The following is a 41,238-nucleotide window of genomic DNA, read 5'->3' as shown; positions in this document are numbered from 1 at the left end:
TCCGTCAACGTGCGGGCGGGCCGGCGCGCACGCGGCGCGATCCACATTCAGAACGTGAATGGCTGGCACAGTCGCTTCAAGAACTGGCTGGTGCGCTTCAAGGGCGTGGCCAGCCGCTACCTGGCGAACTATTCCGGGTGGCAGCGATTACTGGATGCGCACGCGTTGCGTACACCAGCGCAGTGGCTAGGTGCTGCGGTACGACAAGTTCAGTGAAGGAGGCTGCAAATCTATAACTAACGCGAACACAGCCTTTTTTTACGCGCCGCGCATGAAGTGCCGCTGCGGCACGCATTTCGATGGACTAGTAGCTATACTCGGTTTACAACATTAACCGGGAGGAACTATGCGTGGTCCATTTTTCCGCAGTGCCCTGATGATATCGCTTGCTTGCTGGTCCCTGACTACACAAGCGGCAGACGCCACGGCGCCCGCCGTGCGCAGTCCGGCCCAGCTCGAGGCCGTGCTGTCGTCCAGCCAGGCCACGCCGCTCGATGCCCTGACCCCTTACGGCAAGCGGCGCTTCCTGGCTTCGCTGCGCTGGAACGACAAGGGACTCGCGGCGTTCAACAGCGACATCCTGGTGCGCGAATTGGAGCCGCAGCAGCTCGCCGGCGTGCTGGCCTTTATCGGCGCCGAGGCCCACCTTCCCGCGCTCGAGAAAGAGCTCACCGGCCGGCCGCTGCGGATGCAGGCGCCGTCGGCGGATGCGGTGGCGCGCCTGGAAGCGATCGAGCGTCTCGCCGCCGATGGGAACAGGGATCCCGCGAAACTGGCGCGCCGCTACGTGGATCTGTACAGACTCAGGTTCTCCGAACTCACGCTGGCCGACCTGCCGCCCGCGGACTTGCCGGCGTATTTCGACGCCGCCGCATTGGCGGCTCAGGGCGAAATCGGGTCGCAAGGCGAGCCCATCTACTGGAATTATCCGCTGCGCCACATGCTGATGGCTTACACCGCGCTCAGGGACCGCGGCATCGACACCCGCCGCTCGATCGACGCGACCGTGCTGCGCAGCCTGATCCAGGCCCGTCAACTCGACATGGCCAGGGAATTCATGCGCGGCAAGCCGCACCTGCACAGCCTGACGGTTCCCGCGCCGAAGGAACCGTTCGGTTCCGGCTTCATCGGGCACGACGGCGACCGTCTCGCCGGAACTGCTTACTGAGCAGGGGGGCGTCATGACCGGACAACGCCTGCGCACGGCCATCGTCGTGTCGCTTGTCTGCTGGATGCTGAGCACCCACGCGGCGCAGCCTGCTTCTCCGATAGTGCGCAGCGCCGCGCAGCTGGAGGAGGTGCTGGCGTCCAGCCAGCCCAACCCGCTCGATGCTTTTACGCCCTATGGCAGGCAGCGCTTCCTGGAGTCCTTGAAATGGGGCGAACGCGGCTTGACCACGTTCAGTTACGTCAGCCTGGTGCGTGAGCTGGAGCCAAGTCAGATTGCGGCCGTCCTCGCCCTTATCGATGCAGGCGAATATCTGCCCAGCGTGGTCGCGCAGCTATCCGGCCCGCCGCTGCGCTTGCCGGCGCCGACGTCCGATGCACGCACGCGTCTGGCGCAGATCGAGCGGCTCCGCGCGCAGGAGAGCGAACGCCGCAACGATCCGGACAGCGCGATGACGACGGAGGACGAGGCGCGCATGGAACGCCGCTTCATTGCGCTGTTCGGCGAGCACGTGCCGCAAGGCGCATTGCGCGCGCTTGCGCTGGGCGACCTGGCGCCGTACTTCGACGCCGCCCTGATCGCGGCCGAGGGCAGCGCGGATTCGCTTGCCTCGCGCCGCCTCCTGGCGGTGTACGACGAAATGCGCGCCCGCGGCATCGATACCCGCCGCGGCTTCGATGCGACCGTGTTGCGGCGCCTGATCGCGGCGCGCCAGTTCGAACAGGCGCGGGCATTCGCCGCCGCGAAACCGCATCTGGCGGGTGAAGTCGTCCCGGCGGTGCGCGATCCGCTCGGCGCCGGCTTCACCGGCCGCAGCGTCTACCGCTACGATGCCGCCGCCAATGTCCTGGTGCGCGAAGCGCTGCCGCCTCCGCCGGGCACGGAACTCGTGATGGTGGTCGATGCGGGTTGCGGTTTCTCGGCCGCTGCTTTGGCGGCGTTGCGCGAAGATGCCGGCTTGCGTACGCGGCTGCAGCAGGCCGGACTCGTGCTGGTGACGCCGCCACGCTCGCCGTTCACTGCCGGCTTCGTGGGCGAATGGAATGCGTCGAACCCGGCGCTGCCGATCCGCGTCCCCTACGACACCCGGGAGTGGAGCGCGGTCGACGTCATCAACGTGCCGCGCTTCTTCCTGCTCAGGGACGGCAAGATCGTCGGTCAGGTGTGGGGCTGGCCGCGCGAAGGCAACAAGGCGGCCCTGCTGGCGTTGCTGGACCGTGCCGCCGACTAGCGCGCCGCCTCGAAGTCGAGCGTATCCGGATCGCGGTCCATCGGCGTCGGCCCGCCCAGCAGCTTCAGCCAGACGAAGCCGGCGACGCCGGCCGCCAGCGAGGCCAGCAGGATCGCCATCTTCGAGGCGTTGATCGCGTCCGGAGCGCCGGCGAACGCCAGGTTGGTGATGAAGATCGACATGGTGAAGCCGATCCCGCCCAGCAGCCCGGCGCCGATCACGTGGCGCCAGGCCAGGTCGAGCGGCAGGCGGCACAGGCCGAGCGCCACCGCGGCGAAGGTGAACAGCACGATGCCGAGCGGCTTGCCGGCGACCAAGCCGAGCATGATGCCCAGGCTGTTGGACGACAGCAGTTCCTGGGTCCAGCCGGCGCCGATGACGATGCCGGTATTGGCCAGCGCGAAGATGGGCAGGATCAGGAAGGCGACCGGCTTGTGCAGCACGTGCTCGAGGCGGTGCGAAGGCGAGCGTTCGTCGTCCTGGCGCGCCGAATAGGGAATCGCGAAGGCCAGCAGCACGCCGGCGATGGTCGCATGCACGCCGGACTTGAGCATCAGGAACCACATCAGGGCGCCGCCCGCCAGGTAAGGCAGCAGGGCCATCACGCGCAGCACGCGGTTCATCGCGACGAGCAGGGCGAACACGGCCAGCGCGCCGGCCAGATAGGCCACCGACAGGCCGGTCGAATAGAAGAGGGCGATGACGATGATGGCCCCGAGGTCGTCCATCACGGCCAGCGCGGTCAGGAAGATCTTGAGCGAGGCCGGCACGCGGCTGCCCAGCAGGGCCAGCACGCCGAGCGCGAAGGCGATGTCGGTGGCCATCGGGATGCCGACGCCGGCCTGGGTCGGGCTGCCGCCGTTGAGGGCGAAGTGGATCGCGGCAGGCGCCACGATGCCGCCCAGCGCCGCCAGGATCGGCAGCAGGGCGTTGCGCAGGTCGGACAGTTCGCCGTTGTACAGCTCGCGTTCCAGCTCCAGCCCGATCATCAGGAAGAAGATCGCCATCAGGGCGTCGTTGACCCAGTGCTCGATGCTCAGGCCGGCGACGTACTGATGCCAGAAGCCGAGCCAGGCGGGACCGAAGGACGAGTTGGCGAGCAGCAGCGAGAGCAGGGTGCAGGCGATCAGCACGATGCCGCCGGACTTGCTCGACGCGAAAAAGGCCTTGAAGGTGGAGGAGAGGCGGACGGAGAGGATGGCGGTCATGGGCGATCTGGACGTGAACAAGCCGCGTGGCGGCCCGACCATCGCGCATTCCTGTCGTACCGGCGGTACGAACACCCGGCCCGAGTATAGCCGATTTCCGGTCCGTCCGGACCGGAAATGGCGTGAATCAATCCGGAATCAGCGTCCGGTGGTGCGGGCGGGCGCGGTGCCGGCCTGCGCGCCCGGCTGGGCGGCGGCGTTGCGCGTGACCCAGTAGTCGGCGTTCGCGATGCCCAGCGCCACCGGGTCGAACACCGGATCCTTGCCCTGGGCCTTCTGGGCCTCGTAGTCGCGCAGGCACTTGAAGGCGACGTTGCGCAGCAGCAGGATGGCGGCGATGTTCAGCCAGGCCATCAGGCCCACGCCCAGGTCGCCCAGTGCCCAGGCCGCGTCGGCGGTCTTGATCGCGCCGTAGAAGGTGGTGGCGATCATGCACAGCTTGAGGACGAAGGTCAGCCAGCCGCGCTTGGTGGCGCGGTTCAGGTAGGCGATATTGGTCTCGGCGATGTAGTAGTAGGCGACGATGGTGGTAAAGGCGAAGAACAGCAGGGCGATCGCGACGAACAGCGAGCCGAAGCCCGGCATGATGTTTTCCAGCGCGGTCTGGACGTAGCCCGGGCCGGCGGCCACGCCCTGCACGCCGGTGAACATCGGCGAGCCGTCCGGCGCCTGCACGTTGTACTGGCCGGTGATGAGCAGCATGAAGGCGGTGGCCGAGCACACGAACAGGGTGTCGACGTAGACCGAGAAGCCCTGCACCAGGCCCTGCTTGGCCGGGTGGCTCACTTCGGCCGCCGAGGAGGCGTGCGGGCCGGTGCCCTGGCCGGCTTCGTTCGAGTAGACGCCGCGCTTGACGCCCCACTGGATCGCCATGCCGATGATGGCGCCGAAGGCCGCGTCGAAGCCGAAGGCCGAGGTGAAGATCAGCGAGAGCACGTTCGGCAGCTGGTCGATGTGCAGCGCCACGATGATGCAGGCGACCACGATGTAGCCCAGCGCCATGAAGGGCACCACGTATTCGGCGAAGCTGGCGATGCGCTTGACGCCGCCGAAGATGATGAAGGCCAGCGCGATCGCGAGAATCGCGCCGGTGACGGTGGTGTCGACGCCGGCCGCGGTCTTGAGGCTCTCGGCGATCGAGTTGGCCTGCACGCCCGGCAGCAGCACGCCGGTGGCGACGATGGTCACCAGCGCGAACAGCACCGCATACCACTTGATGCCCAGGCCCTTCTCGATATAGAAGGCGGGTCCGCCGCGAAACTGCTTGTCGATCGATTCCTTGTAGACCTGGCCGAGGGTTGATTCGACGAAGGCCGAGCTGGCGCCGAGGAAGGCGACCGCCCACATCCAGAATACGGCGCCGGGGCCGCCGAAGGTGATGGCGGTGGCGACGCCGGCGATATTGCCGGTGCCGACGCGGCCGGCCAGGGTCATGGTCAGGGCCTGGAAGGAGGAGACGCCCTGGTCGGAGCTCTTGCCGTCCATCATGAGGCGGGTCATTTCACGCACGTGGCGCAGCTGCAGGAAGCGCGAGCGGATCGAGAAATACAGTCCGGCGCCCAGGCAGAGCGCGATCAGGGCCGGGCTCCACACCCAGCCGTTAATGACGTTCACCAACTCATTCATACCTCATCCCCATAGCAATATGTGTCAACGATTGACGGCCGGAAACGGTGCCCGGCCCATTATGGGAAGCAACGATACCCGAAGAATTATTTAATTCCTATCGTTATTTTTCGCCCCGGCGCCGCGTGCGCCGGCGCGATGCGGAAGGCCGCCGGCAGCGCCATCGATTAGCGCACGGCGGCACGCTTTCGGTGCAAGGACAGGTCAATGCAGCTTGATGGCGGCCGTGTTCGCGCCGTCGCGCAGCTCGATCGCGGCGTCTTCGAAGGAGGGCGGGCCGAAGCGGCTGACCGGGTTGCGGCTGAAGCCGTAGTTCTCCTTCGGGATGCCGATGAAGTTGCGGTCAAGCTCCTTGTTCTCGTTCTCGTCCTGGTAGGCAAGCACGGCCCAGGTGCCGGGTGGCACGTCCTTGACGGTGACGACGGTTTCGCCGGCCTGGGCCGGCGCCGAGGCGCTGTAGGCGCACTGCTTGAGGAAGCGCTCGCGGTCGCAGACGGCGACGTTGACCTTGCCCTTGGCGGTGACGCCGGAGACGCGCACTTCGACGGTCGCGGCAACAGCCTGGCCGGCGCACAAGAGGGTAAGGGCGAGGAGGAGGGAGGAACGCATGCATCACCTTTCTGATCGAATTGAAAATCTGTACCGTCGATGAACCGCCGGCGCCAATGGTGCGGGGCAGGGCCTGTGGTAGGCTCCTGTCATTCAATTAATATCGTGCCGCCATGCTGACCAATGCCCTCATCGTCCTCGTCACCGTCGTGCTGATGGAAGTGTTTTCCATCGTCGCGCACAAGTACGTGATGCACGGATTCGGCTGGGGCTGGCACAAGTCGCACCACGAACCGCGCACCGGCTGGTTCGAGAAGAACGACCTGTACGCCGTGGTGTTCGCCGGCGTGGCGATCGCCCTGATCTGGTTCGGCACGCGCGGCGCCTGGCCGCTGCAGTGGATCGGCGCCGGCATGACGGCCTACGGCGCCCTTTACTTCATCGCCCACGACGGCCTGGTGCACCAGCGCTGGCCGTTCCGCTACACACCGCGCAGCGGCTACCTCAAGCGCCTGTACCAGGCCCACCGCATGCACCATGCGGTCGAGGGGCGCGAGGGCGCGGTGTCGTTCGGCTTCCTGTACGCGCCGCCCGTCGCCAAGCTCAAGCAGGACTTGCATGCGCTGCATGGGGGACGCTTGCAGCGCCCGCCGCGCCAGGACGGCGCCACAGCCCGGCCGGACGCGCTCGCAGCGCGCGATCCCGCGAACTGAGGGCGCTCGCGCCGCCTTTCACCAGGAGCCACAACTTCGTCGCCTTGCTGGTGCCGGCGCGCGTGTCCCAGGCCTGCGCACCGCGGCGCTTCACCACGACGCCGATCTGGCGATACACATTGCGCGCGCTGGCGATCGCCCAGGCCGAGCGCAGGGGCAGGGCTTTCACGCCCTGCGCCGCCGAGTCGTAGTACGGTTCCGCATGGTCGACCAGGCGCGCGGCCAGTTTCGCCAGGGCGGCGCGGTGGCGCGGCTCGGCCAGTTCGGCGCGCGGGATGCCGGCTTCGCGCAGCCACTGGGCGGGCAGGTAGCAGCGTCCCATGCGCGCATCCTCGACGATGTCGCGCGCGATGTTCGTCAACTGGAAGGCCAGGCCCAGGTCGCAGGCGCGGTCGAGCACGTCCTCATCAACGGCGCCCATGATCGAGGCCATCATCAGGCCGACCACGCCGGCCACGTGGTAGCAGTAGCGCAGCGTGTCCTCGAAAGTCTCGTACTGCGCGTCGGCCACGTCCATGCCGAAGCCTGCCAGGTGGTCGAAGGCGTAGCGCGGCGCGATGCGGTGGCGCAGCGCGACTTCCTGGAAGGCGGCGAAGGCCGGGTCCTGCATTGTTTCGCCGGCATAGGCGCGGCGGGTCTGGTCTTCCAGCAGCTTCAGCGCCCCGGCGGCATCGTGCGCCGGGTTCACCACGTTGAAACCGAGCTCCTGGCCGTCGACCACGTCGTCGCAGTGGCGGCACCAGGCGTAGAGCATCAGGACGCTGCGCCGCGTCGCCGGGTCGAACAATTTGGCGGCTGCCGCGAAACTCTTCGAGCCGACTTCGATCGTGCGCGTCGCATGGTCCATCAGCGCTTCGCTCATGCCGGCACCTCTTCGCGGCGGATGCTGCGCACTTCTTCCAGCATCAGGCCGGCCGTGGCCTTGGCCGAACCGACCACGCCCGGCACGCCCGCGCCGGGGTGGGTGCCGGCGCCGACCAGGTAGAGGTTCGCCAGCTCGGCATCGCGGTTGTGCGGGCGGAACCAGGCGCTCTGGGTCAGGATCGGCTCCAGCGAGAACGCCGAGCCGTGGTGGGCGTTGAGCTGGTCGCGGAAGTCGAAGGGCGTGAAGATGCGGCTGGTGACGAGCTGGCTGCGCAGGCCCGGCATGTAGCGTTCTTCCAGGTACTGGAAAATGCGGTCGCGGTAGCGCGGACCTTCGACCTCCCAGTCGATCGGCGCATTGCCCAGGTGCGGCACCGGGGCCAGCACGTAGTGGCTGCCGCAGCCGGGCGGGGCGAGCGACGGGTCGGTGACACAAGGCGCATGCAGGTAGAGCGAGAAGTCCTCGGCCAGCTCCTTGCCGCCGAAGATCTCCTTGATCAGGCCCTGATAGCGCGGACCGAAGCAGACCGTGTGGTGCTGCAGCTGTTCGTGGTGATGGTCGAGACCGAAGTAGAGCACGAACAGCGAATTGCTGAAGCGCTTCTTCTGCAGCGATGCCGACTCGGCCCGGCCGCGCGGGTGCTGGGCCAGCAGCTTGTCATAGGTGTGGACCACGTCGGCATTCGAGGCCACGGCGTCCGCGTCGAAGCGGCGGCCGTCTTCCAGGCGCACGCCGGTGACGCGGTTGCCGTTCGCTTCGATCCGTGCGACCGCCGCATTGACTTCGATGCGTCCGCCGATGTCCTCGAACAGCTTCACCATGCCGCGCACCAGCGCGCCGGTGCCGCCGCGCGGGAACCACACGCCCCACTGGCGCTCGAGCGCGTGGATCAAGGTATAGATCGAACTGGTCGCGAAGGGGTTGCCGCCCACCAGCAGCGAGTGGAAGGAAAAGGCCTGGCGCAGGTGTTCGTTCTCGATGAACTTCGAGACCAGGCTGTAGACGCTGCGCCAGGCCTGCAGGCGCGCCAGCTGCGGGCCGGCCGCGATCATGTCGCGGAAGGTCAGGAAGGGCACGGCGCCCAGCTTCAGGTAGCCTTCCTCGAACACGGCTTTCGAGTAGGCGAGGAAGCGCTTGTAACCTTCCACGTCGCGCGGGTTGAGGGCGTGGATCTGGCGGTCCAGGGCTTCCTGGTCGTTGGCGTAGTCGAAGTGGCTGCCGTCTTCCCAGCACAGGCGGTAGAAGGGCGTCACCGGCAGCAGCTCGACGTAGTCCGAGATCTTCTTGCCGGCGGCGGTGAACAGCTCCTCGATGCAGGACGGGTCGGTGATCACGGTAGGGCCGGCGTCGAACACGAAGCCCTGGTCTTCGTAGACATAGGCGCGGCCGCCCGGCTTGTCGCGCTTTTCCAGCAGCGTGACCTGCATGCCGGCGGCCTGCAGGCGGATGGCGAGCGCGAGGCCGCCGAAGCCGGCGCCGATGACGACCGCGCGGCGTTGGTGTTGTTGAGTCATGCTGGTTTCCTGATCTGGTCGGGATGGATCTTGATGGCTGCGGCAAACGCTTCGCCCACGGGCACCGGCGGCTTGCCGGTCAGGAGGCGCGCCTTGTCCCGCAAACGCAGGCGGCCGGCGTAGAAGCGCGCGATCAGGGGCGCGGGCAGGCGGTAGAAACGCTGCATCACGCGCCAGCGCGCTTCCGGCCGCCCCGCGAGGAAGAGCATGCGGTTGAGCAGGCGGAAAAAGCGTTGCCCGAGCCAGGCCCGGCGTGCTTCCTCGCGGATGGCGGCGAACAGCCGCGGCGCGTCCAGTGCGCCGGCACCGAGGCCGGCGATGCGGTCGGCCAGGCGCACCGCATGCGGCAGCGAATAGCCGGTGGTCGGATGGAACAGGCCGGCGCGCAGGCCGGCGCAGGGCTGGCCTGCCAGTTCGTCCCAGTAGGCGTCGAAGTCGCCGGCCAGCACGATGGGGAGCGAGCCGTGTTCCTCGCGTTCGATCTGCCTCACCTGCCAGCCGCGCGCGGCGGCGTAGGCGGCGATATTGGCGCGCAGGCGCTCCGGTTCCCAGGCGGCGCTGTCGACGTAATGGGTGTCTTCGACCAGGATGCGGTCCGGACCAAAGGGCAGCAGGTAGACGAAGCGGTAGCCGCCCTGTTGTTCGACGCTGGCGTCCATGATGACGGGCGCGGTCAAGCCGTGCGGGGCGGCCAGACGCAGCTCCTGGCCGAGGAAGGTCTGGTAGCCGAGCGACATGTGCCGCGTTGCGCGCGGGCCGCGGCCGTCGATCACGGCGCGCGCCGCCAGCACCTCGCCACTGGCCAGGGTCACGCTGGTCGGGGTGAGGGCGGCGATGTGCGCCCCGGTGCGGATGCACCCGCCCAGGTCGTGCGTGATGACGCGCGCGAAGTCTTCGGAAGCGATGCTCGCATAGCCGCCCTCGAGAGTGCGCTCGAGCTGCGGAAACGTGATGTCGTAGCGCGGCCAGCGCTGGGTGACGAGCGGCGCGATCCAGGCCCACTCTTCCTGCGTCAGGTCGCTGTCGTGGAAGGACCAGGTATGGTTGCCGCCGATGCGCGCGTCGCTCTCCAGCAGCAGGATGCGCAGCTCGGGCCGGCGCCGGCGCAGGCGCCAGGCGATGAGGCCGTTGGCGAGTCCTCCTCCGGCCAGGATCAGGTCGTAGGGCTTATCCAAGGCTGGCCATTTCGCGCGCGCCGGCGTGCAGCCCGAGCGCCGCTTCGATGATGTCGGCCGCGCGCGGCGCGCCGCCGCTCGCCGCGACGCTGGCGGCCAGGCGATCGAATCCGGCGTCGAAGCCGGGTTCCTCCAGCAGGCGTTTCAAGAGCTTGGCCATGTGCCCGCTCGAGGCGAACTGCGGCGCGGCTTTCAGGCCGATACCTGCGTGGACCACGCGGCTGGCCGTTCCCGGCTGGTCGAAGGCGATCGGCAGCGCCAGGATCGGGGTGCGTGCGGCGATCGCATCCATCACGGTGTTCGAACCCGCGTGCGAGATCACGGCGTCGGCGCGCGCCAGCGCCGCCTGCTGCGGCGCGAAGGCGCAGACCCAGGTGGCGCCGGCCTTCAGCAGGGCGCGTTCCTGGGCGCCGTTCAAACCGCCGCAATGGGCGATCAGGAGCTGCACGTCCAGCCTGCGGCAGGCGCGGGCGATGCGGCGGAACAGGCCGAAGCGCTGGCCCTGCAGGGTCCCGAGCGAGGCGAACACGAAGGGGCGGCCGGGCGCGACGTCCGGCATCGGCGTCTGCCCGGACGCGCCCTGGACGCCTGGCCCCCGCAGCGGCCCGACGTGGTGGAAGTGCGGCGGCAATTCGCGGCGCGGAAAATCGAAGCCCTCCACGGTCTGGCTGACCTGGGCCAGCGGCGACAGGCATTCGTGCAGGGCGTTGCGCTGACTCAAGCCGAAGCGCGCGGCGTTGGCCGCGATGCTGCGGCCGTGCGGCCCCATCATCCAGTCGTAGACCATGGTGCTGCCCTCGACGATCTTGCGCGCGCGTTCGCTGTCCTCGTAGCCGAAGGGCATGACGGCGAGCGGAATGCCCGGCTCGCGGTTGACCGGCAGCGCGCAGGCGACCGAGACGAAGGGGATGCCGAGGCCTTCGGCCACGATGCCGCCGGCCGCTTCCATCTGGTCGGCGACGATGGCGTCGATTCCCAGCGCCTCGATGGCGCGCGGCAGTTCGCGGCACAGCATGTCGGTGGAGGCGGCCATGTCGAGGATCACGCGGCGCAGGCCCAGCGGCCCGCCCGGATTGGCGGCGCGCTTCAGGGACTCGGCCAGGGAACCGGGCGGGTGGCTGTCGGCGCCGATGGCGTGGAAGCCGATGCGCGGGTCGCGCACGTACTGGCGCGCGTCCGGCCGGTGCAGGAAGGTCACGCGGTGGCCGCGCGCGACGAGTTCTCCGCCGAGGGCTTCCAGCGCGTTGAAATGGCTGTAGAAGGCGGGTGCGACTACACCGAAATGCGCCATGCGATCGCTTCCCCGGTGGTTCAGTTGACGCTCAGGACGTGGCTGCGCGCGGCCACGCCGTCGGCGATGGAAAAGCCGGTGCGCAGCTCGTCCTGCGGACGCAGGCGCGAGGCGCCGCGCGCGAACAGGCCGGCGACGAAGCGCCGGGTGTCGGCGCCGCTGCCGAGGGCCGCGACCAGGTGGCGTTCGGCCTCGTCCAGGTGGCCGGCCAGGCGCTTGTGCGCCTCGTCCAGCCCGAGCGAGACGAGCAGGGTGCTCTTGCCCAGGTCCTTGCCGGTGTCCTTGCCGGTGACGGCGCTGTCGTTGCCGGGCAGGTCGTGGAAGTCGTCGCGGATCTGGAAGGCGTGGCCGGCCGCCATCGCAAACGCGCGCAGCGAACGCGCGATCTCGTCGTTGGTCTGGGCGATGATGGCCGCCATGTCGACCGCGACGCCGAGCAGCACACCGGTTTTCAGTTCATTGGTGACGGCGATCGCTTCGGGGCTGCGCGCGCCGCCGTGCAGGTCTTCGTACTGGCCGCGCACCAGCCCCTGGGTGCCGATGGTCTCGGCCAGGCGCGCCACCAGGCGGGTGCGCGTGATCGGCGGGATGTCGTGGGCGGTGGCCAGCACGCCGAAAGCGCGGCTGAGCAGGGCGACCGAGGCCAGGATGGCGACGTCTTCGCCGTACTGGACGTGGATCGCGGGCTTGCCGCGCCGCAGCTGGGCATTGTCCATGCAGGGCATATCGTCCAGCATCAGCGAGGCCGCGTGCACCATCTCGACCGCGCAGGCGACGTCGACCAGGGCGGGCGAAGTGCAGCCGAGGTCGCGCGCCACCAGCATGACCAGCATCGGGCGCATGCGCTTGCCCGCGCTGAGCGCCCCGGCGCGCATGGCGGCCGTGAGCAGGTCGGCATGTTCGCCGCTGTCCTCGAGCAGTGCATCGATGCGCTGCTCGATGCAGTCGCGCAGGGCTTCGATCTTGTCCTCGTCGCCTTCATTGCTCGCGAGGCCAAAGCCGTCGAATCGCCGTGTCGCTGTAGTCATGCGCAAACCCCTTTTGCCGAGAGCCACGATTTGTCAGAATTGCTCAAGATGATACCGGATGCAATATTGAGTAATCGTTAATTATTTCAATCGTGCGCAGTGTACGCCAAAAAGCCGACAACCGGCCTGCGCACCACCGCATCGTGTTACACGGGTATTAAACTTGAAAAATCTGCCACGTTCGTTAGCCGGGGTCAGGAGAGCGGGTCAAGCGTGGGACGCCAACGAAGAAAGCCGGCGTGAGCCGGCTTCGGATCGTGCCGCGCGGGGAGCGCGGCGGCGGGGTGCTTAGAAGGAGTGGCGCACGCCGACGGTGAACACGTCCGGATCCGCGCCCAGGGCGGTGGCGGCCGGGGTGACGTTGGTCGAGGACGAGTAGATGCCGAACACGCCGCGGCCGTTGTTGCGCAGGGTCGCGTAGGTGGTGTAGATGTTGGTGCGCTTCGACAGGTTGTAGGTGTAGGCCAGCGAGATGGTGTTGCCCTTGGCGCCGTTTTCCAGCTTCTGCTGCTGGTAGTTCAGGAACACCTTGTTGGCGCCGGCGGTGTAGGCGGCGCCAAGGTTGGCTTGCTTGTACTTGTTGTTCGGGCCGGTCTGGTCGGCGACCAGGTAGTTGCCCTTCACTTCGAAGGCGCCGAAGGTGTAGCCGGCGCCTGCGCCCCATTCCTTGTCGTCGCCGGTCGCCAGGCGCTCGATGTTGTGGTAGCCGGCGCCCAGATACAGGCCGCCGTTCTTGTATTCCACCGATGCGCCCATCAGGTCGCCCGACGGATCGACGGTCTTCTCGCCGGTCGAGTAGGCGGCGGCGACGGTGAAGCCGCTCATCGGGTTGCTCTTGTAGTTGACCGAGTTGTTCAGGCGGCGGGTCAGGCGGGCGAAGGCCGACAGGTTGCTGCCGAACATGCCCTGGCCCAGCACGTCGGAGGCGGCGGCGACGAAGGAGATCGGCGAGTATTCGCGGCCGACGGTCACGGTGCCGAAGTCGCCCTGCAGGCCGACCACGGCGCGGCGGCCGAACAGGTTCGAGTCGGCGGCGCCGGTGTCGAGGGCGACGCCGGCTTCGATGTTGAACAATGCTTTCAGGCCGCCACCGAGTTCTTCGGTGCCGCGGAAGCCGATGCGGCTGCTCGACTGGTTGCCCGAGTTGACGACGGTACGGTGGCCTTCGCCCGGATTGTCGGTGTTCTCCACGGCGACTGCCGCATCCATGACGCCGTAGATGGTCACGTTGCTCTGGGCGTGGGCGAACAGCGGGAGGGTCGACAGCAGCGCAGCTGCCAGGCACTTGAACTTCATGTAGAGGCTCCTTTGGTTTGGACAGGATGTCGAGTTCTTATTAACTCGGATCGACGCGGATATTACGTAGGGAATATTTCCGCTTCATGACATCCTGATATGCCAAAGGCTCAACTCGCCGGACCCTCCACGCGGGAATGGGCGGCGATGGGGATCGAGATATCGATCCGGGTGCCGGGCGCTTCGTCGGCGCCGATGGTGATCTCGCCCTGCAGCGCCCAGACCCGTTCGCGCATGCCGATCAGGCCGAGCGACTCGACCTTTTCCATGTCTTCGGCGCTGATGCCGCGGCCGTTGTCGCGGATCGTGACCAGGAGATCGTGGTTGCTGCGGTCGAGGGTCAGCACGACGCTGCTGGCCTCGGCGTGGCGCGCGATGTTGGTGAGGGCTTCCTGGACGATGCGGAACACCGCCGTGCTGGCGCCGTCGTCCAGGCGCAGCTCGGCCTCGTCGGCCAGCAGCGCGCAGGCGATGCCGTGGCGTTCGACGAATTCGTCGCGCAGCCCCTGCAACGCGAAGTACAGGCCGCCTTCGTCGAGGGCGCGCGGACGCAGGTTGGTGGCGATGCGGCGCAGCGAGGCGATGGCGGTCAGCAGATTGTTTTCCATGCCCTCGAGCAGCTGTGTGCTGGCCGAGGACAGGTGCTTGTGCCCGCGCACCAGGGTCAGGTCCATGCGCAGCGAGGCCAGCAGCTGGCCGAGGTCGTCGTGCAGCTCGCGCGCGATGTGGGTGCGTTCTTCCTCGCGGATGGTCTGCAGGGCCGAGGACAGCTGGCGCAGCTGGTCGTGCGAGCGCGTCAGTTTCTGCTGCACCAGGTGGCGTTCGGAGACGTCGCGCAGGATCACGGTGTAGACCGGGCGGCCTTCATGCTCGACGCTGGAGATCGAGCCCTCGATCGGGAACAGCTGGCCGTTGGCGCGGATGCCGGTGACGGCGTAGTCGGTGGCGCGGCGCCCGGCGCGGCCGCCACCGGCGGGGAAGTAGTCGAGCGGGCTCCTGGCGTCGCTCCCGGAGGCCTGGATGAAGCGCGCCAGCGTGCTGCCCTGCATCGCGCCGACACTGGTGGCGAACATGTGGGCGGCGGCCGGGTTGGCGAACACGATCACGGCGCCGTTGTCGATCGAGAGGATGGCGTCGCTGGCGCTGTGGACGATGTGGCGGCCGTCGATGCGCCGCCCTTCCTTCGCCGGGCGGCGCGCGGCGCGCGCCCGGCGCAGGGCGGCCGTGGCCTCGCCGGCGCAGTAGCCGCCGAGGAAGCTCACTACGAGAACCGCCGTGCCGGGGATGCGGCGGCGCTGGCGTCGCTGGGGAATCATGGGAGGGGTGGGGCGCGTCGTGGCCGGAGGGCCGGGAGCTCTACATTACGACGCGAGGGGCGAGATCAGCTTGAGGCCTGACAATCGTAGGGTGGACCGGGCCACGAAAGGCGGCTTGGCCGTCCGCGCGTTCAATTCCGGCAAGAATAGAGTCTGCGTGTGAGCTTGCACGGTTTGAACGCGTGGGCGGAGGACCGCCCACCCTACGAGTGGGTGAAAAATTCGTCCATGGCTGCGTTGCCTCGTCTCGCCGTACGAGTGTACTGTCTTCGACTCGGCGCCTTGCCACAGCCGTTTTTTCACACCCTCTACGAAACCGTGAAGCGCAGGTGGTAATTGTCGAGCGAGCCAGGGAGCTTGTTCGGATCGAGCTGGCGATTGTTAAGGCGCACTGTATGCCCCTTCAACACCGCAGCCAACAAGCTGCTGCTGGTGAACAGCACCAGATGCCGCCCCGGACAAATCACCGGCCCGTCGCTGAACGGAATCAGGGGCCAGTCGCGCTTGACCGCCCGTTCCCAATCCTCGCTCCACAGTTCCGGCGCGAAGCGGTCGGCGTAAGGGAGGCGGGTGTCGTCGCGGTGGAAGAAGGGCGCGTGGATCATCACACCGGTCTCAGGCGGCATCGTGCCCGTTTCCCACGTGCTCTCGGCACGGCTCTGGCGCAGCACCATCGGCGTGGTCGGCCACAGGCGTAGGGCTTCCAGCACGGTGGCGCGCAGGAAGGGCAGTTGCGGGGTGCCGGCCTGCTGCGCGATCTCGTCGCGGGCGCGCTGCAGTTGTTCCGGGTAGGTGTCGAGCAGCGCCAGCGCGCGGAAGCTCGCGATCACCGCCGCGTCGTAGGCGAACAGCCACTGCGGCACCTGCTGCTCCGGCGCCGCGGTCGAGGAACGCGGGATCTGCGCCATGAAACCGGCCAGGCTGCCGGGCTCGGCGCGCTCCAGGTAGGTCTGGATGCGCGCCAGGAAGCGCGCGCGCTTGGCCGGCATCTTCGGGTGGAAGCCCGACCAGTTGGCGGCTCCGCGCAGGCGCTGGAGCAGGGCCTGCAGCTCATGGTCCTCGGCCGCGCCGTTGCCCAGCACGATGCGGCGGATCAGGCGGTACCAGCCCTGCGACCAGATCTCCCAGTCGAGTTCGCCCTTCTCGCGCGCGGCCTCGAGGATGCGCGCGGCTTCTTCGTCGATCAGCGGCAGGAAGCCGGCCGCCATGCGGTGCATCGGGTGTGCGGTGTCGAGCACCGCCTCGTTGAAGGGGCGCCGCTCGGCGCGCTCGCCGCCTTCCGACAGCAGCACCGCCTTCGGCTCGAAATGGGCGAGGGCGCCGCGCTTTTCGGTGCTGGCCGGGGAGAAGGGGGCGGGCGAGGCGTCCAGCACGCGCTGGGCGTGTTCCGGGTCGAGCACGACGGCCTGCTTGCGGATCGGCAGCGGCAGCATCAAGGGGCCGCTGCCGTACTTGTCGCGCAGCTTCTGCATGCGCTCCACGGCGCGGCGGTCGAGGTCGAGCTTCTCGGCCAGCGCCACCATCGGCGGGCGGCGGATGATGACACCCTGGGCCACCAGCGGCGCGAACACGTCGAGCCCGAGGGCCAGGGTGTCGAGCACGCTGGCGCGGGGCAGGCCGGTGGCGGTGGCGCCGGATCTGGTGATGCCGCGGCCGACCGCAAGGCCGGCGCCGAATGCGCCGAGCACGCCGGCGGCGAAGAGGAGAGAGTCCTTGTGCTTCTTGCTCATGAATCGTCCTGTCCGGTTCGGTAAAGCTTGACTTTACGATAACTGAACAGGACGCCGCGCACGCACGCGGCCGGTCATTACATCTGCTTGAACAGGTGCAGGAAGCTGCGGCTGACTTCGAGCTTTTCCGGACGGCCCTTGACCAGCACCAGGTGGCGGCCGCGGATGTCGCGCGTCACGCCTTCGATGGCGTTCACGTTGACCAGGGTCGCGCGGTGGATCTGCCAGAACAGCGAGGGGTCGAGTTCCTCGGCCAGGTCGCGCACCGGCTTCCTGATCAGGGCTTCGAAGGAGGCGGTCTGGACGCAGGTATATTTCTCGTCCGAGCGGAAGAACAGGATGTCTTCCACCGGAATCATGCGCAGGTCCTGGCCGATGCTGGCCTGGATCCATTGCAGGTGCTTCTGCTTGGGCGCGGCGATCTTTTCGGCCAGCTGCGACAGCATCTGCTGGACGCTGTCGTTGACTTTCTCTCCCGGACGCTCGAGGCGCCCCTTGAGACGGTCGACGGTGACCTTCAGGCGTTCCGGCTCGGTGGGTTTCAGCACGTAGTCGACCGCGCCGCGCTCGAAGGCTTCGACCGCGTACTGGTCGTAGGCGGTGACGAACACGATCTGGCTGCGCTCGCCGATGTCGCGCGCCGCTTCCATGCCGGTCTTGCCGGGCATGCGGATGTCGAGGAAGGTGAGGTCGGGTTTCAGCTGCTCGACCAGTTCCACGGCTTCTTCGCCGTTCTTCGCCTCTCCCAGGATCTCCAGTTCCGGCCATGCCTCCGACAGCCGCAGGCGCAGCTGGTCGCGCATCAGTCTTTCATCGTCGGCAATGATTGCAGTAGGCATGGCAATTCCGGTAGCTGAGTGAAGGGTAACAATTATTCAATGAAATGGCGTAACAGGCAAGTTCAGCCGATGGGCTTATTTCGACAGCTGGTACGGCACTTCGATCATCGCGATCACGCCGCTCGGGCTGTTGGCCGCGATGTGCAGGCCGGCGCCGTCGCCGTGCAGCAATTTGAGGCGGTCGCGGATGGTCTGCAGGCCCAGGCCCGTGCCGTCGCTCGGCACCACGCCGAAGCCGACGCCGTCGTCGGTGACGGTGACGCGCAGCTTGCTGTCCACCACGTCGGCCTGGATCCTGAGGGTGCCGCCTTCGGGCTTGCATTCGAGGCCGTGCTTGATCGCGTTCTCGACCATCGACTGCAGCATCATCGGCGGGAAGGCCGCGCTGCGCAGGCCGTCGGGGATGTTCATCTGCACCGTCAGGCGTTCTTCCATGCGCATCTTGAGCAGGGCCAGGTAGGCCGTCACCATGTCGACTTCGCGCCCGAGGCCGGTGACCACGGCGTTGTCGCGCATCTGCGGCAGCACCGCGCGCAGGTACTGGATCAGGCTGCGCTGCATGGCCGAGGCGCGCGGCGGGTCGACCTGGATCAGGTGCTCGACCGAGGCCAGGGTGTTGAACAGGAAGTGCGGCTCGACCTGCGCCTGCATCATCTGCATCCTGGTTTCCGACAGCTGGCGCTGCATGGTCTCGCGCTCGGCGGCGGCGTTCGCCATCTGCGACTGCGCCTCGGCGCGCTTCTTGCCGCCGACCAGGGCCTTGGTGCCGAACAGGGCCAGCACGAACAGCAGCACGAAGTTCATGAACCAGGTCGAGGCCTGCTTGTGGTAGCGCGAGACCTTCTGCTCGGCGGCGTCCTCGACCGCGACTTCGATCGCGTTCGACAGTTCCTCGGTGATCTGCGGCGGCAGCGCGATGTGGACTGAGTCGCCGTCCGGGTTCACGGTGGCGGAGGGCGGGGCCGGCACGGCGGGCGTCGCCGGGGTGGCCGGCGTGGCCGGTGCTTCGGGGGCCTCGGGGGCCTCGGGCGCTTCCGGCGCCTCCGGCGGAACGGCCGAGGCGCCGTTGCGCGGCCGGACCCGCGGGTTGAAATGGATGCCGCTCTCGTCGATCAGGATGGCGGCGTCGCTGCGCTTGTCCGAACCGCGCTCGGCGCGGGACTCTTCCTCGGCCGGGCGCGAGAACAATTCTTCCTGCAGGATGGCGCCGGCGGTCAGGGTCAGGATCGCAAAGAGGAAAAACTTCCACCACGACAGCTGGGTCACCCAGGTCGCCACGGCGTCGAAGCCGCGGTAGAGCCACGACAGGACGCTGGAAAAATGGTTCTGGCTTGTGTTCCTTGCTTGCATGGGTCTGGTGTTGGTGTCGGTTCGCTTGCACGTCGAAGCGGCGAGTGTACCCTCCGCCGCCCGATCGTGCCGGAAAAACAACATTGCCGGCATCTACTTCTGTTGGGATGATGCAACTTTACCCCCAGCTTCCCTGCCGCGCCAGCACCGTGCGACAGCCTGCACGTTCCGGGGCATGGGCTGCACCGGGCATGGCCAGGATGCGACAGCGCAAAGGCTAACGGCCGGAAACATTGCAAGGTGGAGTTTTTTGGGTCCGGCGGCCGCCCCGGGCTGCCCGCCAATCCCTCAGCTTTGGAGAATGCGCGATATGTTAGCCGACTACCTTGCCGCACCGTCCGTGACCCCTGTGCCCGCCAGCCGGCATCGCCTCGTCACCCGCAGCGATTTCGACGGCCTGGTCTGCGCGTCCTGCTCCGGCGCCTGGGGCTGATCGACGACATCCTGTTCGTGCACCCGAAGGACATGCAGGACGGGAAGCTCGCCATCAGCGCGCGCGACATCACGACCAATCCGCCCTACGTGGCGGCGGCCCACCTGTGGTTCGACCGCCACCTGTCGGAATCGGTGCGCAACACGGGCATGCGCGCCAATCACATCCTGCATCCCGACGCGCCCTCTGCCGCGCGCGTGGTCTGGAATTACCATGGCGGCGCGCGCACTTTCCCTCCAGCGTGGAACGAGATGATGGCGGCGGTGGACAAGGCCGACGCCGCGCGTTTTACACGCGACGAGGTGCTGTTCCCGCAGGGCTGGAACCTGCTCAACTTCCTGATGGACGCGCGTACCGGGCTGGGGCGCTTCCATGAATTCCGCATCTCCAACTACCAGTTCGAGATGGCGGAAGATGTGCTCGGCGCGCTGATCAGTCGTATCAACAAAGATGGTGAAGGCGTGATCGAACACTTGCGCTCGAATTCACCGTTACACCCAAGACCGTCACCCCGGCGAAGGCCGGGGTCCAAGTTTGTCCGCGTATCGGCTGCTCATGCAAACTTAGGCACCGGCCTGCGCCGTTGCGACGGTCTTTGGCCTAACTAATTTCAGTCAAGTACCGGCGCGACGCCCGCCGATGCGAATGCACCCCAGCGCCGCGCAGGTAACGGCCGCCCCGAGCGTCAGCCCACCGATCATTCCCGCCAGGTGCAGCGGCGCCAGCAGCCAGGCGAGCATGTAGCCGAGCCCGCCCAGCACCAGGGCCCAGCCCGTGAAGCGGCGTGCGGCTTGGTGCACTGCGGGAGCGCAGCGCGTGCGCGCCGCCAGCGCCTTCGGAATCGCATTCGCATACGCCACCACCACGCCGCCCAGCAGCGCGCCGGCCAGGCGCTTGCCCCACTCGGGGTCGAGGTATTCTGGCGCGGCCCAGGCCAGCAGCGCGGACTCGGCAAGGATGAGGCTGGCCGCCAGCACGGCGCGGCACACGGTCGAAAAACGGGACGACGGGTTCATGTGTTCTCCTTCTTGGGTGGGACGGCTCGGGGTGTGGCGGCGGCGCGGCTGACCTTGAGTCCAAAGGCCTGCGCGAACCCGAGCAAGGCATCTTCCAGCACCGACAGGCACAGTTGGTAGGTGATGGTGCGGCCATGCTTCTCCGGCACGATCAGTCCGGCCGCGACCAGCACGGCGAAGTGGGCCGACATGGTCGGCTTGGACACGTCGAAGAGGTCGGCCAGTTCGCCGGCGCCCATCGGCCCGCCTTGCAGGTGCTCGAGGATGGCGCGGCGGGTCGGGTCGGACAGGGCTTTGAATACGGACGTCATGCATCGATTGTTAGCTAAACATCGAATTATTGCAAGTGTTTTTGCATGCATATTCTTCATGCATGGTAGCGCTGGTCCAGCATGCGCCGCACCTCGTCCGCCGGCAAGGGCGCGCTGAACCACTGGCCCTGCAACTGGTCGCAGCCGTGCGAGGTCAGGAAGGTCGCCTGGGCCTCGTTCTCGACCGCTTCGCCGACCACGGCGAGTTCCAGGTTGTGGCCGATGTCGATCAGGGTCTTGGCGAGCTGGCTGCCGCCGTCGCGCGCGATGTCGCGCACCGCCGCCTTGGACAGTTTCACTTGGCGCACCGAGAGCTGCTGCAGGAAGGAGAGGTCGGAGATGCCCTTGCCGAATTCGTCCAGCGACAGGGCCACGCCGACTTCGCGCAGCTGGGCCGACAGATCGCGCCCCAGGCCGGGGTTGCGGATCAGGTCGGCCTCGGGAATCTCGATCTCGAGCGCGCCCGGCGGCAGGCCGTGGCGCTGCACGCGCGCCGCCAGGCCGGCGATGAAGCCGAACTGGCTGTACTCGCGGTGCGAGACGTTCACCGACACCGGCAGCCCGGTGTAGCCGAGCTCGCGCAGCTGCTGGAGAAAGGCGCAGGCCTGGTCCAGCACCCAGTTGCCGATCTCGACCATCTGGCCGGTCTCCTCGGCCTCGGCGAGGAAGCTGGCCGGCAGCATCACGCCGTGTTCCGGATGGCGCCAGCGCAGCAGGGCCTCGAAGCCTGCTACCCGCCCACTGCGCGCGTCCATGCGCGGCTGGAACAGCAGGAACAGTTCGTCGTGGTCGAGCGCGCCGCGGATGCTGCTGGCCAGCGCGGCGCGGCGTTCGTCGGCCGAGCGCATCTCCGGCGAAAAGAAATGCACGCCGCCGCCGTTGCTCTTGGCGTGGTACATCGCCATGTCGGCGCCGCGCACCAGTTCAGCCGGGCCCAGGCCGTCGTGCGGATACAGCGCCACGCCCAGGCTGGCGCCGACCGGGATCTCGTTGCCGCCGAAGGCGACCGGCATCGTCATCGAGCTGCGCAGGCGTTCCACCATGCGCAGGGTGAAGCGCACCGAGGGCTGGTCGACCAGCACCAGCACGAATTCGTCGCCCGACATGCGCGCCACCGTGTCGCTCTCGCGCACCGCCGACTGCAGGCGCCGCGCCACCACTTTCAGCACCTCGTCGCCGGCCTCGTGGCCGAAGGTGTCGTTGATGGCCTTGAAGTTGTCGAGGTCGATCAGCACGGTCGCCACCATCGATCCGTGGCGGTGCGCCAGGTGCACCGCATGGTCGAGCCGGTCCCACAGCAGGGTGCGGTTGGCCAGGCCGGTGAGGGGATCGTGGTTGACCTCGTGCTCGAGGTGGGCAGTGCGTTCCTTGATCGCGGTGACGTCCTGCAGGATGCCGATGAAGTGGGTCACTTCGCCGTGCTCGTCGCGCACCGGGGTGATGCGCAGGTCGTTCCAGAACAGCTCGCCGTTCTTGCGCTGGTTGCGGAACACCACGTTCACGGCGCGCCGCTCGATGATGGCCTGGCGCACCTGGCTGCGTTCATGGACGTCGAAGTCGTGCGCCGCCATGAAGCGCGGATCGCGCCCGAGCGCTTCCGCGGCCGGATAGCCGGCGATACGCTCGAAAGCCGGATTCACGTATTCGATGAGGTTGTCGCGCCCGACGCAGCGGGTGATCACGACGCCGTTGCTGGCCGCGTGCAGGGCGCGCTCGCTGAGCATTAGCTGGCGCTCCTTGTTGCGCCGCTTGGAAATGTCGATGCCCATGCCGAACAGGTAGTCGCCGCACTGGCAGGCCACGCGCGCGCCGCCGACCAGCATCGGCGTCTCGCGTCCGCTGCGCGACACGTAGTTCATCTCCATCGACACCTCGGCCCCTTCCTCGAACACGCGGCGAATGTTCTCGAGCGCCCCGGCGCGCTCGTGCGGCTCGAACATGTCCATCACCTGGGCCGCGCCGAGCTCGTCGGGCGTCAATTCGGTCAGGCGTTCGAGGTTGTGGTTCCAGAGGACGAAGCGGCCGGCGCGGTTGATGGCGTAGAAGGTGCCGGGCAGCAGGTCGACGACCTCGGAAAGGGGCGTGTGGCCAACGCGCTCGGACTCGCAGGCGGAGTCGCCGGCCGCGACGATGACGCTGGCGCTCCAGCCGAGCGGCTCGCCGCGGCCGTCGTACTGGCGGGTCAGGGTGAGGGTGGCGTTGCCTTCGCTGCCGCCGGCGAAGCGCATGTGCATGCGCCCGCCGCCTGACGAGGCCAGCGAATCCCAGCGCGCGCTGCTGGCCAGCAGATCCGTCAGGAAGCGGCCCGGCGCGCTGTCGATGGTCCAGCCGAACATGCTCGAGGCCGCCGGATTCCAGCCCGTGACCTTGCCCTCGTCATCAAGCAGGAAACTGACCTGCGCGGACGGATCGATCATGGACATGACGCACCTTCGAGATGAGCGCTCGCTGGAAGTCTAGATTACACGTCTTGACGCAAACAGGGCGCAAACACGGCGCAAAAAGACAAAGCCACGGCGAACCGTGGCTTTGCAGATATGGAACGAGTGTCGTGCCGGATCAGGCGGCGACGATTTCCTGCTTTTCCGGCAGCGCGATCTGGTTGTCGACGCTGAACTGGTAATCCTCGAACACGTGCTGGGCCGACAGGATCTGGTAGCTGCCGTCCGCCAGCTTGTGGGTGGTGTCCTTCAGGCGGTAGGTAGTGTGCCCGCAGGTCCAGCAGTTGAAGTTGCGCATGTGCGTGCACAGGCAGGTCTTGTCCAGCACCGAGATGTTCTTGCCGTCCGGGCTGGCCTGCACTTCGCGGTTGTACGAATTGATGTACGAGCAATTGCCGGTCGCGTCCAGCAGGTAGCCGTAGGACTCGCAGCCCGGGCGGATGCCGGAGCCGATCGCCGGCGTGCTTTTCAGCATGCGCATCGGATAGCCGGTCGGCGACACGCCGTTGACGATGATGTCTTCCTCGCTGGCGCGGAAGTATTCCTGCTTGACGTTGTCCGGCATGCCGCACTCGTGGGTCACGGTGAAGCGGGTCGCCACCTGCACGCCGCCGGCGCCTTTTTCCAGGAAGCCGACCGCGTCCGAACCGGTGAAGATGCCGCCCGCGGCGATCACCGGAATGTCCAGCTTCTGCTCGCGCATGAAGACGTGGATCTCGTCCATGATGGTGTGCAGGTCGTACTGCTTCCAGTCGTCGATGCCGAAGCCCAGGTGGCCGCCGGCCAGCGGGCCTTCGACGATGATGTAGTCGGGCAGGCGGTCCAGGCGCGAGACCTTTTTGAGGAACAGCTGCAGCGCGCGCACCGACGAGACGATGATGCCGAGGAAGGTCGAGCGGAAGCGCGGGTGGTCCTTGATCAGCTCGAACGAACCCAGGTGCAGGCCGGCGGACATGGTGATGCCGTCGATGCCCGCGTCCATCGCCGCCGACAGGCGGGTGCGCAGGGTTTCCTTCGGCGCGTTCATGGTCAGCTTTTCCATGCAGTTCACGAAGATCAGGCCATCGCCCTGCTTCGCTTCCATGGTCGAGCCCACGTGCAGGCGGGTCGCTTCGGCCAGGCGGTCGAGGTCGAACTGGACCACCGCCTTGTTCATGTTGTTGATGTTGAACTTGTAGAGCTTGGTCTTGTCTTTCACGAAGGTGGTGTCGAACTTGCGGTCCGAGACGTCCTGCACCATCGCATCGGAAATGTGGCCGATGCCGCCCAGGCGGGCCGCTTCCAGGGCCAGCTCGGAGGTCGAGATGTCCACACCCATCCCGCCGATCATGATGGGCACGTACTCCTTGTTGCCCAGTCGCAGGCGGAAATCATCAACACGTTTCATTGCAATCCTTAAATCCCTACGAGGGTGTGAAAAATTCGTCCATGGCTGCGTTGCCTCGTCTCGCCGTACTATCGTACTGTCTTCGACTCGGCGCCTTGCCATGGCCGTTTTTTCACACCCTCTACGCGTACATCGTACCGGCCGCGCGGCGCACGGCCATTATTCTACTCCCGGGCGCGATTGGTGCCGCGCCGCCTTGCGGCCGGTGTTCCGCTCAGTCGCGGAAGTTGTTGAAGGCCAGCGGCAGGTCCTGGATGTCCTTGCGCAGCAGGGCCATGGCGGCCTGCAGGTCGTCGCGCTTGGCGCCGGTGACGCGCACCGATTCGCCCTGGATGCTGGCCTGGACCTTCATCTTGCTTTCCTTGATCGCCTTGGTGATCTTCTTGGCGTCCTCGGTCTCGATGCCGTTGCGCACCTTGATGACCTGCTTGACCTTGTCGCCGCCGATCTTCTCGACCTTGCCTTCGTCGAGGAAGCGCACGTCCACCTTGCGCTTGGCCATCTTGTTGATCAGGACGTCCTTGACCTGGCCGAGCTGGAAGTCGGAATCGGCGAACAGGGTCAGTTCCTTGTCCTTCTGCTCGACGTTGGCCGAGCTGCCCTTGAAGTCGAAGCGGGTGGTGATTTCCTTGTTCGACTGTTCGACGGCGTTCTTCACTTCGACCATGTCTGCTTCGCAGACCACATCAAACGATGGCATGGCGTTATTCCTTTTCTTTGTGTAGCTTAATAGATGAACCCCTCTATTTTAGCGGACAACGCCCCTCCAGGCCATCAATTTGCCCGTACGGCAACAGCCGGGACCGGCCTAGCCGCCGCGTTGCCGCCTATAATGGGCAAAAACACCGTCACGCCATGCCAGCCAACCTGCCCATCCTCCACGACCATCCGCTCGATTCCCTGAACACCTTCCGCATCCCCGCACGCGCCCGGCACTACCTGCGCGTGGACGGCGCGGAACAGCTGGCCATCCTGCGCGCCGACCCGGTCCTGGCGGCGCTGCCGCGCCTGGTGCTGGGCGGGGGCAGCAACCTGCTGTTCACCGGCGACTTCGACGGCGTGGTGCTGCACATGGCCGGCCAGGGCAAGGAAGTGCTGGGTGAGCGCGACGGTAAAGTGCTGGTGCGGGCCCAGGCCGGCGAGAACTGGCACGCCTTCGTGCAGTGGACGCTGAGCCAGGGCCTGGGCGGGCTGGAAAACCTGTCCCTGATCCCCGGCACGGTCGGCGCCGCCCCGATCCAGAACGTGGGGGCGTATGGGACGGAAACCAAGGATGTGTTCGATTCCCTGACGGCCTTCGACATGGCGACCGGCGACGTGCGCACCCTGGACGCGGCGGCCTGCCGCTTCGGCTACCGCGACAGCATCTTCAAGCAGCCGGAAGGGCGCGATCTGGTGGTGCTGGACGTTACCTTCGCGCTAACGGCCGCGTGGACGCCGAACCTGCGCTACGCCGAGCTGGCGAAAGCGGTCGAGGAGGCGGGTCTGTCGGCGCCCACGCCGCAGGAGATCGGCGCGATCGTGGAAGCGATCCGGCGCCGCAAGCTGCCCGATCCAGCTGAAATCGGCAATGCGGGCAGCTTCTTCAAGAACCCGGTGGTGCCGCAGGAACAGTGCGCGCGCCTCTTGGTGGAATTCCCGAACCTGGTGCACCATGCGCAGGCGGACGGCAGCGAAAAGCTGGCGGCCGGCTGGCTGATCGACCAGTGCGGCTGGAAGGGCAAATCGCTGGGCCGCGCCGGCGTGTATCCGAAGCAGGCGCTGGTGCTGGTCAACCTGGGCGGCGCGCTTGGTTCGGAAGTCGTCGCACTGGCGCGCGCGATCCAGGCGGACGTCAAGGCGCGCTACGGCGTGGAACTGGAACCGGAACCGGTATTCATCTAGGAGGCGAGCATGATCAAGGCAGTCGTGACGGGCCACTCGCGTGGCCTGGGCGCCGCGGTGGCGGCGGAACTGATGGCGCGCGGCATCCCGGTGCTGGGGCTGGCGCGCGGGCATGCGGAAAGCGCCGAGGGCATGGAACAGGCGGTGGTCGACTTCGGCGACGCCGCGGCGCTGGCGTCGTGGCTCGAGGGGCATGCCTTGACGAGCTTTCTGGCGGGCGCGGATACGGTGCTGCTGGTGAATAACGCTGGCGTGGTCACGCCCGTGGGGCCGCTGGCGGAGCAGGAGCCGGCGGCGGCGCTGCGTGCGGCCGTGATCAACGTGGCGGCGCCGCTGGCCTTGTCGAGCGCCTTCGTGCAGGCGGCGCCGCAGGCCGAACGGCGCATCCTGCACGTGTCGAGCGGGGCGGGGCGCAGCGCCTATCCCGGCTGGAGCGTGTACTGCGCCACCAAGGCGGCGCTCGACCAGCATGCGCGCGCGGTGGCGCTCGACGGCGACGCGCGGGTGCGCTGTGTGAGCCTGGCGCCGGGCGTGATCGATACCGACATGCAGGCCGAGATCCGGGCGACGCCGGACGAGCGCTTTCCGCTCAAGCAGCGCTTCGTCGACATGAAGGAGGGCGGGGTGCTGGTGTCGCCGGGCGAGTGTGCGGCCCGTCTTGTGGACTATCTGCTGGCGCCGCGCTTCGGGCAGGAGCCGGTCGACGATCTGCGCGACGCGCGGGCGTAGGAAACAAAAAGCGGCCTCCGCCCGCGTCGGTCGGCCTACATCTTCGCCAGCTTGTCTTCGACCCGGCGCGCACGCGAGGCGGGGTCAGGGTGGCTCGACATCAGCGCGTTGCCGCCGCCGCTCATCCTGGCCAGCTTGCGGAAGGCCGAAGCGAGGGCGGCCGGGTCGTATTTGTGCTTGCGCATGAATTCGAAGCCGTAGTCGTCGGACGCGGTTTCATCCTTTTGCGAGAACTGCGCGCTGGCGAAGGCCTCGATCGTCTTCGCATTGGCGGCCACCGCCTTGCCGACCGTGCCGCCCGCGACCCCCGCCGCCTTGGTGCCGGCGGACATCAGGAGCGCATTTTTCATCTGCGATTTGCTGTGGCCCAGCTTGGCGTGCCCGATCTCGTGGCCGATCACGCCGCGCAGCTCGTCGTCCGTCATCATGTCCATCAGGCCCGCATGGACGCGAATGCTGCCGTCGGGCGTGGCGAAGGCGTTGACGTCGTCGCTCATGTAGACAGCGAAGTTCAGCTTCAAGCCGTCTTCGTTCTCCAGCCCCCGGGTCAGCCCGGCCAGGCGCTGGGCGTAGTCGCTGCCGGTTGGCGCGACCCCGTTCTGCTCGTCCATCTGCGCCATCATGTTGCGCGATCCCTCGATGATGTCGGCGTCGCTCAGCGAGGCGGCCTTGGCAAGGTCGCTACCGATGCTGCGCAGGCTTTTCAGATCGACGGCGTGGGCGAGGCTGGCGCAGATCGAGATCGCTGCAATGATGCTGAATTTCGTGAGTTTTTTCATGGGCTGGTCCTGGTTGAGACAACGTGGGAACGCAGGAGGATGGCATGGATGGGCTCAGGAAATTCAGCGATTGCTGGCTTGTTGACTGACGTCAACTAATGAGTGTTGGATAAAGGTCATGCCACGCGGGGTTCATGGACTGGACCAGGTTGATCTTCCAGTTGCGCGGCCATTCCTTGATCTGTTTTTCGCGGGTGATCGCGGCGATGATGTCGGTGTGGACTTCGTACCAGACCAGGGTGTGGATCTTGTATTTCTTCGTGAAGCCGGCCACGAAGCCCTCCTTGTGTTCCCACACGCGGCGGATCAGGTCGGAGGTGACGCCGATGCAGGTCGTGCCGTAGGGACGGCTGGCGAGGATGTAGACGTAGGAGGATTTTTCCATCCTCATATCGTTGAGGTGGCGGCCGAGTGTCGTGCTGAGGGTACCCAAGTCCCATGCAAACCATCATCGTGTTCGAAAGTGAAGTCGACGACCATGAAAAAAGCCGCCCGAAGGCGGCTTCCATGAAGACATCCGTGCAGCTTACTGCCCGCGTTTCGCGCGCGCCTTGGCAGCGATGCGCATGCGCAGCGCGTTCAGCTTGATGAATCCGCCCGCATCCGCCTGGTTGTAGGCGCCGCCGTCTTCGTCGAACGTCGCGATGTTCATGTCGAACAGCGAGTCGGTCTTCGAATCGCGCGACACCACGATCACGTTGCCCTTGTAGAGCTTTACGCGCACCCAGCCGTTGACCGTCTTCTGGGTGTGGTCGATCAGGGTCTGCAGCGCGACGCGCTCCGGGGCCCACCAGTAGCCGTTATAAATCAGGCTGGCGTAGCGCGGCATCAGGTCGTCCTTCAGGTGCGCCACTTCGCGGTCCAGGGTGATCGATTCGATCGCGCGGTGGGCCTTGAGCATGATGGCGCCGCCCGGGGTTTCGTAGCATCCGCGCGACTTCATGCCGACGTAGCGGTTCTCGACCAGGTCGAGGCGGCCGATGCCGTGCTTGCCGCCGAGGCGGTTCAGTTCCGTCAGCACTTCGGCGGGGGTCAACCGCTTGCCGTTCAGCGCGACGATGTCGCCCTGCTCGTATTCGATGTCGAGGTATTCGGCTTCGTTCGGCGCCTGCTCCGGCGACACGGTCCAGCGCCACATCGATTCCTCGGCTTCCGCGCTCGGGTTTTCCAGGTGCCGGCCCTCAAAAGAGATGTGCAGCAGGTTGGCGTCCATCGAGTAGGGCGCGCCGCCGTTCTTGTGCTTCATGTCGATCTCGATGCCGGCGTCTTCCGCGTACTTCAGCAGCTTCTCGCGCGACAGCAGGTCCCATTCACGCCATGGAGCGATGATCTTGACGTCGGGTTTCAGCGCATAGGCGCCGAGCTCGAAGCGGACCTGGTCGTTGCCCTTGCCGGTGGCGCCGTGCGAGATGGCGTCGGCGCCGGTTTCGTTGGCGATCTCGATCAGGCGCTTGGCGATCAGCGGGCGCGCGATCGAGGTGCCCAGCAGGTACTCGCCTTCGTAGACGGTGTTCGCGCGGAACATCGGGAACACGAAGTCGCGCACGAATTCCTCGCGCACGTCGTCGATGTAGATGTTCTCCGGCTTGATGCCGAACTTGATCGCCTTGGCGCGCGCCGGCTCCAGTTCTTCGCCCTGGCCGAGGTCGGCGGTGAAGGTGACGATCTCGCAGTTGTAGTGATCCTGCAGCCATTTCAGGATGACCGAGGTATCGAGGCCGCCGGAGTAGGCGAGGACTACTTTTTTAATGTCGCTCATGGGTGTTCCAGTTTTGGGGAGGGAGGTAGGTGGTCAGCCGGCCCTTGCAGGCCGACGATCAAACTAGGGTTGGTGGTGCGTGTATAAACGATAAATACTATTTATCTTCGATGCGTCCGAGCAGCAGGTATTCGATCAGCGCCTTCTGCACGTGCAGGCGGTTCTCGGCCTCGTCCCAGACCACCGACTGCGGGCCGTCGATGACCTCGGCCGCGACTTCCTCGCCGCGGTGCGCCGGCAGGCAGTGCATGAACAGGGCGTCGGGGGTGGCGCGCGCCATCTTGGCGCCGTCCACGATGAAGCCGTCGAAGGCCTTCAGGCGCTCGGCGTTTTCCTTCTCGTAGCCCATGCTGGTCCAGACGTCGGTGCTGACCAGGTGCGCGCCTTCGCAGGCGTCCGACGGATTGTCGAACAGGGTGTAGCGCTTGGTCGACACCAGCTTCGGATCGATCTCGTAGCCCTTCGGGGTCGAGACGTTCAGGTGGAAGCCGAACACCTCGGCCGCCTGCAGCCACGAGTACAGCATGTTGTTGGCGTCGCCGATCCACGCGACCGTCTTGCCGGCGATCGGGCCGCGGTGCTCGTAGAAGGTGAAGATGTCGGCCAGCACCTGGCAGGGGTGGTGTTCGTTGGTCAGGCCGTTGATCACCGGGACGCGCGAATGCGCGGCGAAGCGCTCGATGATCTCCTGGCCGAAGGTACGCACCATGATGATGTCGCACATGCGCGACATGACCTGGCCCGCGTCTTCCACCGGCTCGCCGCGGCCCAGCTGGCTGTCGCGGGTGTTCAGGTAGATCGCGGCGCCGCCCAGCTGGTGCATGCCGGCTTCGAAGGACAGGCGGGTACGGGTCGAGCTCTTCTCGAACACCATCACCAGGGTGCGGTCGACCAGCGGGTGATACACCTCGTAGGCCTTGAACTTGCGCTTGATGACTTTCGCGCGCTCGATGACGTATTCGAATTCGTCGAAGGAGAAGTCGGAAAACTGCAGGAAGTGCTTGATTGGTTGTGCTGCCATGGCGTCGTTCGCTTTGCTGTTATCCATATGATTATAAGGGCTTTTTGCCTTACGTAACGGAAACCGTGGTTCCTGGCGCTAGTACAGCGTCTGCGAGGATTCGTGCAGCAGCTGCCCATACAGCTCGTGCCGCATCTTCGCGATCTTCTTCTCCGCCACCGCTTCCAGCACCGCGCACTGCGGCTCGGCCAGATGGCGGCAGTTGTAGTACTTGCAGCCACCCAGATACGGCTTGAACTCGACGAAGGCGCGCTCCAGCATCCCTTCGGTCAGGTGATACAGCCCGAACTCCTGGAAGCCCGGCGAATCGATGATCGACGCCCCGCCCGGCAGCCAGTACAGGCGCGTGAAGGTCGTGGTGTGCTTGCCCGTATCCAGCGCCTCCGAAATCTCGCGCACCGCGATGTCCGCATCCGGCACCAGCAGGTTGATGAGCGAGGACTTGCCCATGCCCGACTGGCCGATGAAGATCGAGGACTGTCCTTGCAGCAGCGGCATCAGGGTCTCGACCGCATGTTCCGGACGCTCCCGCGCCGACAGCTCGTGCACCGGATAACCGAGCGAGGCATACAGCCCGGCACGTTCGCGGGCACGCGCCAGCGGCGCCTCGACGTCGACCTTGTTCAGGATGATGTGGGCCTCGATCCCGGCCGCTTCGGCCGCGACCAGCGAGCGCGAGACCAGGTCGTCGGCAAAGCTCGGCTCCGTGGCCACGACGATGAACAGGCGCGAGATGTTCGCCGCCAGCAGCTTCGATTTATACTGGTCCGAACGATAGAGCAGGGTGGTGCGGTCGGCGATCTTCTCGATCACGGCCTGGTCGGCGGAGGTGCGCTTCAGGTGCACGACGTCGCCCACCGCCACATTGGTCTTCTTACCGCGCGTGACGCACTGCAGCTTCTCGCCGTTGGCATCGGCCAGGTAATGGCGGCCGTGGGCCGCGATGATGGTGCCGGTGAGTTCGTTCATGCACCCGCCCTTTGCGCATACAGCGCGTCGATCTTCGCCGCGCAAATGAAGTCGTTCAGCGACAGCGCGCCGCCGGCCGAATGGGTGGTGCAGGCCACCGTGCAGCGGCGATACGCCACCGTCAAGTCCGGATGATGGTTCTCGCCCTCGGCCAGCCACGCCACCGCATTCACGAAGGCGATGGTTTCGCGATAATCGCGGAAGGTGAATTCGCGCGCGATCACGCCGTCGACCGGCTGCCAGCCGGGCACCTGTGCCAGCAGCGCAGGGATGGCATCCGCAGGAAGCGCCGGCGCGCCATGCACGCTGTGTTGATCGAGGAGGGTCATGCGGCCGCCATGTTCAGGTGTTTGACCCGCACCGACGCCGGCGGATGCGAATCGTAGAAGCTTGAATACAGCGGGTCCGGCGTCAGGGTCGAGGCGTTGTCCTCGTACATCTTGACCAGGGCCGACACCAGGTGGCGCTGGTCGGTGTGCTTGGCCGCGAAGGCGTCCGCCTCGAATTCATGCTTGCGCGAGGTGATCGAGTTCAGTGGCGCCAGCACGAAGGTGAAGATCGGCAGGACGAGCGCGAACAGGATCAGCGCCATGCCGTCGTTCGACGCATCCATCATCGGCGTCACGCCCAGGCCCGTGTAGAACCAGGCCTGGGTCTTCAGGTAGCCGAGCAGCGCGAGAAAGGCGAGCGACAGCCCGAACATCACCACGATGCGCTTGACGATGTGCTTCAATTTGAAGTGACCGAGTTCGTGCGCCAGCACCGCTTCGATCTCGGGCGGATCCAGGCGCGAGAGCAGGGTGTCGAAGAACACGATGCGCTTGTTGCTGCCGAAGCCAGAGAAATAGGCGTTGCCATGGGCGCTGCGCTTGCTGCCGTCCATTACGAACAGGCCCTTGGAAGCGAAGCCAACGCGCGCCATCAGGCCTTCGATGCGCTCCTTGAGCGAGGCGTCCGCCAGCGGCGTGAACTTGTTGAACATCGGCGCGATGACGGTCGGGTACAGCACCATCATGAGGAGCTGGAAGCCGCTCCACACGCACCAGGCCCACAGCCACCACAGGTCGCCGCTTTTCTCCATCAGGGCCAGGATCACCCAGAGCAGCGGCAGGCCGATGACGGCGCCGACCAGCGCGCCCTTGACCATGTCGGCCACCCACAAGGCGGGGCTCATCTTGTTGAAGCCGAAGCGTTCCTCCAGCACGAACTGGCGGTACCAGTCCAGCGGCAGGTCGAGCACGCCGGACAGCACGGCAAACGCCACCACCAGCGCCATCTGGTGCAGGGTGCCCGGTCCGGTCACCGGCAGCAGGGAGGTGGACAGCGCCTGCAGCCCGCCCAGCAAGGTAAAGCCGATCAGCACCACGCCGCCCCACAGCAGCGACACGATGCCGAGCCGGGTCTTGGCGACGGTGTAGTCGGCCGCCTTCTGGTGCGCCGCCAGCGGGACTTTCGGCGCAAACTCGGCGGGCACGCTGGCGCGGTGGCGCAGCACGTGGCGGATATGGCGCCCGGCCAGCCAGAATCGCAGACCGAGCGTCAGCGCAAAGAAAACGACGAACAAAACCGAAAACCCGAGTGAAGACATGCTGTGCCTGTGAGAAAATGCAGGATTGATGGCGCGAACGCCTGGCGCCGTAGCGAATCAATCGCGAATAAATCGAAGAGAGAATTATGTCACAAGCCACACAAACCGAAGGGGCCGCCGCGCCCGTGCGTCCGAACGAATTCAACCTGGTCTGGGTCGACATGGAAATGACGGGTCTCGACCCGGACAACGACCGCATCATCGAAGTCGCCGTGATCGTCACCGATCCCGAGCTGAACATCATCGCCGAAGGCCCGGTGTTCGCCATCCACCAGTCGGACGAGACGCTGGACAAGATGGACAACTGGAACAAGGGCACCCATGGCAAGTCGGGCCTGATCGACCGCGTCAAGGCGTCCACCGTCACCGAAGCCCAGGCCGAGCTGGAACTGATCGCTTTCCTGAAGCAGTACGTCCCGGCCAACAAGTCGCCGATGTGCGGCAATTCGATCTGCCAGGACCGCCGCTTCATGGCGCGCGGCATGCCGAAGCTGGAAGCCTTCTTCCACTACCGTAACCTGGACGTGTCGACCCTGAAGGAGCTGTGCCGCCGCTGGAAGCCCGAGCTCGCCTCCGGCTTCAAGAAGCACCAGAAGCACACCGCCCTGGCCGACATCACCGAGTCGATCGACGAGCTGCGCTACTACCGAGAGCATTTCATCAAGCTGTAAGCAAAATTTGCCTCCTGGTAAATATAACTAGGAGGCAATCTTTGTGCGACAATCGGCCCATGGCGCAACCACCACATAGCGGGCTCGAGGATGGGACGGCGATGCGCACGCGCATCCGGCGCCACGATTGGTCGCACACCTCCCTCGGGCCGATCGACGCCTGGCCGGGCGCCCTGCGCACGGCGGTGGACATGATGCTGCACTCGGCCTTCCCCATGTTCCTGGCGTGGGGGCCGGACCTGGTCTTCCTCTACAACGACGCCTACGTGCCGCTGCTCGGACAGAAGCACCGCCGCGCACTCGGCGCGCGCTTTTCCGACCTGTGGTCGGAAGTCTGGCAGGAGATGGTGCCGCTGATCGACCGCGCGCTGTCCGGCAAGCCCGTGTATGTCGAGGACATGCCGGTCACCATCGAGCGGCGCGGGCATCCCGAACGCGCCCATTTCACCTTCTCGCATGCGCCCCTGATCGGCGACGAGGGCCAGGCCGCCGGCCTGTTCTGCACCGTGATGGAAACCACGCGCCGGGTCGCCGCCGAACGGCGCGCCGCCTTCGAGCTGATCGTGTCGGATGCGCTGCGTCCGCTGGCGTCGAGCGAGGAGGTGGTGGCCACCGCCAGCGCCCTGCTGGGCGGCGAGCTGCGGGCGGGCCGCGTGGTGTATGCCGAGATGGACGAGGCGGGCGCGCGCTTCACCGCGCCGCGCTGCTGGGCGCGCGACGGGCGGACGCTGTCCGAAGCGAGTTTCAGCCTGGACGACTTCGGCCCCGCCGTCGGCGCCGCCCTGCGCGCCGGCGACATCGTGCGCATCCACGACAGCGCCCACGACGTGCGCACTACCGGGTACCGCAGCGCCTACGTGGCGGACCGCATCGCCGCGCTCCTGGTCGTGCCGCTGGTGAAGTCCGGCCGCCTGCGCGCCTGCCTCGGCATCGACTGCCCCGAACCGCGCTACTGGAGCGAGGACGACCTGCGGCTGGCGCGCGACGTCGCCGAGCGCACCTGGGCGGCGGTCGAGACGGCGCGCGCCCAGGCCGAGCTGCGCTTCGAGCGCGACCGCAGCCGCAACATCTTCGACACCATCGCCGAAGGCTTCGCCCTGTTCGACGCCGACTGGACCGTGCTGGAGATGAACGCCGAAGGGCTGCGCATCTGCCGCATGCGCGCCGAGGACGTCATCGGCCGCAACCACTGGGACGCCTTCCCGCACACGGTCGACAGCGAGCCGGGGCCGATGTACCGCGAAGTGATGCGCACCGGCGTGGCCGGCAGCGCCGAGCATTCGCATACCTATCCGGACGGCCAGCGCATCTGGACCGAGGTGCGCGCCTACCCGATGCACGACGGCGGCATCGCCGCCTTTTTCCGCGACATCACCGACCGCAAGCTGGCCGAGGATAAGCTGGTGGAAGCGGACCGCCGCAAAGACGAATTCCTGGCCATGCTGGCGCACGAGCTGAGGAATCCGCTGGCGCCGATCAGCGCCGCGTCCGAGCTGCTGCGCATCGCCAGCGGCGACGAGGCGCGGGTGCGCCAGAGCAGCAGCATCATCGGGCGCCAGGTGCGCCACATGACGCGCCTGGTCGACGATCTGCTGGACGTCTCGCGCGTGACGCGCGGCCTGATCACGCTCGAGCGCGCGCAAGTATCTGCGCGCGCCGTGGTGCAGGAAGCGGTCGAGCAGGTGCGGCCGCTGGTCGACGCGCGCGGCCAGCGCCTGGCGGTGCACCTGCCGCCGTCCTGGGCGAATCTGGAAGGCGACAAGGCGCGCCTGGTGCAGGTGCTCACCAATGTGCTGGGCAACGCCGCCAAGTACACGCCGGAAGGACGCGGGATCGACCTGCGCGCGGAGGTGCGCTCGGACGCATTGGTCATCGTCGTGCGCGACGAGGGCATCGGCATGGACCGCGAACTGACCTCGCGCGTGTTCGACCTGTTCACCCAGGCCGAGCGCTCGTCGGACCGCTCGCAGGGCGGGCTCGGACTGGGGCTGGCGCTGGTGCGCAACCTGGTCGAGCTGCATGGCGGGGTGGTGAGCTGTTCCAGCCCGGGGCCGGGCAAGGGCAGCACCTTCGTCATCACCTTGCCGCTGCTGCGCGCAGCAGTGCAGGAGGACGCGGGCATGCCGCCTGTCGAGGCGCCGGCGCAGCGCTCGGGCGCCCTGACCGTGCTGGTGGTGGACGACAATATCGACGCGGCCGAGACCCTCGGCCTGCTGCTGGCCGCCCACGGCCACGAAGTCGTGATCGAACACGATTCGCCGCGCGCGCTGGCGCGGGCGCGCAGCGTGGCGCCGGACGTGTGCCTGCTCGACATCGGCCTGCCCGAGATGGATGGCCGCGAACTGGCGCGGCGGCTGCGCGCGCAGCCGGAGACGGCGCATGCGGTGCTGGTGGCGGTGACCGGGTATGGGCAGCAGCAGGATCGGGAAGAGGCGTTTGCTGCGGGATTCCAGCATCACCTGGTGAAGCCGGTCGATTTCGAAGAGTTGAACCGGCTTCTCGCAGGGTGTATGCCGTGCGCGCGTCCGGTTCCTGTGTGAACGGACGCGGCGCGTGTATTTCACGTGGGTTTGAACGCGTGGGCAGGACCGCCCACCCTGAGAAATCAGCGCATCTGGGTGAAGTTCACCGGCGTGAACTTGTAGCCTTTTCCTTCCGTGGCCAGGTAGCCCATCCCCGGGAACTGCAGGTGCGCGCCGCCGATCAGGTAGCCGCCCTTGGCCGCGGCATCGAATTCCTTCCTGCGCGTCGCCGCAGCCGCCTTCTGGTCGCTGTCGTAGGCGATCGTCACGTTCGGTTCCGCCATCTGCACCGCCGCCACGTGGATCAGGTCGCCGATCACCAGCAGCTTCTGGCCGCCGCTTTCCACCATGTAGCTGGTGTGGCCCGGGGTATGGCCGCCGCTCGGATTGGCGCGGATGCCCGGGACCAGCTGGGCGCTGCCCTCGAAAGGCTTGAAGCGGCCGGCTTTCACGTACGGACCCAGCGCGGCCTGGGCGCCCTTGAAGGTGTCCTTGTCGTCGGACTTGTCCATCTTGTCCTTGCTTAGCCAGTGGTCGGACTCGAGCTTGTTGGCGCGCACGATGGCCTTGCTGAACACGGCGGCGGAATCCTTGACCAGGCCGCCGGCGTGGTCGCCGTGGAAGTGGGTCAGGTAGATCTCGTCCACCTGCTCCGGCGAGTAACCGGCGGCCTTCATGTTGGCGACCAGCTTGCCGAGGGTCGGGCCGAAGAAGGCGCCGGCGCCGGTGTCGATCAGGATCAGCTTGCTGCCGGTGTTGACCAGGTAGGCGTTGTCCGAGGTTTCCACCATCGGCTTCAGGTGGAACCTGGCCAGGGTGTCGCGCGTCTTGTTCGGATCCTGGGCCAGCTCCTTGTCCATCGGCAGGTCGACGGTGCCGTCCGACAGCGGGGTGACTTCGAACTGGCCGAGCATCATGCGCGACCAGCCCGGAGCCGGGGTCTTGGCCATCGGCGCGGCGGCGAACGCGGGCGCGGCGAGGCACAGGGCCGCGGCGGCGGCGGCGAGGGTGGACAGGGTGCGTTGTTGGACGGTTTTCACAGGGCTTCCTTGTTGTTGTGGTCTGCCTTGTATCGTACATGATTGCTTCGAGGGATGTTGAACGCCGCCGGAGGGAGGCGGCGTCGCGCAAGCTGTGGTGTAATGGCGGGCTCATTTGCGGTATTGCTCATCCATGTTCTCCACTTTGCTCGAGCGGCTGCGGCGCCTGCGCCCGGCCGGACCCGCTTCCTACGCCGGCCATGCGCGCTCGGCCCTCGGCGCCTTGCTGGCGCTGCTGGTCACCGCCTTGGTGACGCGCGCCGCGCTTGGCGCCGCGCATGCGGCCGCCTTGCCCTACCTGGTCGCGCCGATGGCCGCCTCCGCCGTCCTGCTGTTCTGCCTGCCCGCGGCGCCGCTGGCCCAACCGTGGCCCGTCATCGGCGGCAACGTCGTCTCGGCGCTGGTGGGCGTGGCCTGCGTCCACCTTGGCGATCCGCTGATCGCGGCGCCACTCGCTGGCGGCCTCGCGATCGCGGCGATGGCCTTCCTGCGCTGCCTGCACCCGCCCGGCGGGGCGGCGGCGGTGACCGTGGTGCTGGGCGGGGCGGCGGTGCACGGGGCGGGCGTCGGCTTCGCCTTGAACCCGATCGGCCTGAACTCGGTGCTGATGGTGCTGGTGGCGGTGGCCTGGAACAACCTGACCGGACACCGCTATCCCCACGTGCAGCCGGCCGTGCGCGCGCCGGATGCCAGGGCGGGGTTCGCCAGCGAAGACCTGGATGCGGCGCTGGACAGCTATGGCGAGACGCTCGACGTCAGCCGCGACGACCTGGCGTCGATCCTGGCGGACACCGAACAGCGCGCGGCCGAGCGCCGCGCTCACCAGCGCAGCTGCGCGGAGGTGGCGCGGCCGCTGCCGGCCAGCCTGACGCCGGGGATGCCGCTGGCGACGGCGCGCGCGCTGCTGCTGCGGCATGGCCTGCCTTCGCTGCCGGTGCTGGACAGCGAAGGGCGGCCGCTCGGGGTGCTCAGCATGGCGGCGCTGGTCGCGGCGGGCGGCGCGGCGGCGCGGCCTTTGCCGGCACGGGCGCGGCGCGCGACGGCGCTGCTGTTCGGACGCGATGCGGCGCGGACGGTGGGGGATCTGATCGAGATGACGTTCGTGGCGGTGCGCGATGTGGCGCCGCTGGCCGCCTTGTTGGCGCGCTTCCAGGATGGGGCGCAGCAGGTGTATGTGATGGACAGGGAAGGGCGGCTCACCGGGGTGGTGGGGCCGGGGGATGTGCTGGCGGGGCTGGGTGGGGAGGTGCTGGAGGCGGCGGCCTGAGTTGCGAGCGGGCTGCGCAACCCAGGTTTGAACGCTGCATTATTCAGCGCCGCAGCACTTCTTGAACTTCTTGCCGCTGCCGCAGGGGCAGTCGTCGTTGCGGCCGACCTTCGGTTCTTCGCGCTTCACGGTCTCGACGGCGCCCTTGCGCAGCGGGAGCCAGTAGCGGTAGATGGCCGGGATGTTGGCTTCGATGTCGAGCGCCAGCTGGTGGGCCTTCTTCGGGTCTTCGACTTCGGCCAGTTCCGATTCGTCGATCTCGTCGGCGCCCAGCAGGTAGATCGGGCGCATCAGTTCGGCGACGTCGGACTCCCAGATCGGTTCCCAGGAGCCCGGGCGCAGCTCCATGCCTTCCCAGAAGCCCCAGCACCAGGCTTCGGCGTCGATCAGGTTCTCGTTGCCGACCTCGTGCTCGACGAACAGTGGCTCGAATTCCTTGGGCGCGGCTTCGAAGGTGATCAGGATTTCGTTCATGAAGCGCATGATCAGGTTGACGATGCGCTGTTCTTCCTTCGGGTTCTTCCAGTTGGGCGCCTGCTTGCCGTCCTCGCCCCACACGCGCGGCAGCCACTCGGCCGGCATGATGGTTTCCGGGCCGATCGCGATCGCGGTCAGGTAGCCGTGCAGGGTGTCCATGGTCATCGCGTCCTCGGGGGAGCGGTCGGACAGCAGGAACTGGTCGAGGTCGTCGAATTCTTTGTCGGTGAGGGGTTCGTCGAGATGCATTGTGAGGCTCTTGTTGCGTTGGAAGGCGCCAGTGTAACGCCTGTGGGGGACAAGAGCACGGAAAAACGTGTCATTTCACCGCTGGACGTCGAGCCGTCGCCCCGGCGCAGGCCGGGGCCCAAGTTCGTTGCGCTACCTCGGCGGGTGCACGCAAGCGGTAGTGGACCGCGAAGAAACTTGGATTCCCGCCTGCGCGGGAAGTCATGGGCGCCAGTGGCGCGCATGACGGTTTTCAAGCTAACGGTTATTAGCGGCGATGCCTGAGCGCCTACTTTTTGAACGCCTTCGTCAACGCATCCGCCGCATACTGCTCCGCCTCCTTCGCCTTCGCCACCACCGCCCCCATCCCGAAGAACTCGTGCGTCACGCCGCTCCATTCGCGGTAATCGACCTTCACCCCATCCTTCCTGAGCTTGTCCGCATACGCCTTGCCCTCGCTGAGCAGCGGGTCGATCTCGGCGGCGACGATGGTTGCCGGCGGCAGGCCCTTGAGCGAAGTGGCCTTCATCGGCAGCGCGTAGGGGTTCTTCGGGTCGCCGCCGTAGTGCTTGAAGAACCAGCCCATCATCGCCTTGTTGAGCGGCTTGGCGTTGGCGTTGCGTTTGTACGATTCGTTGTTCATGTCGTCGTTCACCACCGGATACACCAGCAGCTGGTGCAGCGGCAGCTGGGCCTTCTGGTCGCGCGCCATCAGCGACACCACGGTCGCCAGGTTGCCGCCGGCCGATTCGCCGCCGACCGCGACGCGCATCGGGTCGCCGTTGAATTCCCTGGCGTGCTGGGTCACCCACAGGTAGGCCGCGTAGGCGTCTTCCGGCGCGGTCGGGAATTTGTGCTCGGGGGCCTGGCGGTAGTCGACCGAGACCATGATCGCCTTGGCCATCTTGGCCAGCGCGCGCGGCGAGGCCTCGTAGACCTTGGTGTCGGCGATCACGAAGCCGCCGCCGTGGTAGTAGACCATCACCGGGAACGGGCCCTTGCCTTCCGGCGTGAAGATGTGGACCGGCACGCTGCCGCCCTTCACCGGCACGCTCATGGTTTTCATGGTCACGCCCGGTTCCGGCGCGGTGCTCTTGCCCATCTGGGTCAGGACTTTCTTGACAGCGTCGGCCGGGGTCGGCTGCTTGCGCGCCTCGGCTGGCGTCAGGGTTTCGATCGGTTTCGGGTTCAGCGACGCGTGGGCGTCGAGGACCTTCTGCATGTCGGCGTCAGCCTTGGGCGGTTGCGGCGACTGGGCCTGGGCCGCGTTCCAGAGCAGGGCGGCGGCGATGGCCGTCAGGGCCAGCGGGAGCTTTTTCATATTCTTTCCTCGGTAAAAGGCCGTATGTCACGCGGTTGCGTACAAGTACTTGCCAGATTCGATAGTTACGCAGCATGCATGCGCGGCTCTGTTCGGGCGCGCACCAAATCCGTCAAATTTCGACGGGCATTAGGAGGCCGGGGCGAGCGCCGCTTACAATGGCCGCATGGAGAATCCGGCTATGGAAACGAACAACCAGGCGCATCCGTTCGCGCGCCTCGACCCGCAAACCGTGCTGGAGGCGCTCGAGCACGTCGGCCTGTACGGCGACGGCCGCCTGCTGGCGCTGAACAGTTATGAAAACCGCGTCTACCAGGTCGGCATGGAAGAGGGGCCGCCGGTGGTGGTCAAGTTCTACCGGCCCAAGCGCTGGAGCGACGCGGCCATCCTCGAGGAGCACGCCTTCGTCGCCGAGCTCGCCGACAAGGAGATCCCGGCGGTGCCGCCGAGCAGCATCGATGGTCGCACGCTGCACGAGGCGGCCGGCTACCGCTTC

The 41,238-nt window shown here is 66.8% G+C and carries 37 protein-coding genes and 2 pseudogenes (1 of these 39 only partly in view); 11 read left to right on the top strand and 28 right to left on the bottom strand.

Annotated features, from left to right (window positions below; genetic code table 11):
* From LQ564_RS23520 to LQ564_RS23510, 3 genes and pseudogenes are all read left to right on the top strand, one after another.
* A pseudogene (locus LQ564_RS23520) lies at positions 1-216 on the top strand (IS1595 family transposase); the annotation flags it as partial.
* A 220-nt stretch (positions 217-436) separates the two neighbouring features.
* The gene (locus LQ564_RS23515; RefSeq protein ID WP_231060549.1) at positions 437-1,168 is read left to right on the top strand and encodes a hypothetical protein; all 732 of its coding nucleotides are present in this window, start codon (positions 437-439) and stop codon (positions 1,166-1,168) included.
* A gap of 13 nt (positions 1,169-1,181) precedes the next feature.
* Positions 1,182-2,399: a hypothetical protein gene (locus LQ564_RS23510; RefSeq protein ID WP_231060548.1), complete on the top strand. Its 1,218-nt coding sequence runs from the start codon at positions 1,182-1,184 to the stop codon at positions 2,397-2,399.
* On the opposite strand, the gene nhaA is transcribed toward LQ564_RS23510, so the two are convergent.
* From nhaA to LQ564_RS23495, 3 genes are all read right to left on the bottom strand, one after another.
* Entirely contained in the window at positions 2,396-3,607 is a 1,212-nt protein-coding gene (gene nhaA, locus LQ564_RS23505) for a Na+/H+ antiporter NhaA (protein ID WP_231060547.1), read from the bottom strand. The two genes, LQ564_RS23510 and nhaA, sit on opposite strands and share 4 nt — an antisense overlap.
* A 138-nt stretch (positions 3,608-3,745) precedes the next feature.
* Positions 3,746-5,233: an alanine/glycine:cation symporter family protein gene (locus LQ564_RS23500; RefSeq protein WP_231060546.1), complete on the bottom strand. Its 1,488-nt coding sequence runs from the start codon at positions 5,231-5,233 to the stop codon at positions 3,746-3,748.
* Positions 5,234-5,437: 204 nt separating this feature from the next.
* Positions 5,438-5,842, bottom strand: a complete 405-nt coding sequence (locus LQ564_RS23495) for a DUF2141 domain-containing protein (protein WP_231060545.1) — start codon at positions 5,840-5,842, stop codon at positions 5,438-5,440.
* Between the two features lie 113 nt (positions 5,843-5,955).
* Here LQ564_RS23495 and LQ564_RS23490 point away from each other — a divergent pair, with 113 nt between their 5' ends.
* Positions 5,956-6,495 carry a sterol desaturase family protein gene (locus tag LQ564_RS23490; RefSeq protein WP_231060544.1) on the top strand — a complete coding sequence of 180 codons (540 nt, stop codon included), beginning with the start codon at positions 5,956-5,958 and terminating at the stop codon, positions 6,493-6,495.
* Here the strand turns inward: LQ564_RS23490 and crtB are convergent.
* The 10 genes from crtB to LQ564_RS23440 all read right to left on the bottom strand — a co-directional run bounded on the left by crtB (position 6,386) and on the right by LQ564_RS23440 (position 18,899).
* Positions 6,386-7,357 (bottom strand): 15-cis-phytoene synthase CrtB, encoded by a 972-nt coding sequence (gene crtB / locus LQ564_RS23485; RefSeq protein ID WP_231060543.1) that lies wholly within the window; start codon positions 7,355-7,357, stop codon positions 6,386-6,388. The two genes, LQ564_RS23490 and crtB, sit on opposite strands and share 110 nt — an antisense overlap.
* The gene (locus tag LQ564_RS23480; protein WP_231060542.1) at positions 7,354-8,874 is read right to left on the bottom strand and encodes a phytoene desaturase; all 1,521 of its coding nucleotides are present in this window, start codon (positions 8,872-8,874) and stop codon (positions 7,354-7,356) included. Before LQ564_RS23480 ends, crtB begins: the two co-directional genes overlap by 4 nt.
* Positions 8,871-10,049: a lycopene beta-cyclase CrtY gene (gene crtY / locus LQ564_RS23475; RefSeq protein ID WP_231060541.1), complete on the bottom strand. Its 1,179-nt coding sequence runs from the start codon at positions 10,047-10,049 to the stop codon at positions 8,871-8,873. Before crtY ends, LQ564_RS23480 begins: the two co-directional genes overlap by 4 nt.
* Complete coding sequence (locus tag LQ564_RS23470; RefSeq protein WP_231060540.1) at positions 10,042-11,340, bottom strand: glycosyltransferase; 1,299 nt, start codon at positions 11,338-11,340, stop codon at positions 10,042-10,044. Before LQ564_RS23470 ends, crtY begins: the two co-directional genes overlap by 8 nt.
* Positions 11,341-11,360: 20 nt before the next feature.
* Positions 11,361-12,368, bottom strand: a complete 1,008-nt coding sequence (locus LQ564_RS23465; RefSeq protein ID WP_231060539.1) for a polyprenyl synthetase family protein — start codon at positions 12,366-12,368, stop codon at positions 11,361-11,363.
* Between the two features lie 288 nt (positions 12,369-12,656).
* A complete protein-coding gene (locus tag LQ564_RS23460) occupies positions 12,657-13,664 on the bottom strand; it encodes a porin (protein ID WP_231060538.1) in 1,008 nt (335 codons plus the stop codon).
* A 110-nt stretch (positions 13,665-13,774) separates the two neighbouring features.
* Positions 13,775-14,980, bottom strand: a complete 1,206-nt coding sequence (locus tag LQ564_RS23455; RefSeq protein WP_231060537.1) for a PAS domain-containing sensor histidine kinase — start codon at positions 14,978-14,980, stop codon at positions 13,775-13,777.
* 308 nt (positions 14,981-15,288) lie between these two features.
* On the bottom strand, positions 15,289-16,710 hold the full coding sequence (locus tag LQ564_RS23450; RefSeq protein ID WP_231060536.1) for a cytochrome P450: 1,422 nt from the start codon (positions 16,708-16,710) through the stop codon (positions 15,289-15,291).
* Positions 16,711-16,787: 77 nt separating this feature from the next.
* Complete coding sequence (locus tag LQ564_RS23445) at positions 16,788-17,549, bottom strand: LytR/AlgR family response regulator transcription factor (RefSeq protein ID WP_231060535.1); 762 nt, start codon at positions 17,547-17,549, stop codon at positions 16,788-16,790.
* A gap of 75 nt (positions 17,550-17,624) precedes the next feature.
* Complete coding sequence (locus LQ564_RS23440; RefSeq protein ID WP_231060534.1) at positions 17,625-18,899, bottom strand: sensor histidine kinase; 1,275 nt, start codon at positions 18,897-18,899, stop codon at positions 17,625-17,627.
* A gap of 310 nt (positions 18,900-19,209) precedes the next feature.
* On the opposite strand from LQ564_RS23440, the pseudogene LQ564_RS23435 reads away from it, so the two are divergent.
* Positions 19,210-19,739, top strand: a pseudogene (locus LQ564_RS23435) (exopolyphosphatase); the annotation flags it as partial.
* Positions 19,740-19,946: 207 nt separating this feature from the next.
* Here the strand turns inward: LQ564_RS23435 and LQ564_RS23430 are convergent.
* From LQ564_RS23430 to LQ564_RS23410, 5 genes are all read right to left on the bottom strand, one after another.
* Complete coding sequence (locus LQ564_RS23430) at positions 19,947-20,348, bottom strand: hypothetical protein (protein ID WP_231060533.1); 402 nt, start codon at positions 20,346-20,348, stop codon at positions 19,947-19,949.
* Positions 20,345-20,659: a metalloregulator ArsR/SmtB family transcription factor gene (locus LQ564_RS23425; RefSeq protein WP_231060532.1), complete on the bottom strand. Its 315-nt coding sequence runs from the start codon at positions 20,657-20,659 to the stop codon at positions 20,345-20,347. Before LQ564_RS23425 ends, LQ564_RS23430 begins: the two co-directional genes overlap by 4 nt.
* A gap of 56 nt (positions 20,660-20,715) precedes the next feature.
* Positions 20,716-23,076 (bottom strand): sensor domain-containing protein, encoded by a 2,361-nt coding sequence (locus LQ564_RS23420; protein ID WP_231060531.1) that lies wholly within the window; start codon positions 23,074-23,076, stop codon positions 20,716-20,718.
* A 142-nt stretch (positions 23,077-23,218) separates the two neighbouring features.
* Positions 23,219-24,487 carry a nitronate monooxygenase gene (locus LQ564_RS23415; RefSeq protein ID WP_231060530.1) on the bottom strand — a complete coding sequence of 423 codons (1,269 nt, stop codon included), beginning with the start codon at positions 24,485-24,487 and terminating at the stop codon, positions 23,219-23,221.
* Between the two features lie 214 nt (positions 24,488-24,701).
* Positions 24,702-25,187: a YajQ family cyclic di-GMP-binding protein gene (locus LQ564_RS23410; RefSeq protein WP_231060529.1), complete on the bottom strand. Its 486-nt coding sequence runs from the start codon at positions 25,185-25,187 to the stop codon at positions 24,702-24,704.
* A gap of 155 nt (positions 25,188-25,342) precedes the next feature.
* On the opposite strand from LQ564_RS23410, the gene murB reads away from it, so the two are divergent.
* Together murB and LQ564_RS23400 are read left to right on the top strand one after the other, a co-directional pair.
* The gene (murB, locus tag LQ564_RS23405) at positions 25,343-26,371 is read left to right on the top strand and encodes a UDP-N-acetylmuramate dehydrogenase (RefSeq protein WP_231060528.1); all 1,029 of its coding nucleotides are present in this window, start codon (positions 25,343-25,345) and stop codon (positions 26,369-26,371) included.
* 9 nt (positions 26,372-26,380) lie between these two features.
* Entirely contained in the window at positions 26,381-27,100 is a 720-nt protein-coding gene (locus LQ564_RS23400) for an SDR family oxidoreductase (RefSeq protein WP_231060527.1), read from the top strand.
* 35 nt (positions 27,101-27,135) lie between these two features.
* Here the strand turns inward: LQ564_RS23400 and LQ564_RS23395 are convergent, their stop codons facing one another.
* The 7 genes from LQ564_RS23395 to LQ564_RS23365 all read right to left on the bottom strand — a co-directional run bounded on the left by LQ564_RS23395 (position 27,136) and on the right by LQ564_RS23365 (position 33,216).
* Positions 27,136-27,879, bottom strand: a complete 744-nt coding sequence (locus LQ564_RS23395) for a M48 family metalloprotease (RefSeq protein WP_231060526.1) — start codon at positions 27,877-27,879, stop codon at positions 27,136-27,138.
* A 91-nt stretch (positions 27,880-27,970) separates the two neighbouring features.
* Entirely contained in the window at positions 27,971-28,264 is a 294-nt protein-coding gene (locus tag LQ564_RS23390) for a GIY-YIG nuclease family protein (protein ID WP_231060525.1), read from the bottom strand.
* Between the two features lie 141 nt (positions 28,265-28,405).
* Positions 28,406-29,638, bottom strand: coding sequence for an argininosuccinate synthase (locus tag LQ564_RS23385; protein ID WP_231060524.1), 1,233 nt, complete (start codon positions 29,636-29,638; stop codon positions 28,406-28,408).
* 97 nt (positions 29,639-29,735) lie between these two features.
* Positions 29,736-30,659 carry an ornithine carbamoyltransferase gene (gene argF / locus LQ564_RS23380; protein ID WP_231060523.1) on the bottom strand — a complete coding sequence of 308 codons (924 nt, stop codon included), beginning with the start codon at positions 30,657-30,659 and terminating at the stop codon, positions 29,736-29,738.
* Positions 30,660-30,737: 78 nt separating this feature from the next.
* The gene (gene rsgA / locus LQ564_RS23375) at positions 30,738-31,628 is read right to left on the bottom strand and encodes a ribosome small subunit-dependent GTPase A (RefSeq protein ID WP_231060522.1); all 891 of its coding nucleotides are present in this window, start codon (positions 31,626-31,628) and stop codon (positions 30,738-30,740) included.
* Complete coding sequence (locus LQ564_RS23370) at positions 31,625-31,957, bottom strand: 4a-hydroxytetrahydrobiopterin dehydratase (protein ID WP_231060521.1); 333 nt, start codon at positions 31,955-31,957, stop codon at positions 31,625-31,627. The genes rsgA and LQ564_RS23370 overlap by 4 nt, the downstream gene beginning before the upstream one ends.
* Positions 31,954-33,216 carry a M48 family metallopeptidase gene (locus tag LQ564_RS23365; RefSeq protein ID WP_231060520.1) on the bottom strand — a complete coding sequence of 421 codons (1,263 nt, stop codon included), beginning with the start codon at positions 33,214-33,216 and terminating at the stop codon, positions 31,954-31,956. Before LQ564_RS23365 ends, LQ564_RS23370 begins: the two co-directional genes overlap by 4 nt.
* A gap of 86 nt (positions 33,217-33,302) precedes the next feature.
* Between LQ564_RS23365 and orn the strand changes: the two genes are divergently transcribed.
* Together orn and LQ564_RS23355 are read left to right on the top strand one after the other, a co-directional pair.
* Positions 33,303-33,887 (top strand): oligoribonuclease, encoded by a 585-nt coding sequence (gene orn, locus LQ564_RS23360; RefSeq protein WP_231060519.1) that lies wholly within the window; start codon positions 33,303-33,305, stop codon positions 33,885-33,887.
* 59 nt (positions 33,888-33,946) lie between these two features.
* Positions 33,947-36,427: a hybrid sensor histidine kinase/response regulator gene (locus LQ564_RS23355; RefSeq protein ID WP_231060518.1), complete on the top strand. Its 2,481-nt coding sequence runs from the start codon at positions 33,947-33,949 to the stop codon at positions 36,425-36,427.
* A gap of 65 nt (positions 36,428-36,492) precedes the next feature.
* Here the strand turns inward: LQ564_RS23355 and LQ564_RS23350 are convergent, their stop codons facing one another.
* Positions 36,493-37,449: an MBL fold metallo-hydrolase gene (locus tag LQ564_RS23350; protein ID WP_231060517.1), complete on the bottom strand. Its 957-nt coding sequence runs from the start codon at positions 37,447-37,449 to the stop codon at positions 36,493-36,495.
* A gap of 133 nt (positions 37,450-37,582) precedes the next feature.
* Here LQ564_RS23350 and LQ564_RS23345 point away from each other — a divergent pair, with 133 nt between their 5' ends.
* A complete protein-coding gene (locus tag LQ564_RS23345) occupies positions 37,583-38,716 on the top strand; it encodes an HPP family protein (RefSeq protein ID WP_231060516.1) in 1,134 nt (377 codons plus the stop codon).
* A 39-nt stretch (positions 38,717-38,755) separates the two neighbouring features.
* On the opposite strand, the gene LQ564_RS23340 is transcribed toward LQ564_RS23345, so the two are convergent.
* Entirely contained in the window at positions 38,756-39,442 is a 687-nt protein-coding gene (locus tag LQ564_RS23340) for a UPF0149 family protein (protein WP_231060515.1), read from the bottom strand.
* A gap of 268 nt (positions 39,443-39,710) precedes the next feature.
* Positions 39,711-40,742: an alpha/beta hydrolase gene (locus LQ564_RS23335; RefSeq protein ID WP_231060514.1), complete on the bottom strand. Its 1,032-nt coding sequence runs from the start codon at positions 40,740-40,742 to the stop codon at positions 39,711-39,713.
* Positions 40,743-40,923: 181 nt separating this feature from the next.
* Here LQ564_RS23335 and LQ564_RS23330 point away from each other — a divergent pair, with 181 nt between their 5' ends.
* Positions 40,924-41,238 carry the start of a serine/threonine protein kinase gene (locus tag LQ564_RS23330; RefSeq protein ID WP_231060513.1) on the top strand. It continues 678 nt past the right edge of the window, so 315 of the gene's 993 nt are visible here — the first part of the coding sequence; it begins with the start codon at positions 40,924-40,926; its stop codon lies off the right edge, out of view.

Origin of the sequence: Massilia phyllostachyos (genome assembly GCF_021044825.1) — a bacterium.
Classification (GTDB): domain Bacteria; phylum Pseudomonadota; class Gammaproteobacteria; order Burkholderiales; family Burkholderiaceae_D; genus Telluria; species Telluria phyllostachyos.
Note: the sequence above shows the minus strand (reverse complement) of the source record. Positions and strands in the feature narration are given on the sequence as shown.

Coding starts and splice junctions, on each gene's coding strand:
- LQ564_RS23450 (WP_231060536.1), bottom strand. CDS start 16,710: ATGAGCAAGAAGCACAAGGACTCTCTCCTCTTCGCCGCCGGCGTGCTC.
- rsgA (WP_231060522.1), bottom strand. CDS start 31,628: ATGAACGAACTCACCGGCACCATCATCGCGGCCCACGGCCGCCATTAC.
- LQ564_RS23385 (WP_231060524.1), bottom strand. CDS start 29,638: ATGAGCGACATTAAAAAAGTAGTCCTCGCCTACTCCGGCGGCCTCGAT.
- LQ564_RS23495 (WP_231060545.1), bottom strand. CDS start 5,842: ATGCGTTCCTCCCTCCTCCTCGCCCTTACCCTCTTGTGCGCCGGCCAG.
- crtB (WP_231060543.1), bottom strand. CDS start 7,357: ATGAGCGAAGCGCTGATGGACCATGCGACGCGCACGATCGAAGTCGGC.
- LQ564_RS23335 (WP_231060514.1), bottom strand. CDS start 40,742: ATGAAAAAGCTCCCGCTGGCCCTGACGGCCATCGCCGCCGCCCTGCTC.
- argF (WP_231060523.1), bottom strand. CDS start 30,659: ATGGCAGCACAACCAATCAAGCACTTCCTGCAGTTTTCCGACTTCTCC.
- LQ564_RS23470 (WP_231060540.1), bottom strand. CDS start 11,340: ATGGCGCATTTCGGTGTAGTCGCACCCGCCTTCTACAGCCATTTCAAC.
- LQ564_RS23395 (WP_231060526.1), bottom strand. CDS start 27,879: ATGAAAAAACTCACGAAATTCAGCATCATTGCAGCGATCTCGATCTGC.
- LQ564_RS23415 (WP_231060530.1), bottom strand. CDS start 24,487: ATGAAACGTGTTGATGATTTCCGCCTGCGACTGGGCAACAAGGAGTAC.
- LQ564_RS23480 (WP_231060542.1), bottom strand. CDS start 8,874: ATGACTCAACAACACCAACGCCGCGCGGTCGTCATCGGCGCCGGCTTC.
- LQ564_RS23420 (WP_231060531.1), bottom strand. CDS start 23,076: ATGATCGATCCGTCCGCGCAGGTCAGTTTCCTGCTTGATGACGAGGGC.
- LQ564_RS23440 (WP_231060534.1), bottom strand. CDS start 18,899: ATGCAAGCAAGGAACACAAGCCAGAACCATTTTTCCAGCGTCCTGTCG.
- murB (WP_231060528.1), top strand. CDS start 25,343: ATGCCAGCCAACCTGCCCATCCTCCACGACCATCCGCTCGATTCCCTG.
- LQ564_RS23355 (WP_231060518.1), top strand. CDS start 33,947: ATGGCGCAACCACCACATAGCGGGCTCGAGGATGGGACGGCGATGCGC.
- LQ564_RS23370 (WP_231060521.1), bottom strand. CDS start 31,957: ATGACCCTCCTCGATCAACACAGCGTGCATGGCGCGCCGGCGCTTCCT.
- LQ564_RS23455 (WP_231060537.1), bottom strand. CDS start 14,980: ATGATTCCCCAGCGACGCCAGCGCCGCCGCATCCCCGGCACGGCGGTT.
- LQ564_RS23460 (WP_231060538.1), bottom strand. CDS start 13,664: ATGAAGTTCAAGTGCCTGGCAGCTGCGCTGCTGTCGACCCTCCCGCTG.
- LQ564_RS23445 (WP_231060535.1), bottom strand. CDS start 17,549: ATGCCTACTGCAATCATTGCCGACGATGAAAGACTGATGCGCGACCAG.
- LQ564_RS23400 (WP_231060527.1), top strand. CDS start 26,381: ATGATCAAGGCAGTCGTGACGGGCCACTCGCGTGGCCTGGGCGCCGCG.
- LQ564_RS23410 (WP_231060529.1), bottom strand. CDS start 25,187: ATGCCATCGTTTGATGTGGTCTGCGAAGCAGACATGGTCGAAGTGAAG.
- orn (WP_231060519.1), top strand. CDS start 33,303: ATGTCACAAGCCACACAAACCGAAGGGGCCGCCGCGCCCGTGCGTCCG.
- LQ564_RS23345 (WP_231060516.1), top strand. CDS start 37,583: ATGTTCTCCACTTTGCTCGAGCGGCTGCGGCGCCTGCGCCCGGCCGGA.
- nhaA (WP_231060547.1), bottom strand. CDS start 3,607: ATGACCGCCATCCTCTCCGTCCGCCTCTCCTCCACCTTCAAGGCCTTT.
- LQ564_RS23425 (WP_231060532.1), bottom strand. CDS start 20,659: ATGACGTCCGTATTCAAAGCCCTGTCCGACCCGACCCGCCGCGCCATC.
- LQ564_RS23430 (WP_231060533.1), bottom strand. CDS start 20,348: ATGAACCCGTCGTCCCGTTTTTCGACCGTGTGCCGCGCCGTGCTGGCG.
- LQ564_RS23340 (WP_231060515.1), bottom strand. CDS start 39,442: ATGCATCTCGACGAACCCCTCACCGACAAAGAATTCGACGACCTCGAC.
- LQ564_RS23365 (WP_231060520.1), bottom strand. CDS start 33,216: ATGTCTTCACTCGGGTTTTCGGTTTTGTTCGTCGTTTTCTTTGCGCTG.
- LQ564_RS23500 (WP_231060546.1), bottom strand. CDS start 5,233: ATGAATGAGTTGGTGAACGTCATTAACGGCTGGGTGTGGAGCCCGGCC.
- LQ564_RS23465 (WP_231060539.1), bottom strand. CDS start 12,368: ATGACTACAGCGACACGGCGATTCGACGGCTTTGGCCTCGCGAGCAAT.
- LQ564_RS23490 (WP_231060544.1), top strand. CDS start 5,956: ATGCTGACCAATGCCCTCATCGTCCTCGTCACCGTCGTGCTGATGGAA.
- LQ564_RS23390 (WP_231060525.1), bottom strand. CDS start 28,264: ATGGAAAAATCCTCCTACGTCTACATCCTCGCCAGCCGTCCCTACGGC.
- LQ564_RS23510 (WP_231060548.1), top strand. CDS start 1,182: ATGACCGGACAACGCCTGCGCACGGCCATCGTCGTGTCGCTTGTCTGC.